This window comes from Sulfitobacter sp. SH24, assembly GCF_965641895.1.
GTDB lineage: Bacteria > Pseudomonadota > Alphaproteobacteria > Rhodobacterales > Rhodobacteraceae > Sulfitobacter > Sulfitobacter dubius.
In genome coordinates, this window is record NZ_OZ282575.1 from 892929 (window position 1) to 947308 (window position 54380).

At 61.6% G+C, this 54380-nt stretch carries 57 protein-coding genes (1 of these 57 only partly in view); 23 read left to right on the top strand and 34 right to left on the bottom strand.

Annotated elements, in window-relative coordinates:
• Positions 1–1713: the 3' portion of a DUF4175 domain-containing protein gene (locus ACSQ16_RS06890; RefSeq protein ID WP_317405849.1), read on the top strand. It extends 837 nt beyond the left edge of the window; 1713 of the gene's 2550 nt are visible here — the last part of the coding sequence; its start codon lies off the left edge, out of view; it ends in the stop codon at positions 1711–1713.
• A gap of 6 nt (positions 1714–1719) precedes the next feature.
• Here ACSQ16_RS06890 and ACSQ16_RS06895 read toward each other — a convergent pair whose 3' ends face one another.
• Complete coding sequence (locus ACSQ16_RS06895; protein ID WP_338116683.1) at positions 1720–2757, bottom strand: zinc-ribbon domain-containing protein; 1038 nt, start codon at positions 2755–2757, stop codon at positions 1720–1722.
• 156 nt (positions 2758–2913) lie between these two features.
• Between ACSQ16_RS06895 and ACSQ16_RS06900 the strand changes: the two genes are divergently transcribed.
• From ACSQ16_RS06900 to ACSQ16_RS06910, 3 genes are read left to right on the top strand one after another with little or no spacing between them, the layout of a single operon-like run.
• Positions 2914–3591: a cell division ATP-binding protein FtsE gene (locus tag ACSQ16_RS06900; protein ID WP_067942215.1), complete on the top strand. Its 678-nt coding sequence runs from the start codon at positions 2914–2916 to the stop codon at positions 3589–3591.
• Positions 3588–4496, top strand: coding sequence for a cell division protein FtsX (locus ACSQ16_RS06905; protein WP_243261194.1), 909 nt, complete (start codon positions 3588–3590; stop codon positions 4494–4496). Before ACSQ16_RS06900 ends, ACSQ16_RS06905 begins: the two co-directional genes overlap by 4 nt.
• Positions 4493–5230, top strand: coding sequence for a lysophospholipid acyltransferase family protein (locus ACSQ16_RS06910; protein WP_243261193.1), 738 nt, complete (start codon positions 4493–4495; stop codon positions 5228–5230). Before ACSQ16_RS06905 ends, ACSQ16_RS06910 begins: the two co-directional genes overlap by 4 nt.
• Before the next feature lie 325 nt (positions 5231–5555).
• Here ACSQ16_RS06910 and lpdA read toward each other — a convergent pair whose 3' ends face one another.
• From lpdA to ACSQ16_RS06955, 9 genes are all read right to left on the bottom strand, one after another.
• A complete protein-coding gene (gene lpdA, locus ACSQ16_RS06915) occupies positions 5556–6944 on the bottom strand; it encodes a dihydrolipoyl dehydrogenase (RefSeq protein WP_243261192.1) in 1389 nt (462 codons plus the stop codon).
• Positions 6945–7038: 94 nt separating this feature from the next.
• Positions 7039–7434, bottom strand: coding sequence for an MAPEG family protein (locus ACSQ16_RS06920; protein WP_243261191.1), 396 nt, complete (start codon positions 7432–7434; stop codon positions 7039–7041).
• Positions 7431–7694: a hypothetical protein gene (locus tag ACSQ16_RS06925; RefSeq protein ID WP_243261190.1), complete on the bottom strand. Its 264-nt coding sequence runs from the start codon at positions 7692–7694 to the stop codon at positions 7431–7433. Before ACSQ16_RS06925 ends, ACSQ16_RS06920 begins: the two co-directional genes overlap by 4 nt.
• 11 nt (positions 7695–7705) lie before the next feature.
• Positions 7706–8089 carry an MAPEG family protein gene (locus tag ACSQ16_RS06930; protein WP_067623194.1) on the bottom strand — a complete coding sequence of 128 codons (384 nt, stop codon included), beginning with the start codon at positions 8087–8089 and terminating at the stop codon, positions 7706–7708.
• Between the two features lie 79 nt (positions 8090–8168).
• Positions 8169–9755, bottom strand: coding sequence for a 2-oxoglutarate dehydrogenase complex dihydrolipoyllysine-residue succinyltransferase (gene odhB, locus ACSQ16_RS06935; RefSeq protein ID WP_243261189.1), 1587 nt, complete (start codon positions 9753–9755; stop codon positions 8169–8171).
• 4 nt (positions 9756–9759) lie between these two features.
• On the bottom strand, positions 9760–12720 hold the full coding sequence (locus ACSQ16_RS06940; RefSeq protein ID WP_243261188.1) for a 2-oxoglutarate dehydrogenase E1 component: 2961 nt from the start codon (positions 12718–12720) through the stop codon (positions 9760–9762).
• 88 nt (positions 12721–12808) lie between these two features.
• The gene (gene sucD / locus ACSQ16_RS06945; protein WP_067630488.1) at positions 12809–13696 is read right to left on the bottom strand and encodes a succinate--CoA ligase subunit alpha; all 888 of its coding nucleotides are present in this window, start codon (positions 13694–13696) and stop codon (positions 12809–12811) included.
• A 52-nt stretch (positions 13697–13748) separates the two neighbouring features.
• The gene (locus ACSQ16_RS06950) at positions 13749–14435 is read right to left on the bottom strand and encodes a hypothetical protein (protein ID WP_243261187.1); all 687 of its coding nucleotides are present in this window, start codon (positions 14433–14435) and stop codon (positions 13749–13751) included.
• 73 nt (positions 14436–14508) lie between these two features.
• The gene (locus ACSQ16_RS06955) at positions 14509–14802 is read right to left on the bottom strand and encodes a hypothetical protein (protein WP_093928414.1); all 294 of its coding nucleotides are present in this window, start codon (positions 14800–14802) and stop codon (positions 14509–14511) included.
• Between ACSQ16_RS06955 and ACSQ16_RS06960 the strand changes: the two genes are divergently transcribed.
• The gene (locus tag ACSQ16_RS06960) at positions 14794–14961 is read left to right on the top strand and encodes a hypothetical protein (protein ID WP_243261186.1); all 168 of its coding nucleotides are present in this window, start codon (positions 14794–14796) and stop codon (positions 14959–14961) included. The two genes, ACSQ16_RS06955 and ACSQ16_RS06960, sit on opposite strands and share 9 nt — an antisense overlap.
• On the opposite strand, the gene sucC is transcribed toward ACSQ16_RS06960, so the two are convergent.
• The 5 genes from sucC to ACSQ16_RS06985 form a co-directional block, all read right to left on the bottom strand.
• The gene (sucC, locus tag ACSQ16_RS06965; protein ID WP_243261185.1) at positions 14951–16144 is read right to left on the bottom strand and encodes an ADP-forming succinate--CoA ligase subunit beta; all 1194 of its coding nucleotides are present in this window, start codon (positions 16142–16144) and stop codon (positions 14951–14953) included. The two genes, ACSQ16_RS06960 and sucC, sit on opposite strands and share 11 nt — an antisense overlap.
• 224 nt (positions 16145–16368) lie before the next feature.
• Positions 16369–17400: a MaoC family dehydratase gene (locus tag ACSQ16_RS06970; RefSeq protein ID WP_243261184.1), complete on the bottom strand. Its 1032-nt coding sequence runs from the start codon at positions 17398–17400 to the stop codon at positions 16369–16371.
• On the bottom strand, positions 17400–17603 hold the full coding sequence (locus ACSQ16_RS06975) for a DUF1737 domain-containing protein (RefSeq protein WP_067261906.1): 204 nt from the start codon (positions 17601–17603) through the stop codon (positions 17400–17402). Before ACSQ16_RS06975 ends, ACSQ16_RS06970 begins: the two co-directional genes overlap by 1 nt.
• 13 nt (positions 17604–17616) lie before the next feature.
• Positions 17617–18174, bottom strand: a complete 558-nt coding sequence (locus tag ACSQ16_RS06980; protein ID WP_243261183.1) for an NnrU family protein — start codon at positions 18172–18174, stop codon at positions 17617–17619.
• The gene (locus tag ACSQ16_RS06985) at positions 18171–19037 is read right to left on the bottom strand and encodes an HpcH/HpaI aldolase/citrate lyase family protein (protein ID WP_243261182.1); all 867 of its coding nucleotides are present in this window, start codon (positions 19035–19037) and stop codon (positions 18171–18173) included. The genes ACSQ16_RS06980 and ACSQ16_RS06985 overlap by 4 nt, the downstream gene beginning before the upstream one ends.
• Positions 19038–19342: 305 nt before the next feature.
• Between ACSQ16_RS06985 and ACSQ16_RS06990 the strand changes: the two genes are divergently transcribed.
• The 9 genes from ACSQ16_RS06990 to ACSQ16_RS07030 all read left to right on the top strand — a co-directional run bounded on the left by ACSQ16_RS06990 (position 19343) and on the right by ACSQ16_RS07030 (position 26294).
• A complete protein-coding gene (locus tag ACSQ16_RS06990; protein WP_243261181.1) occupies positions 19343–19669 on the top strand; it encodes a hypothetical protein in 327 nt (108 codons plus the stop codon).
• A 169-nt stretch (positions 19670–19838) separates the two neighbouring features.
• Positions 19839–20939: a PRC-barrel domain-containing protein gene (locus ACSQ16_RS06995; RefSeq protein ID WP_243261180.1), complete on the top strand. Its 1101-nt coding sequence runs from the start codon at positions 19839–19841 to the stop codon at positions 20937–20939.
• A 154-nt stretch (positions 20940–21093) separates the two neighbouring features.
• Positions 21094–22056, top strand: a complete 963-nt coding sequence (gene mdh, locus ACSQ16_RS07000; RefSeq protein WP_067261933.1) for a malate dehydrogenase — start codon at positions 21094–21096, stop codon at positions 22054–22056.
• A gap of 254 nt (positions 22057–22310) precedes the next feature.
• The gene (gene sdhC, locus ACSQ16_RS07005; protein WP_243261179.1) at positions 22311–22694 is read left to right on the top strand and encodes a succinate dehydrogenase, cytochrome b556 subunit; all 384 of its coding nucleotides are present in this window, start codon (positions 22311–22313) and stop codon (positions 22692–22694) included.
• 11 nt (positions 22695–22705) lie between these two features.
• A complete protein-coding gene (gene sdhD / locus ACSQ16_RS07010; protein WP_067940260.1) occupies positions 22706–23077 on the top strand; it encodes a succinate dehydrogenase, hydrophobic membrane anchor protein in 372 nt (123 codons plus the stop codon).
• Between the two features lie 28 nt (positions 23078–23105).
• Positions 23106–24911 carry a succinate dehydrogenase flavoprotein subunit gene (sdhA, locus tag ACSQ16_RS07015; RefSeq protein WP_243261178.1) on the top strand — a complete coding sequence of 602 codons (1806 nt, stop codon included), beginning with the start codon at positions 23106–23108 and terminating at the stop codon, positions 24909–24911.
• Complete coding sequence (locus ACSQ16_RS07020; protein WP_243261177.1) at positions 24911–25246, top strand: hypothetical protein; 336 nt, start codon at positions 24911–24913, stop codon at positions 25244–25246. Before sdhA ends, ACSQ16_RS07020 begins: the two co-directional genes overlap by 1 nt.
• Before the next feature lie 10 nt (positions 25247–25256).
• Positions 25257–26036 (top strand): succinate dehydrogenase iron-sulfur subunit, encoded by a 780-nt coding sequence (locus ACSQ16_RS07025; protein ID WP_132446576.1) that lies wholly within the window; start codon positions 25257–25259, stop codon positions 26034–26036.
• A gap of 42 nt (positions 26037–26078) precedes the next feature.
• Positions 26079–26294 (top strand): hypothetical protein, encoded by a 216-nt coding sequence (locus tag ACSQ16_RS07030; RefSeq protein WP_067261889.1) that lies wholly within the window; start codon positions 26079–26081, stop codon positions 26292–26294.
• A 123-nt stretch (positions 26295–26417) separates the two neighbouring features.
• Here the strand turns inward: ACSQ16_RS07030 and deoD are convergent, their stop codons facing one another.
• The 3 genes from deoD to ACSQ16_RS07045 all read right to left on the bottom strand — a co-directional run bounded on the left by deoD (position 26418) and on the right by ACSQ16_RS07045 (position 29708).
• Positions 26418–27122: a purine-nucleoside phosphorylase gene (gene deoD, locus ACSQ16_RS07035; RefSeq protein WP_243261176.1), complete on the bottom strand. Its 705-nt coding sequence runs from the start codon at positions 27120–27122 to the stop codon at positions 26418–26420.
• A gap of 190 nt (positions 27123–27312) precedes the next feature.
• Positions 27313–27657 carry an H-NS histone family protein gene (locus tag ACSQ16_RS07040; protein ID WP_243261175.1) on the bottom strand — a complete coding sequence of 115 codons (345 nt, stop codon included), beginning with the start codon at positions 27655–27657 and terminating at the stop codon, positions 27313–27315.
• An 83-nt stretch (positions 27658–27740) separates the two neighbouring features.
• Complete coding sequence (locus ACSQ16_RS07045; protein ID WP_317405856.1) at positions 27741–29708, bottom strand: protein meaA; 1968 nt, start codon at positions 29706–29708, stop codon at positions 27741–27743.
• Positions 29709–29874: 166 nt separating this feature from the next.
• Here ACSQ16_RS07045 and ACSQ16_RS07050 point away from each other — a divergent pair, with 166 nt between their 5' ends.
• The 4 genes from ACSQ16_RS07050 to ACSQ16_RS07065 all read left to right on the top strand — a co-directional run bounded on the left by ACSQ16_RS07050 (position 29875) and on the right by ACSQ16_RS07065 (position 35363).
• Complete coding sequence (locus ACSQ16_RS07050) at positions 29875–31272, top strand: 1-acyl-sn-glycerol-3-phosphate acyltransferase (RefSeq protein ID WP_243261173.1); 1398 nt, start codon at positions 29875–29877, stop codon at positions 31270–31272.
• 125 nt (positions 31273–31397) lie between these two features.
• Positions 31398–32678 carry a crotonyl-CoA carboxylase/reductase gene (gene ccrA, locus ACSQ16_RS07055; RefSeq protein WP_243261172.1) on the top strand — a complete coding sequence of 427 codons (1281 nt, stop codon included), beginning with the start codon at positions 31398–31400 and terminating at the stop codon, positions 32676–32678.
• A 347-nt stretch (positions 32679–33025) separates the two neighbouring features.
• A complete protein-coding gene (locus tag ACSQ16_RS07060; RefSeq protein WP_243261171.1) occupies positions 33026–33745 on the top strand; it encodes a helix-turn-helix transcriptional regulator in 720 nt (239 codons plus the stop codon).
• A 79-nt stretch (positions 33746–33824) separates the two neighbouring features.
• Entirely contained in the window at positions 33825–35363 is a 1539-nt protein-coding gene (locus tag ACSQ16_RS07065; RefSeq protein WP_243261170.1) for an ATP-dependent DNA helicase, read from the top strand.
• On the opposite strand, the gene ACSQ16_RS07070 is transcribed toward ACSQ16_RS07065, so the two are convergent.
• The 12 genes from ACSQ16_RS07070 to ACSQ16_RS07125 all read right to left on the bottom strand — a co-directional run bounded on the left by ACSQ16_RS07070 (position 35360) and on the right by ACSQ16_RS07125 (position 45607).
• A complete protein-coding gene (locus tag ACSQ16_RS07070; RefSeq protein ID WP_243261169.1) occupies positions 35360–36127 on the bottom strand; it encodes a TIGR02186 family protein in 768 nt (255 codons plus the stop codon). The two genes, ACSQ16_RS07065 and ACSQ16_RS07070, sit on opposite strands and share 4 nt — an antisense overlap.
• The gene (locus tag ACSQ16_RS07075) at positions 36124–37038 is read right to left on the bottom strand and encodes a sulfite exporter TauE/SafE family protein (protein ID WP_243261168.1); all 915 of its coding nucleotides are present in this window, start codon (positions 37036–37038) and stop codon (positions 36124–36126) included. The genes ACSQ16_RS07070 and ACSQ16_RS07075 overlap by 4 nt, the downstream gene beginning before the upstream one ends.
• Before the next feature lie 114 nt (positions 37039–37152).
• On the bottom strand, positions 37153–38121 hold the full coding sequence (locus tag ACSQ16_RS07080) for an ABC transporter permease (RefSeq protein WP_243261167.1): 969 nt from the start codon (positions 38119–38121) through the stop codon (positions 37153–37155).
• A 35-nt stretch (positions 38122–38156) separates the two neighbouring features.
• A complete protein-coding gene (locus ACSQ16_RS07085) occupies positions 38157–39317 on the bottom strand; it encodes an ABC transporter permease (RefSeq protein ID WP_317405863.1) in 1161 nt (386 codons plus the stop codon).
• Position 39318: 1 nt separating this feature from the next.
• Complete coding sequence (locus ACSQ16_RS07090; RefSeq protein ID WP_093928628.1) at positions 39319–40920, bottom strand: ABC transporter ATP-binding protein; 1602 nt, start codon at positions 40918–40920, stop codon at positions 39319–39321.
• A 138-nt stretch (positions 40921–41058) separates the two neighbouring features.
• Complete coding sequence (locus ACSQ16_RS07095; RefSeq protein WP_093928435.1) at positions 41059–42060, bottom strand: BMP family lipoprotein; 1002 nt, start codon at positions 42058–42060, stop codon at positions 41059–41061.
• 106 nt (positions 42061–42166) lie between these two features.
• Positions 42167–42622, bottom strand: a complete 456-nt coding sequence (locus ACSQ16_RS07100) for a GNAT family N-acetyltransferase (RefSeq protein ID WP_243261165.1) — start codon at positions 42620–42622, stop codon at positions 42167–42169.
• The gene (gene tsaB / locus ACSQ16_RS07105; protein WP_243261164.1) at positions 42619–43242 is read right to left on the bottom strand and encodes a tRNA (adenosine(37)-N6)-threonylcarbamoyltransferase complex dimerization subunit type 1 TsaB; all 624 of its coding nucleotides are present in this window, start codon (positions 43240–43242) and stop codon (positions 42619–42621) included. The genes ACSQ16_RS07100 and tsaB overlap by 4 nt, the downstream gene beginning before the upstream one ends.
• A complete protein-coding gene (locus tag ACSQ16_RS07110; protein ID WP_093928438.1) occupies positions 43235–43795 on the bottom strand; it encodes a NifU family protein in 561 nt (186 codons plus the stop codon). Before ACSQ16_RS07110 ends, tsaB begins: the two co-directional genes overlap by 8 nt.
• Before the next feature lie 136 nt (positions 43796–43931).
• Positions 43932–44390 (bottom strand): universal stress protein, encoded by a 459-nt coding sequence (locus ACSQ16_RS07115; protein WP_093928439.1) that lies wholly within the window; start codon positions 44388–44390, stop codon positions 43932–43934.
• A 97-nt stretch (positions 44391–44487) separates the two neighbouring features.
• Positions 44488–45366: a branched-chain amino acid aminotransferase gene (locus ACSQ16_RS07120; protein WP_067942742.1), complete on the bottom strand. Its 879-nt coding sequence runs from the start codon at positions 45364–45366 to the stop codon at positions 44488–44490.
• A 10-nt stretch (positions 45367–45376) separates the two neighbouring features.
• Complete coding sequence (locus tag ACSQ16_RS07125) at positions 45377–45607, bottom strand: hypothetical protein (RefSeq protein ID WP_007117540.1); 231 nt, start codon at positions 45605–45607, stop codon at positions 45377–45379.
• Positions 45608–45801: 194 nt separating this feature from the next.
• On the opposite strand from ACSQ16_RS07125, the gene ACSQ16_RS07130 reads away from it, so the two are divergent.
• Together ACSQ16_RS07130 and ACSQ16_RS07135 are read left to right on the top strand one after the other, a co-directional pair.
• Complete coding sequence (locus ACSQ16_RS07130) at positions 45802–46509, top strand: M48 family metallopeptidase (RefSeq protein WP_167360276.1); 708 nt, start codon at positions 45802–45804, stop codon at positions 46507–46509.
• 4 nt (positions 46510–46513) lie between these two features.
• Entirely contained in the window at positions 46514–46870 is a 357-nt protein-coding gene (locus ACSQ16_RS07135) for a YigZ family protein (protein ID WP_243261163.1), read from the top strand.
• Here ACSQ16_RS07135 and trhA read toward each other — a convergent pair.
• From trhA to ACSQ16_RS07150, 3 genes are all read right to left on the bottom strand, one after another.
• Entirely contained in the window at positions 46867–47487 is a 621-nt protein-coding gene (trhA, locus tag ACSQ16_RS07140) for a PAQR family membrane homeostasis protein TrhA (RefSeq protein ID WP_093928443.1), read from the bottom strand. The two genes, ACSQ16_RS07135 and trhA, sit on opposite strands and share 4 nt — an antisense overlap.
• Before the next feature lie 70 nt (positions 47488–47557).
• Positions 47558–47941, bottom strand: a complete 384-nt coding sequence (locus ACSQ16_RS07145; protein WP_082849545.1) for a hypothetical protein — start codon at positions 47939–47941, stop codon at positions 47558–47560.
• A gap of 139 nt (positions 47942–48080) precedes the next feature.
• A complete protein-coding gene (locus tag ACSQ16_RS07150; RefSeq protein ID WP_243261162.1) occupies positions 48081–48971 on the bottom strand; it encodes a LysR family transcriptional regulator in 891 nt (296 codons plus the stop codon).
• A gap of 95 nt (positions 48972–49066) precedes the next feature.
• Between ACSQ16_RS07150 and ACSQ16_RS07155 the strand changes: the two genes are divergently transcribed.
• Complete coding sequence (locus ACSQ16_RS07155; RefSeq protein ID WP_243261161.1) at positions 49067–49561, top strand: lactoylglutathione lyase family protein; 495 nt, start codon at positions 49067–49069, stop codon at positions 49559–49561.
• A 17-nt stretch (positions 49562–49578) separates the two neighbouring features.
• Here the strand turns inward: ACSQ16_RS07155 and rimO are convergent, their stop codons facing one another.
• Positions 49579–50952 carry a 30S ribosomal protein S12 methylthiotransferase RimO gene (gene rimO / locus ACSQ16_RS07160; protein ID WP_243261160.1) on the bottom strand — a complete coding sequence of 458 codons (1374 nt, stop codon included), beginning with the start codon at positions 50950–50952 and terminating at the stop codon, positions 49579–49581.
• Between the two features lie 62 nt (positions 50953–51014).
• Here rimO and ACSQ16_RS07165 point away from each other — a divergent pair, with 62 nt between their 5' ends.
• Both ACSQ16_RS07165 and trpB read left to right on the top strand, forming a co-directional pair.
• On the top strand, positions 51015–52955 hold the full coding sequence (locus ACSQ16_RS07165) for an AsmA family protein (RefSeq protein ID WP_243261159.1): 1941 nt from the start codon (positions 51015–51017) through the stop codon (positions 52953–52955).
• A 96-nt stretch (positions 52956–53051) separates the two neighbouring features.
• On the top strand, positions 53052–54284 hold the full coding sequence (trpB, locus tag ACSQ16_RS07170; RefSeq protein ID WP_093928449.1) for a tryptophan synthase subunit beta: 1233 nt from the start codon (positions 53052–53054) through the stop codon (positions 54282–54284).
• Positions 54285–54380 lie beyond the last annotated feature (96 nt).

The window sequence follows — 54380 nt, forward strand, 5'->3', positions numbered from 1 at the left end:
CAGATCACGATGCTGCCCGACGCCGTCCCGCAGATCGAGCGACAAGGCCCGCCCGAGGTGACTGCTTTGGGCGAGATGAGCCTGCCGTTTGCCGCGCGGGATGACTACGGCGTCGAAGCAGGCGAGGCGCGGATCAGCCTTGATCTGGCCTCCGTCGACCGCCGCTATGGGTTGACCATCGACCCTGACACACGGCCCGAGATCGTCGTGCCGTTGCCCATGCCGATCACCGGTGACCGGCGCGAGTTTGAAGAGAGCTTGATCGAGAATTTCTCGAAACACCCTTGGGCCAATCTGCCAGTGTCCCTAGAGCTTTCCGTGCTGGACGCCGCCGAACAGCAAGCCGCGACGGAGGTGAGCCAGTTGACCCTGCCGGGACGGCGCTTTTTTGATCCGGCAGCGGCGGCAGTCATTGAGATGCGCCGCGATCTTTTGTGGTCGCGGGCCAATGCGCCACGCATCGCGCAGGTGCTTCGCGCCGTGACCTATGCGCCGGGGGAGGACCTGCGATCGGATGTCACGGTTCTGCGGCTCAAGCAAATGATCCGCCGTCTGGAAATCCGGGCGCGTTATGGGCTGGACGAAGAGGTTCAGACCGAGATGGCCGAAGACCTCTGGGCGCTGGCGATTGAGTTGGAAGAAGGCGTGTTGGCCGATGCGCTGGCGCGGATGCGCCGGGCGCAGAATCGGCTGAATGAGGCGATGAAGAATGGTGCTTCGTCGGCAGAGATTGCCGAGCTGATGGAGGAATTGCGCCGCGCCACCGAAGAGTATCTGGAGCAACTCCAGCGCCAACAGGCGCAGGAGGGCGAGGGCGAAGGCCAGCAGCCCCAAGGCGAGTCCATGCAGATGACGCAAGATGATCTGCAGCGGATGATGGACCGTATTCAGGAGTTGATGGAGCAGGGCCGCATGGCCGAGGCCGCAGAGGCGCTGCGCCAGTTGCAAGAGATGATGGAGAACATGCGCGTCACCCAAGGCCAGCCGGGCGAGGGTGGCAATTCACCGGGTGAGCAGGCGATGGAGGGGCTCTCGGAAACCCTACGCGAGCAACAGGGGCTGAGCGATCAGGCCTTCCGCGACCTGCAAGAGCAGTTCAACCCCGGCACTGGCGCCGGCGAGAATGAAGGCAACGAAGGCCGCAATGGCGGGCAGGGCCGCGGTCAGAGCCATGAGGGCCAGCAAGGGCAGGGCGGCCAATCCGGCGAAGACGGAGCCGAAGAGGGGCTGGCCGGGCGTCAGCAAGCGCTGCGCGATGAGTTGCGTCGTCAAGAAGGGCGTCTGCCGGGGCAAGGCACGCCCGAAGGGGATGCCGCGCGTGATGCACTGGACCGCGCCGGAGAGGCGATGGACCGCGCCGGAGAGGCCCTGCGCCGCGATGAGTTGGCCGAGGCGATCGACAATCAGGCACAGGCCATGGAAGCCCTGCGCGAGGGGATGCGGTCGCTTGGCGATGCGATGGAGCAAGAACAGGGCGAGGGCCAGCCCGGTCAAGGCACCGCTGAGGGCGACCGCCGGGCCGAGGCGCGCGATCCGTTGGGGCGCGAGCAGGGCGGCAATGGGGCCAATAGCTCGGACGCGCCGCTGGCGCAGGGGCCAGACGATCAGGGCCGCGCGCGGCGTTTGCTGGACGAAATCCGCCGCCGCTCGGGCGAGGCGGAGCGGCCCGAGGTTGAACGCGACTACCTTAACAGACTGTTGGATCGGTTTTAAGCGGAGTCAGCCCTGTGACTGGGTCGCCACTGTGTCGAGCCAGACCAGCAGATCCTGCAACTGCCCGTCCAGCCAAATTCGCGCGTCGTCCATCCATGCCACATAGGACGACAGGTAAGGATCGGCCTGCGGCAAGGATTGCGCAATCTGCGGCGCATAGACATAGACCGCCGCCAAGATGGCGGCCAAGGCGATCATCACGGTGAAGCCGCGCATGAACCCCCCGGATTTGCGCGGTTTTTCAGGGCGGTCGAGCGCGGCGGTGGGCGTTGGCCCCGCCTGCTGGCCCTGCGTGCGGTCATGGCGCAGGGTTGAGTTGATCTCTTCGATATCGGGCAGCAGATCCCGGCGCGACGCGCTGCCGTAGGCGTCATTCTCGCGTTCGGGAACCGGCTCTCCACGCATTTTGGCCATGCGCAGACGGGCCTCATGAGCGCGGCGCGCGTCTTGGTCCTCAGCCACACGATTATCTTCGGCGATGTCGGGGCGCGGGGCTTTCTTGGGCGCGGCATGGGGCGCGTCATCTAGGCCAAGGTCCGGTTGGCTTTCCAGCGGAGCAGACTGCCGACGTCGGCGGGCTTCTTGCTCTGCCGCGGCCTCTTGGCGCAAGATTTCCGCGATGGCAGGATCAAGCGGGCGTCGCACGGGTGCGGCGGCGGGTGCCGGGCGCTCAGCCTCTTCTTCCGGGTCAAAGGAGTCGTTTTCGAAATCGCCGCCTTCAAGGTTGTCGTCTTCAAAAGCATCGTCTTCGATACCATCTTCCTCGTAATCCTCATCCCCGAAAGGCTGGAGATCAGGCAGGCTGTCGGCCGCAGATGTTTCATCATCCGCATCACCCGATGCGGGTTGCTTCATATGCATCATGTCATCGTCGAAATCTTCGTCAAAGTCGCGGTCGCCTTCTTCCGGCGCATTGTCGGGATGATGCTGAAACCACGTTTGCCCGCAGTTAGAACATTGCACATCACGCCCTGCCAACGGCATCACCTCATCGGGGACTTCGTATTGCGCGTCGCAGTTGGGGCAGATCAGCCGCATGGTCATTCCTGGGTTCGTTCGGTGCTCTCGGATCGTAACGGACAGCATATGTCCTAGAATAACGTAGGAAAAGTGATATCTGGACAGGGTGCTGGGGTTCTGAGTGATTGAATCCTTTCCGGTGCTGAGGCACAACAGGTCGAAGTGTTTTAAGGTGGTTGCGTGATAGAGCTCGAAAATGTGGCCTACAGCTATGGCGGGGGCGAATTGCTGTCCGACATCACGCTGAAACTCGCCCCCGGATCGTTTCATTTCCTCACCGGCCCCTCAGGCGCGGGCAAGACCACCTTGATGAAGCTCTGCTACGGGGCCTTGCTGCCCACGGCGGGGCATCTGCGGATTTTCGGGACCGATGTGCGCGGGCTGGGCCGCGACGACATCGCGCTGATGCGTCGCCGGGTTGGCGTGGTGCATCAGGACGTGAAATTCCTCGACCACCTGCCGTTGACCGAGAATATCGCCCTGCCGCTAAATGTCTCTGGCCGTCAGGCCGAGGCCGGGGGCACCGATCTGGAAGAGTTGATGTCATGGGTCGGGCTTACCAACCGCGCCGACGCCCTGCCGCCTGAGCTGTCGGGCGGGGAGCGACAGCGGGCAGCACTGGCGCGCGCGGTGATCATGTCGCCGGATGTGATTTTGGCGGATGAACCGACGGGGAACATCGACTGGGAGATGTCGCAGCGGTTGCTGCGCCTGTTGATCGAGTTGAACCGCATGGGCAAGACCGTGTTGATCGCCACCCATGATTTGGGCCTGATCCGCGCCACCAAGGCGCATGTGCAGGCCCGCGTGCTGCGCATCGCCAACCGGCGCATTCAATTGGCGGGGGCGGATTTGTGAAGCGGTTCGACATCGGCGCCCTGCGCGCGATTTTTAAAGGCGACAGGCAAGCGGACCGCGTGGTGCCGCCCTCGGGGTTTACCGCGCAACTGACGCTTTTCGCAGCGGGCGCAATGGCCTTTCTGGCGGTCTTTGCTTTGGCGCTGTCGCTCGCCTCGGGCCGCTTGGCGCAGGTTTGGGGGCAGGAGTTGGCGCAATCAGCCACGGTGCGCATCGTGGCACCGCTGGATCAACGCGCCGCCCAAACGGAGGCGGCCTTGAAGGTGTTGCAGACGACCAAGGGCGTCGCCTCGGCCCGCGCGCTGACGGATGCGGAGCAGGAAGAGCTGCTTGCGCCATGGTTCGGCCCGGAACTGGCGATGGAGAGCCTGCCGGTGCCGCGCTTGATCGAAGTGGTCGAGGAAGGCGAGGGGCTGGACCCGGTGGGCCTGCGTCTGCGCCTGTCGGCCGAGGTGCCGGGCGCGGTGCTGGATGACCACAGCCGCTGGCGCGCGCCGTTGGTTGCGGCGGCAAGCCGGTTGCGGCTGCTGGGTTGGATTTCGACCCTGCTGATCGGGGCGGCGGTGGCGGCCATGGTGACGCTGGCCGCGCAGGCCGCGCTGGCCGCCAATGCGCAGGTAATCGCGGTGCTGCGGCTGGTGGGGGCGACGGATGACTATATCGCGCGGGCCTTCATCCGCCGTTTCACCCTGCGCGCGCTTTTGGGCGCGGCGGCGGGCACGGTGCTGGGCATGGTGGCGGTCGTTCTGTTGCCCGATGCCGGCGAGGCGGGCGGCTTTTTGACCGGCTTGGGCTTTCGCGGCTGGCACTGGGTGGTGCCGCTTATGGTGCCGATCTTGGTCGGGGCGGTGGCCTTTGCCGCAACCGGGGCAGCCGCGCGGCGTACATTGAGGGAACTGACATGAAGCTGCTGCAATGGGTCCGGTCGATCCTCTATATCGTGCAGGTGACCGTGGCGATGCCGGTGCTCGGGCTGGCCTTTGCGCCTTGGGCGATGTTTTCGAAACGCGGAGCCTATCGGGCCTGCAAGACCTATGCTGCTTGGGCCATGTGGTCGGCCCGCTGGCTGATCGGCCTGCGCTGCGAGGTGCGTGGCACGGTGCCGGATGGTGAGGTTCTGGTGGCTGCGAAACACCAATCGTTTCTGGACATCCTGATGATCTTTCACGCATTGCCGCGTGCGAAATTCATTATGAAACGTGAGGTGCTTTGGACTCCGGTGATTGGCCAATACGCCAAACGGATGGGTATGATTGCCGTCAACCGTGGCAAACGCGGGCAGGCGATCACCAAGATGATGGCCGACGTGAACGCCGGTCGGGTCGAGCCGGGGCAGTTGGTGATCTATTCCCAAGGCACCCGCGTGGCACCGGGCCTCAGCGCACCTTACAAGGTTGGTACGGCGGTGCTTTATGACCAGATGGGGCAAGTCTGTGTGCCGGTGGCGACAAACGCGGGCCACTTCTGGCCACGCCGGGGGCTGTACCGCAAACCGGGTTTGGCGGTGGTCGAGTTTCTTGAGCCGATTGAGCCGGGGCTGGATAAGCGAAGCTTTATGGCGCGTTTGGAAGAAGAAGTTGAAAGCCGTTCTAACGCCTTGCTGCATGAAGCTGGATGGCGGCCTACGGTCACGGCTTAATGCTTTCGGCATGATCTGTGCCTTCTAAGCCGCTGCCCTTTGTTATCTACCAGCACAGGTAGAACCACCGCCGAAGCCAATGCTTCGCGGGTTATCGTTATTTTATATCGGGAAGCCGTTAAAGTGGCGGCGCCGCCTTGGGGAGGTGGAAAGAGCAGGCGTCACCCTGCATGTCTCTACGTATCGACATGACCCGCAAAGGGCCTCGTCTTCCGTGTGTGTCGCGACGGGGGAAGTTGTAGAGCAGGGGTGTTAACGCCTGATGCGCTCGCCGCGCGCACCCTGCGCAACGAAAAAGGGCGGACCTTTGGTCCGCCCCCTTGTCCTACATGTGGATCGGTCCGTCGCCGCAGGCCAGTGCGGCTTCGCGCACGGCTTCGGAATAGGTTGGGTGCGCGTGGCAGGTCATCGCCAGATCCTGCGCCGAGGCGCCGAATTCCATCGCCACGCAGACCTCGTGGATCAGATCGCCCGCGCCGGGGCCGATGATGTGGCAGCCGAGGATGCGGTCGGTTTCCTTGTCGGCAATCAGCTTGACGAAACCGTCACCGGCAAAGACTGCCTTGGCCCGCGCGTTACCCATGAAGGAGAACTTTCCGACTTTGTACTCGCGGCCCGCTTCCTTGAGGGTCGCTTCGGTCTCACCGACGGAGGCGACCTCCGGGTGGGTGTAGATCACGCCGGGGATCACGCCGTAGTTCACATGGCCATGTTTACCCGCGATCACTTCGGCGGCGGCCATGCCTTCGTCCTCGGCCTTGTGAGCCAGCATCGGGCCTTCGATCACGTCGCCGATGGCATAGACGCCTTTGACGGAGGTTTCCCAATGCTCGTTCACGGCGATCTGGCCGCGCTCGGTCATTTTGACGCCGAGATCATCCAGCCCCATGCCTTTGACAACGGGTTTGCGGCCTGTGGCGACGAGCACGGTGTCGGCTTCGATCTCATGTTCACTGTCGTCTTTGCGCAGCTTGTAGCTGACCTTGGCTTTGCCCTTGGCGACTTCGGTCTTCTGCACGGCGGCGCCCATGACGAAGTTGATGCCTTGTTTTTTCAGCATGCGCTGGAAGGTCTTTTGCACCTCGGGGTCCATGCCCGGAGTGATCGCATCAAGGAATTCAACCACGGTGATCTCGGTCCCCAGACGCGCATAGACGCTGCCCAGTTCCAGCCCGATGACGCCCGCGCCGATCACCACCATCTTTTTGGGGATCTTGCCCAGTTCCAGCGCGCCGGTGGAGGTTACGACGGTCTTCTCGTCGACTTCGACGCCCGGCAGGGAGGCCGCTTCGGAGCCGGAAGCGATGATGATGTTCTTGGCCTCATGGACCTCATCACCGACCTTGACCTTGCCCGCCTCGGGGATCGAACCCCAACCTTTGAGCCAGTCGATCTTGTTCTTTTTGAACAGGAATTCGATCCCCTTAGTGTTGGTCTCGATGGTCTTGTCTTTGTAGGTCAGCATCTGCTTCCAATCAACGGAAGGTGCTTTGCCTTTGAGGCCCATCTCGTCAAAATTATGCTCGGCCTCATGCAGCATATGCGTGGCGTGCAGCAGCGCCTTGGAGGGGATGCAGCCCACGTTGAGGCAGGTGCCGCCAAGGGTTTCGCGGCCCTCCACACAGGCGGTTTTCAGGCCCAGTTGCGCGCAACGGATGGCGGCGACATAGCCGCCGGGGCCGGAGCCGATCACGATGACATCATAGCTCGACATGGGGGGTCTCCTTAGCAGTCAGGTGTTACAGGCAAGGTAGGGCGCGCGGGTTTCAGGTGCAAGCGCCGCTGCCTGCGGGTGTTGGGGGGAAGGGTTAAATAAGGGCCGCCAGCAGCATCAGCATGGTCGCGGCAAAGCCCACGACCCAGATGAGTGAGCGGTGCGGGCGCAGGCCGAGCGCGTAGGCGGGAACATAGAGCACGCGGGCGATGAGATAGACCCAAGCGCAGGCGGCGGTGAAAGCGGTGTTCTGGGCCGACATCTGAACCACGCCCACGGCGATACCGAATAGGATCAGCCCTTCGAAGTGGTTGTCCAATGCGCGGCCCAGACGGGCGGTGCGGTCCGACAGTGCGCGGCTCGGCTCGCGGTCGCGGGCCGACATGGTGTAGCCGGGGCCGATCTCGCGGTTGGCGGGCACGGCGTAGAGCACGAATTGCAGCCCTTGCAGCAGGGCCGCCAAGGCCAGAACGGTCAGCTCAACGCTCATGCGGATTTCACGAAATAGGCGGTGGAGCCGGTCACGGTGCCCTTGTCGTCGCTGCTGAGCGCGTTGGAGCGGGCGAGCCAGTCGTCGGCCTTCTTGCGGTCGTTCGCATCAAGCAGAACGGAAGCCTTGGTGCTGCTGTCGGCGTGTTTCCAGATTTGCAGGACCGACAGCCCCGCGTTGCGCCGTGCTTCGGCATCGGCGTCAAAGGCGTCTTTCCAAGCGGCGAAATCGGTGACGTCGAAGTGGCAGATCATCTGCATGGGAATGCCTTTCAGAGCGCGTGGAAATAGAGAACGGCGGTGGCGGCGTAGCCTGCGAGCCATGCCAGCGTTCGGATCGTCGGCACGCCGAGTGCATAGACAATGACGTAGATGATGCGTGCGAGCAGGAAGACCTGCGCGGCCAGCAGGGTGGCGCTGTTATTGCGGCCCAGCATCTCGATCAGCAGCACGGCGGGCGCAAAAAGCGCCATGGCCACAACGGAGTTATCGACCGCGCGGCCCAGACGGGCGGTCATGCCGGTGGTGGTGCGCGTCTCATCGCGGGAGGACATCAGGTAGCCCATTGAGAGCTGCCGGGTCGCGCCCAATACCTGCAAGAGGATCGTCAGCATGACCAGAAGGCCATAGGCGGCGAGGAGGGTGGTTTCGGTCATGATCTGGCCCTTTCACTTCGGGGAAACGCCCCATCGTTCAACAGGTAGATAGGGCGGGGGTTGCCCCCCGCCCACCATATCACAGATCCATCAACAGGCGGCGGGGATCTTCGAGCATCTCTTTGACGCGGACGAGGAAGGTCACAGCGCCCTTGCCGTCGATGATCCGGTGGTCGTAGCTGAGCGAGATATACATCATCGGACGGATCACGACCTGACCGTTGATCGCCATCGGACGGTCCTGAATCTTCGCCATACCGAGGATGCCGGACTGTGGTGGGTTCAGGATCGGTGCGGTCATCAGCGAGCCGTAGACGCCGCCGTTGGAGATGGTGAAGGTGCCGCCGGTCATGTCGGCCATGGTCAGCTTGCCGTCACGGGCTTTCTTGCCCATGGCGTTTACGGCCTTTTCGATCTCGGCGAAGGACATCGCGTCGGCGTCTTTGATCACCGGCACCACAAGGCCCGTGGGCGTGCCGGCGGCGACACCCATGTGGACGTAGTTCTTATAGATAATGTCGGTGCCGTCGATCTCGGCGTTGACCTCGGGGATTTCCTTCAGCGCGTGGCAGCAGGCCTTGGTGAAGAACGACATGAAGCCCATGCGGACGCCGTGTTTCTTTTCAAAATCAGCCTTGTAGGTGTTCCGCAGCGCCATGACCTCGGTCATGTCGACCTCGTTGAAGGTGGTCAGGATCGCGGCAGTGTTCTGCGCTTCCTTGAGGCGGCGCGCCATGGTCTGCTTGAGGCGGGTCATCTTGACGCGCTCTTCGCGGGCGGCGTCATCGGGGGCGGAGGCGGCGCGGGGTGCGGCGGGTTTGGCCTCGGCCTTGGGCGCGGCAGAGGTGCCAGCGGCCACGGCTTTGGCCACGTCTTCCTTCATCACGCGGCCATCGCGGCCCGAGCCTGTCACCTGATCGCGGCTGATGCCCGCTTCGGCCATCGCCTTTTTGGCGGAAGGCGCGTCTTCGACGTCTTTGCCATCTGCGGTTTTGGTCTCAGGCGCGGCACCGGCGCCGGATTTGGCGTCTTCGCCTTTCGGGGCGGCAGCACCGGAACCGGAGGTCAGAACGGCCAGCGTGGCAGAGGCTTCAACTGTGCTACCTTCTTCGGCGAGGATCTCGGCCAATACGCCAGCGGCGGGCGAGGGCACTTCAACGCTGACCTTGTCGGTTTCCAACTCGCAGAGCATCTCGTCGGCCTCAACACTGTCGCCGACTTTCTTGAACCAAGTGCTGACGGTCGCTTCGGTGACCGACTCGCCCAGTGTTGGCACTTTGACCTCGGTGGTTTCGCCTTCGCGGGCGGCCACATCGGCAGAGCCTGCGTCGATCGACTTGGGCGCATCGCCGCCACGGTCGGATTGAGAGGCAGCCTCGTCATCTTTGGCGGCTTCTTTGGCTTTGGGGGCCGCATCGCTGCCGCTGTCACCTTCGCTGACATTGGCCAGCAGGGCGTCGACGCCGACGGTGTCACCCTCTTGAGCAACAATCTCGCTCAGGGTGCCAGCTACGGGGCTGGGCACTTCGACGGTGACCTTGTCGGTCTCCAATTCGCAGAGCATTTCATCCACCGCGACGGTATCGCCGGGCTTCTTGAACCATGTGGCAACGGTGGCTTCGGTGACGGATTCGCCCAGCGTGGGTACGCGTACTTCGCTTGTCATGGTCTTAGTTTCCTTTGATGGTCAGCGCCTCGTCGACGAGGGCGGCTTGTTGTGCTTTGTGCTGGCTGGCCAGACCCGTGGCGGGCGAGGCGGCGGTGGCGCGGCCCACATAGGAGGCGCGGCCATGCTTGGCGTCGATGCGGCCCAGAACCCATTCGATGTTGGGCTCGATAAAGGACCAGGCACCTTGATTTTTAGGCTCTTCTTGGCACCAGATCATCTCGGCCTGTTTGAAGCGCTCCAACTCTCGGACCGCGGATTGCGCGGGGAAGGGGTAGAACTGCTCGAACCGCAGGATGTAGACATCGTCGATGCCACGCGCGTCGCGCTCTTCCAGCAGGTCGTAATAGACCTTGCCCGAACACATCACCACGCGCTTGATCTTGTCATCTGCCACCAGTTTGGTGTCTGAGTTGCCCTTTTCGGCGTCATCCCAGAGCACCCGGTGGAAGCTGGAGCCGGTGGTGAAATCCTCGGCCTTGCTGACGGCCAACTTGTGGCGCAGCAGCGACTTGGGGGTCATCAACATCAGCGGCTTGCGGTAGCTGCGGTGCAGCTGACGGCGCAGGATGTGGAAGTAGTTGGCGGGCGTGGTGCAGTTCGCCACGATCCAGTTGTCGCCGCCGCACATGGTGAGGAAGCGCTCCAGACGGGCAGAGGAGTGCTCAGGCCCCTGACCCTCATAGCCATGCGGCATCAGGCAGACGAGGCCCGACATGCGCAGCCATTTGCTTTCACCGCTTGAGATGAACTGGTCGAACATGATCTGCGCGCCGTTGGCGAAGTCACCGAACTGCGCCTCCCAAAGCGTCAGCGCGTTGGGTTCGGCGAGGCTGTAGCCATACTCAAACCCCAGCACCGCATATTCGCTGAGCATGGAGTCGATGACTTCATACTCGGCCTGACCCTCGCGGATGTGGTTCAGCGGGTAGTAGCGGTCTTCGTTGTCTTGATTGATAAAGGCCGAGTGCCGCTGGCTGAAGGTGCCGCGCGTACTGTCTTGGCCTGACAGGCGCACTTTGTAGCCCTCGGTTTGGAGCGAGCCGAAGGCCAAAGCTTCGGCCGTGGCCCAGTCAAAACCTTCGCCGCTGTCGAACATCTGCTTTTTGGCTTCCATCAGACGACCGATCGTCTTGTGCAACGGGAACCCATCAGGCGCAGTGGTCAGCGCCTTGCCAACCTGTTCCATCGTCTCCGGTGCAATGGCCGTCTTGCCGCGCTGGTAGGACTTTTTCTTTTTGTCCATGCCGGACCATTTGCCGTCCAGCCAGTCGGCCTTGTTGGGGCGGTATTCTTTACCGGCCTCAAACTCTTCGCCCAGTTGTTTCTGGAACGCAGATTTCATGTCCTCGATCTCGCCCTCGGGGATCAGACCGTCTTTGACCAAACGTTCGGTATAAAGGCTGAGCGTGGTCTTTTGCTTCTTGATGCTCTTGTACATCACCGGGTTGGTGAACATCGGCTCGTCGCCTTCGTTGTGACCAAAGCGGCGGTAGCAGAAGATGTCGATGACCACGTCTTTGTGGAATTTCTGGCGGAACTCGGTGGCCACGCGGGCAGCGTGAACGACCGCTTCAGGATCATCGCCGTTAACGTGGAAGATCGGTGCCTCAACCACCAGCGCGTTGTCGGTGGGGTAGGGCGAGGAGCGCGAGAAATGCGGCGCGGTGGTGAAACCGATCTGGTTGTTCACCACGATATGCATGGTGCCGCCGGTCTTGTGACCCTTGAGGCCCGAAAGTGCGAAACATTCGGCCACAACACCTTGACCCGCAAAGGCCGCGTCGCCGTGCAACAGGATCGGCATCACGGCGGTCCGGTCTTCGTCGTTCAGTTGGTCCTGCTTGGCGCGGACCTTGCCCAGTACGACGGGGTTCACTGCTTCGAGGTGCGAGGGGTTGGCGGTGAGTGACAGGTGGACGGAATTGCCGTCAAACTCACGGTCAGACGACGCGCCGAGGTGGTATTTGACATCGCCAGAGCCGTCGACATCTTCGGGTTTGAAGCTGCCGCCCTGAAACTCGTTGAAGATCGCCCGGTAGGGTTTTTGCATCACATTGGCGAGCACCGACAAGCGGCCCCGGTGGGGCATGCCGATGACAATATCTTTGACGCCCAACTGGCCGCCGCGTTTGATGATCTGCTCCATCGCGGGAACAAGGCTTTCGCCGCCATCAAGACCGAAACGCTTGGTGCCCATGTATTTGACGTGCAGGAACTTCTCGAAACCTTCGGCTTCGACCAGCTTGCTCAGGATCGCCTTGCGGCCTTCCTTGGTAAATTGGATTTCCTTGCCGTAGCCCTCGATCCGCTCTTTCAGCCAACCGGCCTGCTCTGGGTCCGAGATATGCATGTATTGCAGCGCGAAGGTGCCACAGTAGGTCGAGCGCACGATGTCGACGATCTGCTTCATCGTGGCCACTTCGAGGCCCAGCACATTGTCGATAAAGATCGGACGATCCATGTCGGCATCGGTGAAGCCGTAGGATTTAGGGTCAAGTTCGGGCTGGTTGCCCGTGTCGCGCATGCCAAGCGGGTCAAGCGAGGCGGCCAGATGGCCCCGGATGCGGTAAGCGCGGATCAGCATCAACGCGCGGATACTGTCCAGTACGGCGCCGCGGATTTGATCGGTGGAAACTTCGACACCCTTCTCGGCGGCCTTGGCTTTGATCTTGTCGCCAGCGGATTTCGCCTCTTCGGGTTCGGGCCAAACACCGGTCAGCGCGCCCATGACTTCGCCTGCGGGGGCGGGGGGCCAATCGGGCCGCGCCCAAGAGGGGCCGGCGGCCTCTGCCTGTGCAGTCCCGGCGTCATCGCCCATCGCCGCGAAAAATTCCTGCCAAGCGTCGTCGACCGCATTGGGGTCGTTGGCATAGCGGGCGTACATCGCCTCAAGATACTCTGCGTTTTCGCCTTCCATAAAAGAAGAGGCGTGGAACTGTTCGTTGGCGGGTTGGTCGGTCATGAGAGTACCTCGTGTGGGTTGGGACCGTAGGCATAGGGGTCGTGGGGTCTTGCAGCACCCCAAGAGGCACCGCAAGACCGGAGGGGCATCAGCCCTTGTCGATCGCTTCCTTGACCGCTTCGCCCAGTGTCGCGGGGCTGTCTGCCACGACGATACCGGCTTCTTTCATCGCTTCGATCTTGCTCTCCGCGTCGCCTTTGCCACCGGCGACAATCGCGCCTGCGTGGCCCATACGGCGGCCGGGAGGGGCCGTGCGGCCCGCGATGAAACCAGCGGTCGGCTTCCAGCGGCCTTTCTTCTTTTCGTCGGCCAAGAACTGTGCCGCTTCCTCTTCGGCGGAGCCGCCAATTTCGCCAATCATGATGATCGACTGTGTTTCGGGGTCGGCAAGGAACATTTCCAGCACGTCGATATGCTCGGTCCCTTTGATCGGGTCGCCGCCAATGCCGACAGCGGAAGACTGGCCGAGGCCCATGTCGGTGGTCTGCTTGACCGCTTCATAGGTAAGCGTGCCCGAGCGCGATACAACGCCAACCGAGCCGCGACGGTGGATGTGGCCCGGCATGATGCCGATTTTGCAGGCGTCAGGCGTGATAACGCCGGGGCAGTTTGGGCCGATGAGGCGCGACTTGGAGCCTTCGAGCGCGCGGGCGACGCGGGCCATGTCGAGCACCGGGATGCCTTCGGTGATGCAGACGATCAGCTCCATTTCGGCGTCGATCGCCTCAAGGATCGAGTCGGCGGCGAAGGGGGGCGGGACGTAGATCACGGAGGCATTGGCCTCGGTCACGTGCTTGGCTTCGTGCACGGAGTTGAATACCGGCAGGTCGAGATGCGTCTGACCGCCTTTGCCGGGCGTGACGCCGCCAACCATCTTGGTGCCATAGGCGATGGCCTGTTCGGTGTGGAACGTCCCCTGCGAGCCGGTCAGACCCTGACAGATGACTTTGGTGTTTTCGTTGACTAGTACGGCCATGATTTCTTCCTTGGTCGGTGATATTTAATCCCGGGGGCGGGCCCCGGGGGCGTCAGACGCGGTGCGCCCGGTTGGTGGGATGCGCTGTGGCAGGCGCAGGGCCGGGCCACAGCAGGATGGCGGCGAGGAACATGACCGGGATGCCAAGCTCCCCGATCTCCTCGACGACGAAGGCGGTGCGTTCGGCATCGGCGGAAACCTCGATCCCCAAGGGAGCGAGTTTGCGCGCAATGCCGTCGAGCAGTTTGTAAGCGACCGTGAAGCCGATCCCCAGCAGGACGGCCCCGGCCCAAGCGCGGCCGCGAAACAGGGCCGTGAGATAGGGACGGGCGTGACGCCGAAGCATCAGCAGGATCGCGGTGACGATCAGCGCAAGGATCAGTGCGGCGATCAGCCGTTCGGCCAGTGGCACGCCCTCACCGGTATATTGCCGGGCTTTGAACAGACCGCGAGAGAAGAGGCTTTTGTCGAGGTCCAATTCGCGCGCGGCCATGACCGCCAGCACCAGCGGCAGATACCAGACCCGCAGCACCGCGCCGCGCAGCGTCCAGACCAATGCGAGAATGCAGAGGATATAGCCCACGACGGAGAGGCTTTCGTAAAAGCCGCCTTCGGCCAGCAAGGTGGTTTGGGTGGCGGCAGGCAGGCCGTTCACGACGACCATCTGCGCGGCAAAGGCCACGATCAGGGCAAGGATCACCCACCAGCCGGTGCGAGAGGAGGAAAGCGCCTGTGTCATAGGCCTACCTTCTGCGGGGCACGGTCGCGCTTGGCCGCGTGTTGGGAAAGGGAGGCGGAGGTAAGCGCGGGCATCAGTAAAGCTGCTCATCTTGATCGACCAGCAGGTCCAGCACCCGCAGGGTCAGCAGGCCCGCGCCCATGATCATCAGGCTGCGGCCAATGGAGCCGGTGAGGTTCGACGGCAGGATCATCGCCAGCCCGTCACGGGATTTCCGCGCGGCGCGGCGCATTCCGCGGTCGTGGCGCCGGTGGTTGACCGGTTCGGGCAGACGCAGGGCGCCGGGTTGCCACTGCCGGATCAGAATGCCCGCCCCCAATAGCGCAATACCCGTCAGAACGGGGGAGGATTTGGGAGAGTGATCCATACTGACCTCATTGCTCCATTGGGGCATCATCGGGTGGGCGCGGCACTGTTTCGTCGCATCGGCTCCTGCCGCAGCGGGGCGGCAGGAACGGTGATATCGGCCACCCCCGATCGGCGCGAAAGCCGTGCGGGGGTGATCGGGGAAGGGCTTAGCCTTTGACCGCTTTCACGATCTTCTGCGCGCCATCTTTCAGGTCGTCGGCGGCGATGACGTCGAGACCGGAGTTGTTGATGATCGCTTTGCCTTCTTCGACGTTGGTGCCTTCGAGACGGACAACCAGCGGCACTTTCAGACCGACTTCTTTCACCGCGGCGACAACGCCTTCGGCGATGACGTCACAACGCATGATGCCGCCGAAGATGTTCACGAGGATGCCTTTGACGTTCTCATCGGAGGTGATGATCTTGAAGGCTTCTGTGACTTTCTCTTTGGTCGCGCCACCGCCTACGTCGAGGAAGTTGGCAGGCTCGGCACCGTAGAGTTTGATGATGTCCATTGTCGCCATGGCAAGGCCCGCGCCGTTCACCATGCAGCCGATCTCGCCATCCAGCGCGATGTAGTTCAGGTCATACTTGGAGGCTTCGAGTTCCTTGGAGTCTTCCTCGGTCTCGTCGCGCAGGTTGGCGATGTCGGGCTGGCGGTACATGGCGTTGCCGTCGAAGCCAACTTTTGCGTCGAGCACTTTCAGGTCGTTGCCGGGCATGACGATTAGCGGGTTGATCTCAAGCATCTCCATGTCCTTCTCGATGAAGGCTTGGTAGAGTTGACCCATCAGCTTGACGCACTGCTTGACAGCGGTGCCTTCGAGGCCCAGCGAAAAGGCCACGCGGCGGCCGTGGTAGGGCTGGTAGCCGGTGGCCGGATCGACGGAGAAGCTGAGGATTTTCTCAGGCGTCGCTTCGGCGACTTCTTCAATGTCCATGCCGCCTTCGGTGGAGCAGACAAAGGAGATGCGGCTGGTTTGGCGGTCCACCAGCAGGGCGAGGTACAGCTCACGCTCGATGTCGGAACCATCTTCGATGTAGATGCGGTTGACCTGTTTGCCTGCGGGGCCGGTCTGGTGCGTGACCAGCGTCTTGCCCAGCATCTTTTTGGCTTCTTCAGCGGCTTCTTCCACGGATTTGGCAAGGCGCACACCGCCCTTTTCGCCAGCGGAGGCTTCTTTGAAGCTGCCTTTGCCGCGGCCACCTGCATGGATCTGCGCTTTGACCACCCAAAGCGGGCCGTCCATCTCACCAGCGGCGGTCTTGGCGTCTTCGGCCTTGAGCACGACGCGGCCGTCGGAGACAGGGGCGCCATAGCTGCGCAGGAGGGCTTTCGCCTGATATTCGTGGATGTTCATGAAAAACGGTCCCGTTTCTGTTCCAGTTGCCCCGTAGTATGGGGGTGACTCTCGTTCCTGTAAGGGTTTTTTCGGAGAAAGTCGGGTTTGACCAGCTAAAAATGCGTTTTGTGATCACACGATAAATGCGTGTGATCACAAAATTGCTCAGCCCGTCCGAATCGGCTGATTTTTGCTTGTATTAGGGGGGATAGGTGGCCCGACCGTCTGGTCGGGCCGATATTTCAGCGCGGCATGAGCGCCCAATAATCGAGGTCAAGAAGAACCTCTGGGCGGTATTTACCCTCTTCATCGCGTAACTCAAAGGGGGCACCCCCTTTGGTGGCCACCAGCCGCAGTCGGATTGCGCCGACGCCGGGGGCTGCTGTCTCGGCTTTGTCGAGGACTTCGGTCCACGCGCGGATCGTGTCGCCCGATAGGCAGGGGTTCGCATGGGCCCCACCGTTCAGCCCCACGATCATCTGCGCATTGGCCAACCCGTTGAACGACAGCGCCCGCGCCATTGAGATAACATGGCCGCCATAGATCAACCGCGACCCATCGGGCCGAGCGGACGTGTCGAAATGCACTTTCGCGGTGTTCTGCCATAGGCGCGTGGCGATCATGTGTTCGGCTTCTTCGACAGTCACACCGTCCACGTGGTCGATCTTTTCACCCAGTTCATAGTCACCCCAGCGGTGCGGCTCTCCGGCTTGGGCGAAGTCGTAGTCGGAGAAAATCAGCCCCTCCGGCACCTTGAGTTGGTTGACGGTCAGGGCGTCGGGTAGGTCAGGCACGGTTGTCTGGGGCGCGGCGGCGTCCAGATCGCCTTTGCGCACCATCACCCAGCGGACGTATTCCAAGACCTTCTCGTTGTGTTGGTTCAGCCCGGTGGTGCGAACCCAGACCACACCAGTCTTCCCGTTGGAGTTTTGCTTGAGACCGATGACTTCGCTTTCGGCGCGCAGCGTGTCGCCGGGCCAGACTGGCGTTAGCCAGCGGCCTTGCGCATAGCCAAGGTTGGCCACCGCGTTGAGCGAAACATCCGGCACGGTTTTGCCAAAGACGATGTGAAAGGCGATCATATCGTCAAGCGGGCTGGATTTAAGCCCGCAAGATTGTGCAAAACTGTCCGCGGAATATAGCGCGTGACGCGCGGGATATAGCGCATGATAGAGTGCGCGTTCGCCCTCTCCAACCGTGCGGGGCACTGCGTGGTGCAGCACCTCGCCCAGTTGATAATCTTCGAAAAAGCGGCCGCGATTGGTTTTACTCATCACTGTTCGCCTAGTTTGGTGTCGGGCGAATAGGTGCCGGGCGCGTCCTTTACCACGGCTTGGCCGCAGCGCATGACCCCGGCTTTGTGGTCCCATGTCTGGGTCGGGGAGCCGTAAAGCTCCCAGCCTTTGTTCAATGCATCGGTGACCTTATGGCAAAAGGCGGACGTGTCTTCTTCGGAAAGGAAGCGGTAAACTTTCATGGGAGGCTCCGGATCAATTGGGGAAGGGGATAACGCCGAGCCATGTGTGAATGCCGGCGACAAGGACGAACATGATCGTAGAGATGACGATCAGGCGGATATAGGTTGGGCGGCCAGCGCGGGGCGGGGGTGTCCAGCCCGGCTCGGCCCGGTTGATGAGGATCACTTCGCTGACCGCCCAGCCCAGCATGGTGCCGAAGAGCAGGATCGAGGCGAGATCACCGTTCACCAGTAGGTGTGCCGTGGCCCAGATTTTGACGGCCAGCAGTTGCGGGTGGCGGGTTTTATAGGCGGGCCAGGCTTTGGCACCTTTGGCTGCACTTGAGCCGAAGACCCAGAAGGCCAGCACCATCAGCAGGTTGTTGAGATGGGTAAGGAACGCAGGCGGGTTCCAGACAGGGATGAAGTCGGCCGCGCGATAGCCCCAGATGATTAGAGCAAGTGCCACGACCAGCGCCAGTGCGACTGCGCCTCGGCCTGCGGTGCCGAGTTCTGCCCGTTTGGCAGGCATCAGACGTTTAAAGAGATGGGCACCGACCCAGAGGATCAGACCGAGGATGAGAATTGTCATGGCGAGGGCTCCGGGCTCATGGCTGCAATTGCCGCCAGTTTTGCCAGTGTTTCGCGGGCGGTGGCAACATGGAGATTTTCCACGATCTTTCCGTCGACGACCGCCACGCCCTGACCGGCGGCCTGCGCCTCTTCATAGGCGTCGATCTGGCGGCGGGCGAGGGCGGCTTCCTCCTCCGATGGGGTGAAGGCCGCATTGGCGATCTCGAGCTGTGCCGGGTGGATCAGCGTTTTGCCGTCAAAGCCCATGTCGCGACCTTGGTCGCATTCGGCGCGCAGCCCGTCGTCATCCTTAAACGCATTATACACCCCGTCGATGATCGCCACGCCATGCGCCTTGGCGGCGAGCAGGCAGAGGCCGAGGCCGGTGATCAGCGGCAGGCGGTCGGGGCGGAAGCGGGTTTGCAGGTCTTTCGCCAGATCATTGGTGCCCATGACCATGGCCTGCAACTGGCGGTGTCCAGCGATGGCGGCGGCGTTGAGCATCGCGCCGGGGGTTTCCATCATTGCCCAAAGTGGCACATCGCCCACAATCTCGGTCAGCGCTTCGAGATCTGCAGGGGAGCCGACTTTGGGCAGCAGAATCGCATCGGGCTTCATAGCCGCGGCGGCACGGGCGTCGTCCGCCCCCCATTCGGTATCCAGCCCGTTGATCCGCACCACCCGCATCCGTGCGCCGTATCCGCCTGTAGCGAGCGCCTCAGCCAATGTTTCACGTGCGGCGACTTTCTCATCAGGGGAAACGGCATCTTCGAGGTCGAAGATCACCGCATCACAGGCCAGACCGCGTGCTTTTTCGAGCGCGCGAGGCTTGGAACCGGGGATGTAGAGAACGGAACGCAGCGGGCGGGTTGTGGCGGTCATGTATGGCTCCTTAGGCAGGGCGGCGCATCGGCCACCTAACATTGTTGCGTGCAGAGGGGCATTTTTGTGCGAAAACTTCAAGGCAAAACATGCCGCGGCGCAGCGAACGCTGTTGCGCGGCTGTTCCGGACGGCGGGTTAACCACTCCTTCAGGCCTAGGGCGCAATTTGGTCTGCATCGCATCTGTCGAAACATCACACCACAGCAGGTGCAGTCATTTCAACCTAGGCCGCCCACGGTCCGATGTGAAATACAGCGCATCGCCAGTCCCAAGGGCCACGCCTTTTGATACACAGGCAGATGCTATGACACGTTTAATGAAAATCTTTCACCTTGCTGCGCTGACCGCCGCGTCGGCCTTGGTGCTTGCCACCACGACAGAAGCGCAGACGCGCGGCCATTGCGCCCCACGCGACCACGTTGTGCTGCGGCTGGCCGATGGATTCGGTGAAACGCGGCAGTCTATGGGGCTGGGCGGCGATAATGCAGTGGTCGAAGTCTTTGCCTCTCGTCAGACGGGAAGTTGGACGATCACGGTAACGGGCACCAACGGGATCACTTGTCTGGTCGCATCGGGGCAGGGGTTTGAGGAATTGGCCGAAGCGTTACCAGCCAAGGGCGAGGATGCGTAATATAGGTCGGACGGTTAAGTGAGGCGCGGGCGGCCAGTGGCCGCCTTTTTTGTGTTTCGGGCATGGCGGATGGCGCTATTTATTTAAGCAGCGGTGGAACTGGATGAGGCCATTCGGGTTGTGGTTCCAGAAGAGCGAACAACACTCGCTCACTGGAAGGAGTACTACAATGAAACGTTTTTTGAGCACCACAGCCATCGTACTGACCATGTCCGGCGCAGCCTTTGCTGACGCGCATTCCGAAGGCTTTGGCAACGTCGCCGTTGAGCAGACAGACTTCCTTGCATCCGACCTGATCGGTATGCGGATTTACAACTCTGAAGCCGAAGTCGATGCCGCGACACCTGTCGCAGCCGACGCAGAGCAAGAGTGGGATGACATTGGCGAGATCAACGACATCATCGTGACCAAAGACGGTGACGTGACTGCCGTTATTCTTGGTATCGGTGGCTTCCTTGGTATGGGTGAACGCGACGTGTCCATCTCCATGGATAAGATCACCATCCTGAACGACGAAGACGGTGATCGTTTCCTCGTTGTGAACACCTCGAAAGAGATGCTGGAGCAGGCCCCTGAATTCGAACGCCCCATGATGGAAGGCGAAGCGATGGAAGGTGAAACCATGGAAGGCGAGCCGATGACCGAAACTGGCGACAACGCCACAGTCGTCGACGGTGCTGAAACCGAAACTGAGGAAATGGCCAACGAAGTAGACGCCGAGACCGACGAAATGGCGCAGGACGCTGAGAACGCGGCCGAGAACGTTGAAGCCGAAACCGAAGAAATGGCCAATGAAGTAGAGGCCGAATCTGAGGAAATGGCGGAAGAAGCCGACACCATGATGGAAAACGCCGAAGCCGAGACAGAAGAAGCTGTCAACGAAGCTGACGCCAACACCACCGTAATCACTGGTGACGAGACCGTTGAGCGTGACATGCTGCCGCGCCCAGAAGTTGAGCGCGAAGGTTATGAAGCCGCCGAAGCGGGCATGATCGAGCAGTTGACTGCTGAAGACCTTGAAGGCTCCTATGTATATGGTGCCAATGACGAAACCGTAGGCGAAATCGACTCGCTGCTGCTTGGCGACGACGGCCAGATTGACCGTGTTGTCATCAACGTAGGCGGTTTCCTTGGTCTGGGCGAAAAGCCAGTGGCCGTGACATTTGATGAGCTGCAGGTTCTGAAAAACGTCGAAGGTGACGATGTGCGTATCTACATCGACAGCACCGAAGAGCGTCTGGAATCGCAGCCCGAATACGAAGCTGAATAATTCTTCGCTCTAAGTTTCAGCAATTGGCCGCCCTTCGGGGCGGCCTTTTTCGTGGTGAGGGCAGTGTTTAGCCGCTGCGTAATGCTGCAACTTGCACGGGACGGTGCATTTCGGTATCTCCGGCGCAAATGAAACCTCTGTCGGAGACATGACCATGGCCAGACCCAAGATCGCGCTTATTGGCGCGGGGCAAATCGGCGGCACTCTCGCCCATCTCGCAGCGTTGAAGGAATTGGGCGATGTCGTCCTTTTTGACATTGCCGAGGGCACCCCTGAGGGCAAAGCTCTCGATATCGCGTCGTCGGGCCCTTCGGGCAAGTTCGACGCCACCATGTCGGGCACCCAAGATTACGCCGACATCGCAGGCGCGGATGTCTGCATCGTCACCGCCGGTGTTGCACGCAAGCCGGGCATGAGCCGCGATGACCTGCTGGGCATCAACCTCAAGGTTATGAAATCCGTGGGCGAGGGCATTGCCAAACACGCGCCGGACGCTTTCGTGATCTGCATCACCAACCCGCTTGATGCGATGGTCTGGGCGCTGCGTGAATTCTCCGGTCTGCCGCACAACAAGGTTTGCGGCATGGCAGGCGTGCTTGATAGCGCGCGTTTCCGTCACTTCCTCGCGACTGAGTTCAACGTCTCGATGAAAGACGTCACTGCCTTCGTTCTGGGCGGCCACGGCGACACAATGGTGCCGCTGGTGCGCTACTCCACCGTTGCAGGCATCCCGCTGCCCGATCTGGTCAAGATGGGCTGGACCACGCAGGACAAGCTTGACGCGATCGTGCAGCGCACCCGTGATGGTGGCGCCGAGATCGTTGGTCTGCTGAAGACCGGTTCGGCCTTCTACGCGCCTGCCACTTCCGCCATTGAGATGGCCGAAGCTTATCTGAAAGACCAAAAGCGCGTGCTGCCCGCAGCGGCGCATGTCGATGGTGCTTACGGCTTGAATGGCTTCTACGTCGGCGTGCCTACCGTGATCGGTGCTGGCGGTGTCGAGCGCGTTGTCGAGATTTCGATGAACAAAGACGAGCAGGCGATGTTCGACAACTCCGTCAATGCGGTCAAAGGTTTGGTCGAAGCCTGCAAAGGCATCGACGAGAGCCTCGCGTAAGCGCCAGAACACACCATTTGGAAAGCGCGTCCCTAGCGGGGCGCGCTTTTTCGTTCCGGGGGGGGATGCTGATTTTGTGATCACACGATAATCTGCTGTGATCACAAAAGCGGGCAGGACCACATCACTCTGTCATTTTCCACCGAAACACCGGCCAAACCTCGCAGATTCCCCGCAGTTCCCCGTGACAGTCCTGTAAAAACCGCTATCAAGATGCAAAGCACAGGACAAAGCACAGGACAAAGGACCGCGCCATGGCCGATGTGAACCGGGGTAACCGCCCGCTTTCCCCGCATTTGACGATCTACCGCCCACAATTGACCTCTATGACGTCGATTCTCACCCGGATCACCGGCAACGCGATGTTGATCACCGCGCTGTTGATCGTGTGGTGGTTCCTCGCCGCGGCGACGTCGGTTGAGTATTTTGATACCGTGAACGGGATCATGACCAGCTGGTTCGGTGATCTAGTGTTCACCCTGTCGCTCTTGGGTCTGTGGTATCACACGCTCGCCGGCATCCGGCACCTGATCTGGGACACGGGCCGCATGCTCGACGTGCCGACCGCGGAAAAGCTGGGCTGGACCGCGCTGATTGGGTCGGTCGTGCTGACCATCCTGACCATCATCATCGTTTGAGGAGCGACACCATGGCATACATGACAGATCGCAAACGCGCCCGTGGCCTTGGCTCGGCGAAAACCGGCACCGCGCATTTCTGGGCGATGAAAGTGTCCTCGCTGGCGCTCTTGGTGTTGATCCCGCTGTTCGTCTTTACCTTCGGCAGCGCGCTTGGCGGTACGTACGAAGAGATCCTCGCCTATTACGCGCGGCCATTCCCGGCCATCGTGGCGGCCCTGACGCTGATCGTGGGCTTTAAACATTTCAATGACGGTGTGCAGGTGCTGATCGAGGACTATGTCCATGGGCTGGCCAACAAGATCGCCCTCATCGTGATGACCATCATCAGCTACGGCGCAGCAGCGGTCGGCGTTTTCGCTATCGCCAAGCTCGCCCTGTAACAATACGCCCAAACGGGAGACCGATTAAATGGCAGCATATGAATACGAAACCCACGAATATGACGTTGTCGTGGTGGGGGCAGGCGGTGCTGGCCTGCGCGCGACTTTGGGCATGGCGGAGCAGGGGCTGCGCACGGCCTGTATCTCCAAGGTTTTCCCAACCCGCAGCCACACCGTGGCGGCGCAGGGCGGCATTGCCGCGTCCTTGAGCAACATGGGCCCGGACAACTGGCAGTGGCATATGTATGACACGGTCAAAGGCTCGGACTGGCTGGGTGATACCGACGCGATGGAATACCTCGCCCGCGAAGCGCCTAAAGCGGTTTACGAGTTGGAGCATTACGGCGTGCCCTTCTCGCGCACCGAAGAGGGCAAGATCTACCAGCGTCCCTTTGGCGGTCACACCACCGAATTCGGCGAAGGCCCCCCCGTGCAGCGGACCTGTGCCGCCGCCGACCGGACCGGCCACGCGATCCTGCACACGCTTTACGGCCAATCGCTGAAGCAGAACGCGCAGTTCTTCATCGAGTATTTCGCCATCGACCTCATCATGTCGGATGACGGCGTTTGCCAAGGCGTGCTCTGCTGGAAGCTCGACGACGGCACCATGCATCTGTTCAGCGCCAAAATGGTCGTGCTGGCGACGGGCGGCTATGGCCGGGCCTATTTCTCGGCCACTTCGGCGCATACCTGCACCGGTGACGGCGGCGGCATGGCGGCCCGTGCGGGCCTGCCGCTGCAAGACATGGAATTCGTGCAGTTCCACCCCACCGGCATCTACGGAGCAGGCTGCTTGATCACCGAAGGTGCGCGCGGCGAAGGCGGGTATCTGACCAACTCCGAAGGCGAGCGTTTCATGGAACGCTACGCGCCGACCTACAAAGACCTCGCCTCGCGTGACGTTGTTTCGCGCTGCATGACGATGGAAATCCGCGAAGGCCGTGGTGTGGGCGAGAACAAAGACCACATCCACCTGCACCTGAACCACCTGCCGCCGGAAACGCTGGACCTGCGCCTGCCGGGCATCTCGGAATCCGCGCGCATCTTTGCAGGTGTGGACCTGACGAAAGAGCCGATCCCGGTGCTGCCGACGGTACACTACAACATGGGCGGCATCCCCACGAACTACTGGGGCGAGGTGCTGAACCCGACCGCCGACAACCCCGACGCCATCGCACCCGGCCTGATGGCCGTGGGCGAAGCGGGCTGTGCCTCCGTGCATGGTGCGAACCGTCTGGGCTCCAACTCGCTCATCGACCTCGTGGTCTTTGGCCGCGCCGCTGCGATCCGCGCGGCCAAGATCGTCGACCCTGAAACTGCCGTGCCGACGCCGAATATGGCCTCGGTTGAGAAGGCATTCGACCGCTTCGACGGATTGCGCCACGCCAAGGGTGGCACGCCGACTTCGGAACTGCGCCTTGAGATGCAAAAGACCATGCAGGCCGACGCCGCCGTTTTCCGCACCGATAAGACGCTGGAAGAGGGCCGCGAGAAGATGATCGAAGTCGCCGACAAGCTGAACGACCTGCACGTCACCGACCGCAGCCTCGTGTGGAACTCTGACCTGATGGAGACGCTGGAGCTGACCAACCTCATGCCCAACGCCACCGCCACGATCACCGCCGCCGCTGCCCGCAAAGAGAGCCGTGGTGCACACGCCCATGAGGACTATCCGGATCGGAACGACGACGAGTGGCGCAAGCACTCGCTGGCGTGGTTCGATGGCAATGACGCGAAACTCACCTACCGCGCCGTGCACCTCGATCCGCTGACGAAAGAAGACGAGGGCGGCATCGACATGAAGAAGATCGCCCCCAAGGCACGGGTGTATTGATGGTTCGCACAGCACTCATCGCGGCCACGTTTGCAGCTCTCTCGGGATGTGTCGAAGTACAGCAGGCGGTGGATGACACCGCCCGCCAAGGCTCCAAAGGGGTGGTGACCGAAGTTCTGGCCACCCGTTTCCCGCAGGTGCCGAAAGAGCTAATCACCCCCTTCACCGATTGCATCATCGACAATGCCGACGCGCTTGAGCTGCGCGAATTGGCCCGCGCCGCCGTGGTCGGCGTGGATGACACAACAGCGGGCACCGTGCGCACGATCCTGTCGCGCCCCGAGACCCGTACCTGCCTGCTGGCCGCCGCGCCCGCAGCTGGCATGACGCTTTAGGAGACGCACAATGGTTCAACTGACGCTTCCCAAAAACTCCCGCATGACCAGCGGAAAAACATGGCCCAAGCCGCAAGGCGCGACCAACCTGCGCGAGTTCCACATTTATCGCTGGAACCCCGACGACGGGAAAAACCCGGCGCTCGACACCTATTTCGTCGACATGGACGATTGTGGCCCGATGATCCTTGATGCGCTGATCAAGATCAAAAACGAGATTGACCCCACGCTGACCTTCCGCCGCTCCTGCCGCGAAGGCATCTGCGGCTCCTGCGCGATGAATATCGACGGGATCAACACACTGGCCTGCACCTACGGCATGGAAGAGATCAACGGCGTGGTCAAAATCTACCCGCTGCCGCATATGCCGGTGGTCAAAGACCTGATCCCCGATCTGACGCACTTCTACGCCCAGCACGCTTCGATCCAACCCTGGCTGGAAACCGAGACGCCTGAGCCGCGTAAAGAGTGGAAACAATCGATCGACGACCGCGCCAAGCTCGACGGTCTTTATGAGTGCATCATGTGCGCCTGCTGCTCGACTTCCTGCCCCAGCTACTGGTGGAACGGCGACCGCTACCTCGGGCCGGCAGCGCTGCTGCATGCCTACCGCTGGATCATCGACAGCCGGGACGAGGCGACAGGCGAGCGCTTGGATGACCTCGAAGACCCCTTCAAGCTCTACCGCTGCCACACGATCATGAACTGCGCCAAGACCTGCCCCAAGGGGCTGAACCCGGCAGCGGCGATTGCCAATATCAAAAAACTGATGGTCGAACGGACTGTCTAAAGACAACAGGGCCCGGCCAAGCGCCGGGCCTTTGGTTATCTTATGATCCTACCCTTCGTCATCGTTATCGTCTTTGTGATCGTGCTGATCTTTGCCCGTCGCAACGCGCCCACGCGCGACTGCCGCTGGCGCGAAGACCGGGCAGGGGACAAGGGCGCCCTGCGCAAATACCACTGCGTCGCCTGCGGGGCCGAAGCCTACCGCAGCGAAGGCCCACCGGACCGCTGCCTCAAAGGGCTCGATACACCGCGCCTGTAAGCCATGCTCTACATATTTCCGCACGCGCCTGATACCCACCACAACAACAGCAAAAGGCGCGACCCCTGCCGCGCCTCTTCATCCTTTTTCAAATACCGTCCGCACTCTCAACGGGCGCGCGCCTCAGGCAAATGCCGCTTCCAGTGCAATCTCAACCATATCACCAAAGCTCTTTTCGCGGTCCTCTGAAGGCAACGCCTCACCAGTCTGCAAATGATCGCTTACGGTCAATACGGCCAGCGCCCGGCGCTTGTGCCGCGCGGCTAGCGTGTAAAGTTCAGCCGCTTCCATCTCGACGCCCAGAATACCATGGCGGACCATTTGTTCGTCCAGATCAGGGCGTTCGGCATAAAAGACATCCGAAGAATAGATGCCACCGACATGGGTCTTGGCATCCAATTTCTCGGCAGCTGTGACGGCCGCGCGCAAGAGCCCCCAGTCTGCGCAGGGCGCATAGTTCAATTCACGGAATATGCCGGAAGAAGGGGAGGTGATGGTGCTGGCGGTCATGGCGATGATCACGTCACGAATGCCAACATGGCTTTGCATCCCGCCGCAAGACCCGATGCGGATCAAAGTCTGCGCGCCATATTCCGTCATCAGTTCATTGGCATAGATCGACAGGGATGGCATGCCCATGCCGGAGCCTTGGATGGTTACGCGATTGCCGCGCCATGTGCCGGTGAAACCCAGCATCCCGCGGACTTCGTTGACCAATTCGGCCCCTTCGAGAAAAGTCTCAGCCGCCCATTTTGCGCGGTAAGGATCGCCGGGCATCAATACGGTTTCAGCAATATCGCCGACTTTGGCGCCAATATGGACGGTCATTTCTATCTCCTGATGTTTCGCGCATTTTGCCTGTGGGCGGCGCGGTTCACAAGGGGAGTGATGGATGACGTAAAGGCGGTAACTGGAGGGACAGGGGCACCGCGAGATAATTCACGAATGCGTTATTCCCGAAAAAAAGGCACCGGCGAAACCCAATTCGCGCGGTGCCTACAATTCGTCGGGGCGTCGATTAAAGCCGCATTGTTTCGGGATCGCTGCCTTTTTCTACCTGTGCGCGAAACCAATTTGGCTGACGGCCTTTGCCGGTCCAGGTTTGGGATGGATTTTCCGGATTGGCAAATTGGGGCTTTGATTTCGGGCCGGTTGCCGCTTTGCGTGGTTTCTTAGCCTTCTTGGGTGCGGGTGCTTCTTCGGCCAAGTCATTGAGGGAAAAGCCATATTCCGCCGCAGCCTTTTGGGCCGCTTTGCGCGCAGCGCGGCGTTCGCGCGACTGCGCCGCCTGCAATGCCTTTTTGACATCCGACAGAAGTTTCTCCAGATCCTTGCGGCTCATGGATTTCAGGTCTTTTTCCATATCTGATTTTTCCTTTCCAGATTGTGCTGGTCAGGGCAATTATAGAGCTAATTCGCCAATTGCACGATATATTTTGTGTCAAACTACTCGGCGGCTACCGCAGCGGGGTCGGCGAGCGTAATGATATCATGCATAATCACGTTCAATTCGAAGTCTTTAGGCGTATATACCTGCGCTACCCCGGCGGCCCGCAGACGGGTTGCGTCGGCTTCGGGAATAATACCGCCGACAATTACCGGGACATGGTTCAGCCCGGCCTCTGCCATGCGTTTCATAAGTTCTTCGACAAGTGGCACATGAGATCCCGAAAGGATCGACAGGCCGACAACATGGGCGTCTTCCGCTTTTGCGGCCTCGACGATCTCGGCAGGGGTCAGGCGGATGCCTTCATAGCTGATGTCCATGCCGCAATCGCGGGCGCGAACGGCGATCTGTTCGGCCCCGTTAGAGTGGCCATCAAGCCCCGGTTTGCCGACGAGGAACTTGAGCCTGCGGCCCAGACGGTCACTTACCGCATCTACTGCGTCACGCAGATCATCCAACCCTTCGGTCTTGTTCGATTGGCCTGCGGAAACCCCTGTGGGGCCACGGTATTCCCCATGTACCGCGCGCATCTGAGCGGCCCATTCACCGGTGGTTACGCCAGCCTTTGCGGCGGCGATTGAGGCGGGCATGATGTTTTCACCCTTCTCGGCCGCGAGGCGCAGTTCGGCCAGCGCCTTTTTCACTGCATCGTCATTGCGGGCCGCGCGCCATGCTTCAAGCCGAGAAAGCTGATCGGCTTCTGCCCCCGGATCGGATTGCATGATATCGCCCGCGCCCGTCATCAGCGGAGAGGGCGCGCCTTGTTGCCATTTGTTGACCCCGACAACCACGGTTTCGCCGCTTTCAATTCGGCGCAGACGGTCGGCGTTACTTTCGACCAAACGACCCTTCATGTAATCAATCGCGGAAATAGCACCGCCCATTCCGTCCAAGTTCGCCAATTCCGCGCGCGCGCCTTCTTTAAGTAATTCAACCTTCGCGTCGACCGCCGGGTTGCCGTCGAAAAGATCGTCGAATTCCAAAAGATCGGTTTCATGAGCCATGATTTGCTGCATCCGCATTGACCATTGCTGGTCCCATGGGCGGGGCAGGCCGAGCGCTTCGTTCCATGCGGGCAATTGCACAGCGCGGGCACGGGCTTTTTTCGACAGGGTCACGGCCAGCATTTCAATGAGAATACGGTAGACGTTATTCTCGGGTTGTTGTTCGGTCAGCCCCAGTGAATTGACCTGCACCCCATAGCGGAAACGTCGGAATTTCGGGTCATCCACGCCATAACGCTCGCGGCAAATTTCATCCCATAGGTCCACGAAGGCACGCATTTTGCACATTTCGGTGACAAAGCGGATGCCTGCGTTCACGAAAAAGGAAATACGGCCCACCAATTGCGGGAAATCTTCCGCGGGGACACGGGGCTTTAGGGCATCCAACACGGCTGTCGCAGTGGCCAGCGCAAAGGCCAATTCCTGTTCAGGCGTCGCCCCGGCCTCTTGCAGGTGGTAGGAACAGACGTTCATCGGGTTCCATTTTGGCACGTTAGTATAGCAGTATTCGGCCACATCCGCGATCATCTTGAGCGAGGGCGCCGGCGGGCAGATATAGGTGCCGCGGCTGAGGTATTCCTTGATCAGATCATTCTGCACCGTGCCCTGCAGCGCGGTCACATCCGCGCCCTGTTCCTCGGCCACGGCGATATATAGCGCCAGCAGCCAAGGGGCCGTTGCGTTAATCGTCATGGAGGTGTTCATCTTCTCAAGCGGAATGCCGTCGAACAGCGCGCGCATGTCGCCGAGATGGTTCACCGGCACGCCTACCTTGCCGACCTCACCGCGGCTGAGCACATGGTCGCTGTCATAGCCGGTCTGGGTCGGCAGATCGAAAGCGACCGAAAGGCCGGTCTGCCCGCGCTCAAGGTTGGAGCGGTAAAGCGCGTTGGAGGCGGCGGCGGTGGAATGGCCCGCATAGGTGCGAATGAGCCAGGGGCGGTCTTTCTGCGATTGGGTCATTGGGGCCTCTTGAATCTGTTTGGCAATAAAGTTGCGTCATGCTGTTGATAGGCGAAACAATGTGGCGCTGTCAATTCGCTGCGTTGCGGCATCGTCTGTGCCGCTGCGGCGCGGGTAGAAACAGATAAATATTGTCCTCTCAGTCCCGCGCTGTAAGGGTTAACCCATGACGCAGACCGTGCAATTGCCCCTTTGGCTGTTCATCCTCATCGTGGTTTTCGCAGCCGTCACGGCGCTGAGCCATTTTCTGCTGCCTTCGGTGCGTTGGTTCTTTCGCCGACGGCTGGAACGGGCAGTGGAGCGGCTGAACAAGCGGCTCACGCGGCCGATTGAGCCGTTCAAACTGGCGCGGCGGCATGACATGATTCAGCGGCTGATCTATGATCCTCAGGTCAGTCTAGAGATCGTTAATTACGCTCGCAGCAATGGCGTGCCCGAGAACGTCGCCTTTCAAAAAGCCCGTGATTATGCACGTGAGATCGTGCCGCGTTTTTCCACCTTTGCGTATTTTAGCTTTGGCATCCGGCTGGCGCGGCTTCTGGCCAATGCGGTCTACCGGATCGAGACAGCGGCGAGCAACGAGACGACTTTTGCTTCTCTGCCCCGCGACGCCACGGTGGTTTTCGTTATGAACCACCGCTCGAACATGGACTACATGCTGGTGACCTACCTCGCCGCGCGGTCCTCGGCGCTGAGCTATGCAGTGGGGGAGTGGGCGCGGGTCTGGCCGCTTAGCACGCTGATCCGTTCCATGGGTGCGTACTTTATCCGACGCCGTTCGCGCGGGGCGCTCTATCGCAAGGTGTTGGCGCGTTATGTGCAGATGGCCACGGCTGGCGGCGTAACGCAGGCGTTTTATCCCGAAGGGGGGCTGAGCCTCACCGGCGCGCTACAGCCGCCGAAGGTTGGCTTGCTGTCCTATGTGGTTGAAGGCTTTGACCCCGAGGGCGAACGCGACATCATCTTTGTGCCAGTGGCGATTAACTATGACCGCGTGCTGGAAGACCGGGTTTTGATCGCCGCCGGGCAGCGCGGTGACCGTCGCTTTGGTGCGCGGATCACGGTGGTTGTGGGCTTTGTCCTGCGCAAGATGTGGCGGCGAATGCGGGGGCATGACACGCGGTTCGGGACCGCTGCGGTGACCTTTGGTGATCCGTTGTCGTTACGGCGTACGGGGGCGGAGGTGCCGGTCTCGGAACTGTCGGAGATGTTGATGGACCGGATCGCGCAGGCGATGCCCGTGCTGACGGTGCCGCTGATCGCGCGGGTCATGTTGCAAACGCAAGCCCCGATGAGCGAGGCGGAATTGCTGTCGAAGGTCGGCGCTACGCTGGGGCAGATGCCGCAGCGCAACCGCGTGCCAAAGCCCGAGGTTCTGGCCGAGCGCGTGGCCCGTGCCTCGGCTCGGTTGATGAAACGTGGTGTCATTTCTGAAGGTGCACAGGGGTTGGAAATCGTGCCGGGGCAGGAGCCTGTTTTGGCCTTTTACGCTAACTCTATTGCGCATTTTCCGAGCGAAGATGCTGCACCTGCGGCGGAAATTGCTGCAACCGCTGGGTCATAAAATTACAAAAGTAGAGTTGCAGGGGTTGCAATGTTGCGCGGTGGATCATATCCCAAAGGGGAGCCGCCGCGATTCTGCAGTGCGGCACAGACCTTGTAGACACCGATCACCGGCAGGAGGCCCACATGGCACTGGATACGAAACACGCCGACTATGACGCCCCGCAAAAAGACCTTTACGAAGTGGGCGAGATGCCCCCGATGGGTCACGTTCCGAAACAGATGTATGCTTGGGCCATCCGTCGCGAACGGCATGGCGATCCGGACAGCGCGATGCTGCAAGAAGTCGTCGACGTGCCAGAGCTCGACAGTCAAGACGTGCTGGTCTTGGTCATGGCGGCAGGCATCAACTACAACGGTGTCTGGGCCGCGCGCGGCGTGCCGATCAGCCCCTTTGACGGCCACGGCGAACCTTATCACATCGCGGGCTCCGATGCCTCGGGCATCGTCTGGGCGGTGGGCGACAAGGTGACCCGCTGGAAAGTCGGCGACGAAGTGGTGATCCACTGCAACCAAGACGATGGCGACGATGAGGAATGCAACGGCGGCGACCCGATGTATTCCCCCAGCCAGCGGATCTGGGGCTATGAAACGCCGGACGGCTCCTTTGCGCAGTTCACCCGCGTGCAGAGCCAGCAGCTTATGCCGCGCCCCAAGCACCTGACATGGGAAGAAAGCGCCTGCTACACGCTGACGCTGGCCACTGCCTATCGGATGCTTTTCGGCCACGAGCCGCATGACCTGAAGCCCGGCCAGAACGTGCTGGTCTGGGGCGCCTCGGGCGGCCTCGGCTCCTATGCGATCCAGCTTATCAACACCGCAGGCGCCAATGCGATCGGCGTGATCTCGGACGAGAGCAAGCGCCAGTTCGTGATGGATTTGGGTGCCAAGGGCGTGTTGAACCGCAAGGACTTCAACTGCTGGGGCCAACTGCCCACGGTGAACACGCCGGAATATAACGAGTGGTTCAAAGAGGCCCGCAAGTTCGGCAAGGCGATCTGGGACATCACCGGCAAGGGCGTAAACGTCGACATGGTCTTTGAACATCCGGGTGAGGCGACATTCCCGGTCTCGACCTTCGTTGTGAAAAAAGGCGGCATGGTGGTGATCTGTGCCGGGACGAGCGGCTTCAACCTGACCTTCGACGTGCGCTATATGTGGATGCACCAGAAGCGTCTGCAGGGCAGCCACTTTGCCCATCTGAAGCAGGCGAGCGCGGCCAACAAGCTGATGATGGAACGCCGCCTTGATCCTTGCATGTCCGAGGTCTTTAGCTGGGCCGATCTGCCTGAGGCGCATATGAAGATGATGCGCAACGAGCATAAACCGGGCAACATGTCTGTTTTGGTGCAGGCGCCGACGACCGGGCTGCGCACGCTGGAAGATACGGTTATGGCGCGCGACTGAACCTGACTGATAGAATAAAACCAGAACCCCCGTGGCCTCGGCTGCGGGGGTTTTTCGTTTGGCTGTAACCGGAACAGAGACTTAGTGCAGCCTGCCCCGCCATTTAAGGGGGGGCGAAAAGCGCGGATGGTACGAATTCACGCACATGCTATGGTTGTATTAATCTGCCATTAACCAAAGCTGGGCGACTCTCATGCGAGATGATTGGATATTGGACGTATTGGCCGATCTAAGGGCTTTCGCCATGGCAAACCAACTGCCCCGTACTGCGGAACAGTTGGACGACGCGGCGCTTATCGCTCTGGCTGAAATGTCCGTGCAACGCGAAAGGGCCGCAGGCCGGGCGCATGAGGATAGAGCCGCATCTGGAACAAATTTGGGAAAGGCTGGCGCAGGCTGATGGGCAGCCAGCCCTTGAGCGCGCTTGCGCAGATCTGCGCGATCACTATGGCATTTTACATGTTGCCTATCATTGGGTTGATACGGCGGGTGCGCAATATGGCTGCGGCACCTATGGACCGCTCTGGTCAGAACGTTATCAGAACCGAAACTACCTGCGCATCGATCCGGTGGTCAGCGGCTGCTATCGTCGGTTTGAGCCAGTGGACTGGAAAGACCTTGATTGGTCCTCCCGTGCGGCGCGGAAATTCCGGCGGGACGCGCTGGATCATGGGGTGGGCGATCAGGGGTTTTCGGTGCCTATTCGGGGTCCGCATGGGCAGTTTGCGCTGTTTACCACCAATCACAGCTGCACCGACGCGGTCTGGGCCGCATTCACCGCGCGGCACCGGCGCGATCTGATCTGGGCGGCGCATTGTTTCAACGAAAAGGCGCTAGCGCTGGCCCCGGATCGTGCACCGGGGGCGGTGCAGGCGCTCTCCCCGCGAGAGGTGGATGCCATGACGCTGCTGGCGGTGGGCTATAGCCGCGCGCAAGTGGCCGAACGGCTGTCGATCTCGGAACACACGCTGCGCGCCTACGTGGAAAGCGCGCGGTTCAAGCTCGGGGCATCCAACACCACCCACGCCGTCGCACGCGCGCTGAGCCGGGGGCTGATCTTCGTCTGAGCCAGTTATTGCGCGAAATCAGAAGCGGGCTGGGCGAAGCCATCTGGCCCCCGGCGCAGGGCTCATTTAGGGTCGCCCAATGACATCTACTGCGCTCACCTATTCCGAAGACCAAGCCGCCGCCCATGATAAGGTGGCCGAGATGCTGCGCTCTGCGGGCATTGATCTGGATGATTCATTGCTGATGCCGCCTGCGGGCGGCCCGGATCAGGTGATGGCGGTGACCGGCAAGGCCGGATCGGGCAAAACGCTACTGCTGGCCGAGCTTTATCGTGCCTTGGAAGCGGCGGGCGTCGACATTGTGTCGGGTGATTACGAATCGCGCAAGAAACGTGAGAAACGCACGTTGGCGATCCTCGCGCCGACCAACAAAGCGGCGAGCGTCTTGCGTCTGCGCGGCGTGCCTGCGACGACGATCCATCGCATTCTCTACACGCCGGTTTACCACCCCGAATACGAGCGCATCGCGGAGTGGCTGACCGGGAATGGCGAAAAGCCCGACATCGAAGGGCTGAGCGAGGTCGCGCTGGACCGGGCAGCGGCGTTTTTCGCGAACAACAAATCCGTGCCCGGGGCGCTGGCGGCGGCGGGGCTGCGGGGCAGTGATTTCATCACCGGCTGGAAACGGCGGGAAGAGCCGCTCGACATTGGCTTTGTCGACGAAAGCTCGATGCTGGATGACAAGCAGTTCGAAGACCTGAAAGAGATTTTCCCGACGCTGCTGCTGTTTGGTGATCCCGCGCAGCTCGCGCCGGTGGGCCAGTCAGGCACGATGGTGTTTGAGAAGCTGCCCGAAAAGCGGGTGCTGAACCTCAACCGCATTCACAGGCAAGAGGCTGATAACCCGATCCTCGATATCGCCCATGCGTTGGCCGATCCACAGCTTGAGTTTCATGACTTTGAGCGGATGATCGAAGACGCGGCGCGCAAGGATGATCGCGTGGTCTGGGGTCAGCGGGTTGAAGTTGATCTGATGGCGCGCAGCCCAGTGCTGGTCTGGCGGAATGCCACGCGCATTCGGCTGATCAACGCCTTTCGCGCCGTGCATGGCGCCCCCGAAGATGCGCTGCTGGCGGGGGAGCCGCTGATCTGCGACGGGATCGAACTGCCGCTGAAGCACCGCAAGAAACGCCTCGACCTAGAAGCGCGCGGCCTGATCAAAGGCGCGCAGGTGGTCTATCTGGGCGAGGGACGCAAGCCGGGGTTCAGCCGGTTGCACGTTATCGGTGCCGAAGACCCGCAGGTGAGTGCGGCCTCGATCGTCAAAATCGAAAAGCCGGATGAGGAAGAACCCTTTATCCCCTTCGCCGCGCGTATGGGGGCCACGTTCTTGCATGGGGCGGCGGTGACGATCCACAAGGCGCAGGGCAGCCAGTGGGAAAACGTGCAGGTCTTTGCGCCCGACCTATACGCCGCCGCGCGGATGGGGCGCTCTGAGGCCGGGCAACCGCTGTGGAAACGGCTGGCTTACGTCGCCATCACCCGCGCGCAGGAGCGGCTGATCTGGGTGGTGCGCAACCGTCTTAGCAAACCATCCGGCCCGCTGCGCGTGGACGATCTGCGTGCCGCCCCGGCAGCCGCGCTGACGCTTGACGCGACCGAGGATGGCGCGGCTTAGCGGCGCAGCAGCCCAAAGACGGCAGAGGCGCCCCAGCCCGCGGTAATGGCGATAAAGAGCGACAGCAGCCCGTAGATAAAGGCCTGCTCATGGGCGAGGTTGAATAGCCATCGCTCCATCCCGACTTTGCGCACGTCGATCACCGTTTCATATTGCGCCACCACATCGCCGCCACGGGTCAGAAAAATCCGCGTGTCATAGGCGCCCTCGGTGAGCGAGGCGGGCAGGGCGACGGCGGCGCGGAAGAGGGTTTGTTCGTCGACCTTCACGCCGTCTTCGATGACTTGGTAGAGGTTCGCATCCTTGCGCACGCGGATCAGCGCATCGGTGAATTGGGTGGGGTCTGCGATCTCCATCGGGGCGCCGACAGAGCGGATGGCGCGAGGGATGGAGATGCGGTGGCGCAGGTCTTCGATACGTTTGAGCACTTCGGACAGCGGGCCAGAGGTGACCACGGCATAGAAACTCGGCGCGCGGTCGACCTCAATCGCGTCAGTGTTGACCCAGATACCAAAGCGCCGCTCTTTGCGCCGCACCATGATTGGGGTCGAGGGGCCAGAGACGGTAACGACCACTTCGAGCGGCGCGCCTTCGGGGATCGGGGTTTCACGTTTGACAGCGCCGTAGACGAGGATTTCGGACCCGTCGAAATTGGTGGTGATGGAGACTTCGGCTTGGCTGAGGCCCAACACGATCTCCTCCTCCGCCGTGGCGGTGAGGGCCGTGAGCAGCAGGCCAGCGAATGCGAGAACTGCGCGGATCATTCTGCCGCCACCGGGCTGAGGGAGTAAAGCTCGGACGGCTCCAGCAGCAAATCGAGCGCCAGCTTACCGCAGACCGCGAGAACCAGCACTGCCAGCAAAATGCGCAACTGTTCGGCCTGCATCCGCACGCCAATGCGCGTGCCAACCTGTGCACCCAGCACCCCGCCGACCAGCAAAAGCACCGCCAACACGATGTCGACCGTCTGGTTGGTGGTGGCGTGCAGCATGGTGGTGAAACCGGTCACGAAAATGATCTGCAACAGCGAGGTGCCGATCACCACTTTGGTGGGCATGCCCAGCAGATAGATCATCGCGGGCACCATGATGAACCCGCCGCCGACGCCCATGATGGCCGAGAGCATCCCGACCGCCGCGCCAACAAGCACCGGGGGGATCACCGAGATATAAAGCCCCGATACCCGAAACCGCATTTTCATTGGCAGGCCGTGGACCCAGTAGTGTTTTTTGCGCTGCACGCGCCCACCTTTGCGGGTGCGGCGGATCGCGCGGAGCGATTCAAAGAACATCAACCCGCCGATGATGCCCAGAAAAATCACGTAGCAAAGGGTCACCAGCAGATCGACCTGGCCCAGCGATTTCAGGTAGTTAAAGATGAACATGCCGATGCCCGAGCCGATGAGGCCGCCCGCCAGCAACACCCAGCCCATTCGGAAATCCACCGTGCGCCTTTTTAGGTGCGCCAGAAGGGCCGAGAAGGACGAGGCGACGATCTGGTTGGTCGAAGTCGCCACGGCCACGGCGGGGGGGATGCCGACAAAGAACAACAGCGGCGTGATCAAAAACCCGCCGCCGACGCCAAACATGCCCGATAGGATGCCCACAATTCCGCCCAGTCCCAGAAGGAGGAAGGCGTTAACCGATACCTCGGCGATGGGCAGGTAGATTTGCATGACGTTTCCTAGCCTCTAACGGCCGCGCAGTTCAACATAGCTTGTCGCGATAAAGCGACCACTGAGATAGGTTGCGCCGATCCGGCCCTCGGGTGCAAGGGCCGGAGAGGGGTGTCAGCGTTCTTTCACATAGGGCTCCCCGCCCGCGCGGGGCGGGATCGCCTTGCCGACGAAGCCCGCGAGGATCACCACGGTCATCAGATAGGGCAGCGCGCTCAATATCTGGCCCTGAACTTTGATGCCGATCACCGATTGGATCACGTCAGGCCGGGTTTCCAGCGCGCCGAATAGGCCAAAGAGCAGCGTCGCCCAGAGCGCGTACCACGGACGCCACTTGGCGAAGATCAGCGCGGCCAGCGCGATAAAGCCGCGGCCCGCCGACATGTCCTTGACGAAACCCGCCTGCAGCGCGGTGCTGAGGTAGGCCCCCGCCACGCCGCAGAGCAGGCCCGCGATGGCCACGGCGGCATAGCGCAGACCCACGACCGAGACACCTGCGGTGTCGACGGCGGCGGGGTTCTCGCCCACGGCGCGCAGGCGCAGGCCGAAGCGGGTGCGGAACAGGATCCACCATGTCAGCGGCACGGCGAGGAAGGCGGCATAGACGAGGATCGAATGGCCCGAGATCAGCTCTTCGTAAAGCGGGCCGATGATTGGCACATCGGCCATGGCATCAGCGAAGGGCAGGGTGATCGGCTCGAACCGGGCGCCGCCAAAGAGCGAGGGCGTGCGGCCCCCTTGGGCAAACCAGTCCTGCGCGATCAGCACGGTCATGCCGGCAGCGAGGAAGTTGATCGCCACGCCGGAGATCAGCTGGTTGCCGCGGAAAGTGATGGAGGCGAGGCCATGCACGGCGCTGAGTGCCAGCGAAGAGGCGATGCCTGCCGCCAGTCCGATCCAGACCGATCCGGTGATTGAGGCGAGCGCCGCCGAGAAGAAGGCCGCGGCCAGCATTTTGCCTTCGAGCCCGATGTCGAAGACCCCGGCGCGTTCGGAGAAGAGACCGGCAAGACAGGCCAGAAGCAGCGGCGTGGCCAGCCGAACGGTGCTGTCGAGCAATTGGATGAGCGTGATATAGTCCATAGGTCAGACCCGCTTTCTCAGGGGGGTATAGGGGCTCATTCCGCGCTCTCCGACTGGGCGCTGCGGGGGCCGGGTTTGGGCTCGCTGTCAGCGGAATTGGCTGGAGGGCCGGGGCGGCGGAACATCAGGAAAAGACGCTCCAGCGGCATCCGCACCATATTGTCGAGCGCGCCGGTAAAGAGGATCACCAGCGCCTGGATCACGACGATCAATTCGCGCGGGATCGAGGTCCAGAGCGCCAGTTCCGCGCCGCCTTGGTAGAGGAAACCGAAGAGCAGGGCGGCGAAGAAGACGCCCACGGGATGCGAGCGGCCCATAAGTGCCACGGCGATGCCGATAAAGCCTGCGCCTTCGGTCGCGTTCAGCACCAGACGCTCGCTTTCGCCCATGACGTTGTTGATCGCCATCAGCCCCGCCAGCGCGCCCGAGATGATCATGGTGACCATCGTGATTCGCACGGGCGAGATGCCCGCGTATTTGGCAGCAGGTTGCGAATGGCCATAGGCGCGGATTTCATAGCCAAGGCGCGTGCGCCAGATCAGCAGCCAGACCACGATACAGGCCGCAGCAGCGACGAGCAGCGAGATATTGGCAGGCGCGGATTTCGAGAAGGCGATGCCAAGCGGGGCCAGCAATTCATGCAACGTCGGTAGATGCACGGCTTCGGGAAAGCGGGCGCTGGCCGGGTCCATGCTGCCCGGCGGGCGCATGACGTTGACCAGAACATAGTTCAGCAGCGCCGCCGCGATAAAGTTGAACATGATCGTGGTGATTACGACGTGGCTGCCGCGTTTGGCTTGCAGCCAGCCGGGGATCGCAGCCCAGACGGCGCCGAAAAGCCCCGCCATGACACCTGCGCCGATCAGCGCCAGCGACCAGTGCGGCCACGGGATGTAAAGCGCGGCCAGTGCTACGCCCAAACCGCCCAGCATCGCCTGACCTTCGCCACCGATGTTGAACAGGCGCGCGTGGAAGGCCACGGCGACGGCGAGGCCGGTGAAGATGAAGTTAGTGGCGTAATAAAGCGTATAGCCCCAGCCATAGGTCGAGCCGAGCGCGCCTTTGACCATCAGTGTCACGGCGGCAATCGGGTCTTCACCGATGGCGAGGATCACCAGCGCCGAGAGCAGTGCCGCCAGCAACAGAGAGATCAGCGGCACGAGGATCACCTCGGCCCATTTTGGCATCACGTCCATCTCAGACCTCCTTGCTGGCGTCGCCGCCGGCGCGGGCGAGATTGGCTTCGACCTCGGCCACGCTGTGTTCGTTCTCGGTATCGGTGATGCCAGCCATCAAAAGCCCCAGTTCTTTCTCGTCGGTCTGGTCGGCGGCGCGTTCGCCCATGATCTGCCCGTCGAACATCACCGCGATGCGGTCCGACAGGGCGAGGATTTCTTCGAGTTCGACCGAGACCAGCAGGATCGCCTTGCCCTGATCGCGCAGGGCTATGATCTGTTCATGGATGAACTCAATCGCGCCAATGTCGACGCCGCGGGTGGGCTGGCCGATGAGCAGAAGGTCGGGGTTGCGCTCGATCTCACGGGCCAGAACGATTTTCTGCTGGTTCCCGCCCGAAAAGTTCTTGGCCGCCAGCGTCGGGTCAGGCGGGCGCACGTCAAAGCGGGCCATCTTGTCTTCGGCATCGGCGCGGATCGCGGCGTGGTCCATTAGCAGCCCGCTGTTGAAGCGGTCGTCGTGGTGGTAGCCGAAGACGTTATTCTCCCAAGCCTGAAAATCCATAATCAGACCCTCGCGCTGGCGATCTTCGGGCACATGGGCTACACCGCGCGCGCGGCGCGATTGGCCGTCGGATTTCTTGCCCGATAGGTCCAGCGGGGTGCCGTTTAGCGTGACGTTGCCGGTGCCATCGGCATAGCCGCCCAGCACCTCGAGCAGTTCGGATTGGCCGTTGCCTGCGACACCCGCAAGGCCCAGCACCTCACCAGCGCAGACTTGCAAATCAATGCCGCGCAGACGCTCAACGCCTTTGCCATCGACGACCCGCAGCCCTTTGACATCCAAAATGACATCGCCGGGCGTTGCGGGCTTTTTATTGACGCGCAGCAAGACCTTACGCCCGACCATCAGCTCGGCCAGTTCCGGCGGCGAGGTCTCGGCAGTCTTCACGGTCGCGGTCATCTTGCCCCGGCGCATGACCGACACGGTATCGGTGATCTCCATGATCTCGCGCAGCTTGTGGGTGATGAGGATGATGGTTTTGCCCTCAGAGCGCAGGCGCCCGAGGATGCGGAAAAGCTGATCAGCCTCGGCGGGGGTCAGCACGCCGGTCGGCTCGTCCAAGATCAGAATATCGGCCTGCCGGTAGAGCGCTTTGAGGATTTCCACGCGCTGCTGCATCCCTACGCCAATATCTTGGATCAGCGCGTCGGGGTCGACGTTGAGGCCGTAGTCTTCGGCAAGACTAATCAGCGACTTGCGGGCTTTAGAAAGCGAAGGCTTGAGCAAGCGACCATCTTCGGCCCCCAGAATGATGTTTTCCAGAACGGTGAAGTTCTCGACCAGTTTGAAGTGCTGGAAAACCATGCCGATGCCCGCCGCGATGGCGGCTTGGCTGTCGGGAATGTCGGTCTTTTTGCCACTGATGAAAATCTCACCCGCGTCGGCTTTGTAGAACCCATAAAGGATCGACATCAGCGTCGACTTGCCGGCGCCGTTTTCGCCGATAATCCCGTGGATCGTGCCGGGCATCACGCGGATCGAGATGTCTTTGTTGGCCTGTACCGGGCCGAAGGCTTTGGAAATGCCCTTAAGTTCAATCGCGGGAGCGGTATCGGTCATATCAAAAGGTCCTGCGGCCATTGCGGGTTTTGATCTGGGTTTGGCCCAATTCTTTCCGGGGCATGGCGTTCTCCGGTTCGGAAAGGGCCGCGCCGATGATACGGCGCGGCCCTAAGGGTTAGTTTGGTAAATTTAGGCTTAGAAGTCCAGCGCCGGGCAGCTGTCGTTCTCGTAGTAAGAGACCACTTTGATCTCACCGTCGATGATCTTCTGGCGCGCTTCGTCGACAGCGGCTTGCATCTCTTCGGTGACAAGGTCCTTGTTGTGCTCGTCAACGGCAACGCCGACGCCTTCTTCGGCAAGGCCGAGGGTCACGACTTCGCCAACTTCGAGGTCCTCGCCCGCCATCATCGCGTCATAGACCGCGACATCGACACGTTTCAGCATCGAGGTCAGGACCTTGCCCGGATGCAGGTGGTTTTGGTTGCTGTCCACGCCGATCGACAGGATGCCTTCGTCAGCGGCTGTTTGCAGCACGCCAACACCAGTGCCACCCGCCGCGGCATAAACCACGTCAGCGCCTTGGTTGATCTGCGCTTTGGTGATCTCGGAACCCTTTACCGGGTCGTTCCAAGCGGCGGGGGTGGTGCCCGTCATGTTGGCGATGACTTTGGCATCGGGGTTGGTTGCCATGACACCTTGGGCATAGCCGCAACCGAAGTGGCGGATCAGCGGCACGTCCATGCCACCGACAAAACCGACGGTATTCGACTTGGAGGCCATCGCGGCCATCACGCCGACAAGGTAGGACCCCTCATGCTCAGCAAAGCTGACCTGACGGACGTTGGGCAGGTCGAGCCAGTTCACGTCAACCACGGCAAATTTCGTGTCGGGGTAGTCAGGCGCGACGGTCGAGAGCGGATCCGCCATGGCGAAACCCATGGTGATGATCGGGTTGGCCCCGGATTCGGCAAAGCGGCGCAGAGCCTGCTCGCGCTGTGCTTCGGACTGCATTTCGATCTCGGCGAATTTGCCGCCGGTTTCTTCGGCCCAGCGGGTCGCGCCATTGAAGGCCGCTTCGTTAAAGCTTTTGTCGAATTTGCCGCCAAGGTCAAAAATCAGCGCGGGTTCGGCCAGCGCGGCGCCCGATGTCAGGGCCATGCCTGCGGCTGCGCCGAGGAATTTCGTCATGAGGGTCATTTATCGTCTCCCGGTTGTGGTGCCGGGCGGTCTGGCAAATGCTGCCGCCACGGCGTTTGTGGATCATTCGATCAGGTGTAATTTAGGGCGCAGGCGGGGGGTAGGGTCAACCGCTTTTTGCGGTCAACGCGGCGAGATCGCCACAGTGACCATGGGTCAAGTCGCGCCGCAGAATGCAGGCATCGACGGCTGGGGCATCAATGCGTGCGTAATAGGCACGGCGGGTTGCGATGCGGGCGAAGTTTTCACCGGTATAGAGGGCGCGGGCAGGTTGGTTATCGGCTGCGACCTCTAGAAAGGCGCTGGCGCAGTCTGCAGGCAGGGCGGCCAGCCAATCGCGCAGCAACGCGCGGCCAATGCCTTGGCGTTGGCAGCTGGGATCGACCGCGAGGGTCAGTAACTCAGATTCGCCCGCGATGGTGCGGGTCAGGGCAAAGCCGCCGGGGCGGGTAAAAAGCTGCACGAAGGGGCTGTCGAGCAGGCTTGCGAACTCCGCCTCCTGCCACGGCCTGTCTTGGGTAAAGGCGGCGGCATGAAGGGCGGCAAGCTCTGCCGCTGTCACGGTAGCAGCACCGGCGCGGCATCGCGTGCGGGTGCTGCATCGGCAGGGCGCAGGTAAAGCGGCGCGGGGCGTGCTGGGGTGCTGGCATAGCGGCGGGCCGTGAGGCGGGCGATGGCTTCGGCCACGGGCATCGCGGGAGGCTTTCCGCCCGCGCCGATCAGCGGGCCGGTGAAGGCTGGAAGGGCGGCGGCGTCATAGAGCGCGGGAGTAGAAATGTCGGGGTTGTCAAAGCCTTGGAGGAAGACCTGTTCGCGGCGGGCATCCACCGCACAGGCGCAGGGGCCATCGTGACCCTCGCGCAATGCTTCAAAGGCATCGACCCCGACCGCCGGAATGCCAAGGCCAAGTGCGAGCCCACGCGCGGCGGAGACGGCAATGCGGATGCCGGTGAAATTGCCCGGTCCGATGCCAACGCCAAGCGCGGTGAGGTCGGCATAGACCACATTGGCCTCAACCAGCAGCTCTTCGCAGAGTACCAGCACCCGTTCGGCTTGGCCCTTGGTCATCGGTTCAATCCGCGCCGCCAACACCTGGTCGCCCGACAGCAAAGCGGCCGCGCAATGCGCGGCCGATGTGTCGAAGGCCAGAATGAGCGGCCCGCTTGCGTGATGGTCAGGCAACCGGACGAACCTCTGTGACCTCGGGGATGTAGTGGCGCAGCAGGTTTTCGATGCCCATTTTCAGTGTCAAAGTGGACGAGGGGCAGCCCGCGCAGGCGCCTTGCATGTGCAGATAGACAACGCCACGCTCAAACCCGTGAAAAGTGATGTCGCCACCATCTTGGGCCACGGCAGGGCGCACGCGGCTGTCGAGCAACTCTTTGATCTGGCCGACAATTTCACCATCTTCACCGTCATGCGCGGCATGGCCCGATGTGGGCTGGTGGTCAGAGGCCATGACCGGCTCACCGGATTGAAAGTGTTCCATGATCGCGCCCAGCAGGGCGGGCTTCACATGGTCCCATTCCACGGCGTCTTGTTTGGTTACAGTCACGAAATCGGTGCCGAAGAACACGCCCGTCACACCCTCAACAGCAAAGAGCCGTTGGGCCAGCGGCGATGTCGCCCCGGCGTCTGGGGTCGGGAAATCGGCGGTGCCCATTTCCAGCACGGTCTGACCCGGCAGGAACTTGAGCGTTGCGGGGTTCGGAGTGGATTCGGTCTGGATGAACATGGGGTGTACCTCGCTTTCGGCGTGGGTTCTGATATGCGCCCGCACGGGCGGCAAGTCAAGGTTTAGAACCGTTCTAAATGGTATGTAGCCCACACGGAGGGGCGGGATGCAGGGCTGAGGCGGGCTTCAGAAGCGTTTAGGTGATCGCTTCGAGCCGTTCCTTGCTGAGCCCACCAGGCACAATGGTAATCGGCACTGGCAGATCGCCCGCGGAACGTGACAATTGCGTCACCAAAGGTCCGGGGCCTTTCTTACGGTCGCCACTGGCACCCAGCACCAGAACACCAATGTCTGGATCGTCAGAAAGTTGCTGAATGATCTCATCCGCAGGCTCGCCCTCGCGGATGATTAACTCAGGATCGACGCCCTGTTTGTCGCGCATCCATTTGGCGAAAACCTCGAAATGCACCTCAATCCGCTCGCGAGCCTCTTCGCGCATCAGGTCGCCGACGCCGATCCAATGGTTGAACTCTTCGGGCGGGATCACCGACAGGACGGCCACGCCGCCCCCAGTACGCGCCGCGCGCAGAGCGGCAAAGCGCATGGCATTCAAACATTCGGTGCTATCGTCCAGCACCACTAGGAACTTCCGCATCAAACCCTCTCTCCGCACCTCCTCCCGGTGCGGTACGATCATGGCGCGGGCGGGCGGCGCTGGCAATTGCTTTTGCGCGCCGCTGCCGCCCGGACCTTCAGCCGCGCTGACTTGCGGCCCAGTCCCAATACATTTCACGCACCCGGCGCGTGACCGGGTTTTGGTTGTCCCCGGTGCCATATTGCGTGTCGTCAAAGGCGCGGACGGGGGTGACCTTCATCATATTGCCCGACAGGAACACTTCATCGGCGGCATGGAAATCGTCAAAACTGAGGACGGTTTCATGCACCTTCATGCCCGCGTCGCGCATGTTCGACATATGCCGCGCGCGGGTGATCCCGGCAAGGAAGGTGCCGTTGGGAATGGGGGTGAAGACCTCGCCATCCTTGACCATAAAGACGTTCGCACTGGCGCTTTCGGCGACATTGCCCATGGCATCGGCCACCAGTGCGTTGCCAAACCCCTTGGAACGCGCCTCGACCATCATGCGGGCGTTGTTGGGATAGAGGCAGCCCGCTTTGGCGTTGACCACGTTGTCTTCCAGCACCGGGCGGCGGAAGCGGGTGCGGGTGAGGGTGGTTGCGGCCTCTGGCGGGGCCATGGGGATCGCCTCAAGGCTGATGGCAAATCCGGTGGCGCCTTCGCGCGGCACGATGCCCAACTCGTCGCCCGCAAGCGCCCAATACATCGGACGGATATATACCGCTTGATCGCGCGAATAGCTCTTCAGCCCCTCGCGGCACATCTCGATCATGTCCTCGGTCTCGACCGTTGGTGTGATCATCAGCGCGCGGGCAGAGCGGTTGATCCGGGCGCAATGTGCCTCCAGATCGGGGGCGAGCCCGTCAAACAGCCGCGCCCCGTCGAAAACGGTGGTGCCCAGCCATGCGCCGTGGTCCGCCGCCTTGATAGTGGGCAGATCGCCGTCGTGCCATGCGCCGTTGAAGTAGGTTTTGATGTCTGTGCCGGTGGCCATGTGACGATCCTTAGGAATTGCTGCGGTAGATGCCCTCGGGCAGGTTTAAGGCCGCTGTCAGATCGCGCAATTGCGCGGGGGACAGGGTGATCTTGGCCACACGATCTGTGCGCGCGTCCCATTGCTCGATCGTGATCTCCTCTGCAAAGGCAGAGACGGTCACGTCCTCGCGCAGGGGGGCGTCGGATTCGTCGATCAGGGTGATGACGGTGGCGTCGAATTCATGCTCAATGGTAAACATGAGGGCACATTAGGCTTTGTGCGGCCAAGCGCAAGACAGGCTTTGTGCTCGTGAGCGCAAGACAGACTTTGTGCGGATAAGTGCAAGGTTAGGTTCGGCGGGGCGTCAAAGCTCTGTGAACAGGGGTGGCAGTGACGACCTGTCATGATAGGTACAAGTTTGGAAAACCCGAGCGAGGACCTGTCGTGAGATTTATGAATGCCCTTGGCGCATTTGGCGTCATTGCCCTGCTTTCGGCCTGTGGCGTGGCACCGATCCAGACAGGGCCGATCCCTTCAGGCACGCCCAGCACGACGGGCTCTCAGTTGACTGCCGACGCTGCCGCACGCAGTTTTGTGCAGGTGGTCCGTACAGTTGAACCGGTGGCCGAGCGTGAGTGCCGTAACCGGACGTCGGGTATGAATTGCGATTTCAATATCGTGGTCGATGACCGCCCCGGCCAGCCCGCGAACGCCTTTCAGACGTTGGACGAAAACGGCCGTCCCATCGTTGCTTTCACCTTGGCGTTGATCGCAGATGCACGCAACGAGGACGAGCTTGCCTTTGTTCTGGGCCATGAGACCGCGCATCACATCGCAGGCCACATTGCCCGTCAGCAGCAGAACGCCATGGCAGGCGCGGTGATCTTTGCCGGGATCGCCACGCTGAGTGGCGGCGACGCAACCGCCGTGCGCACGGCGCAGGAACTGGGTGCTGAGGTCGGCGCGCGGCGGTACTCCAAGGACTTCGAGCTTGAGGCTGATGCCCTTGGAACGATCATCACCGCGCGGGCGGGCTATAATCCGCTGCGCGGGGCGGAATTCTTTACCCGCATCCCCGATCCGGGTGATCGTTTCCTTGGCACGCATCCGCCCAACAGTTCCCGGATCGACATCGTCCGGCGCACCATGGCGGGGCTGTGACGGTTTGCGAAAGCTAGACCGAGTGCTGAACGACCGCGGGTCGAAATACGCGGTGTCGGGCTGTGATGCCCGGGACCGGGCTGAGGTTGACGAGGCGCTGAAAGACCTCAAGCGCGACAAATCCTACGCCAAGGCCACGCATAACACTTGGGCGGTGCTGCTGTCAGACGGCGGCCCGCTGAAAGGGGATGATGGCGAATCCGGTGCCGGGATGGTGATCCTGCGCATGCTAGAACGGGAAGGGCTGGAGGATCACCTCATCATCGTCACCCGTTGGTACGGCGGCAAACATCTTGGTGGCGACCGCTTTCGTCATGTCCAGACCTGCGTGCGGGCCTATCTGGATGAACTCGCGGCCTAAAGGCTCAGCGCTATCGCGGCAAAGAAACAGGCCGTGGCGATCAACACAAAGACATGCCAGATCGCGTTTTGATAGCGCATGCCGGGATGGGCGTAGATCAACGTGCCTGCCGAGTAGGTAAGGCCGCCGACCGCCACCAGCGCCAGTGCGGCCCCGGGCAGATTGTGCCACATCGGATAGATCAGCAGGACGGAAAGCCAGCCCATCCCGAGGTAAAGCGCCAGTGATCCACGTGCATCAATGCGCCAGAACCAGAGTTTGGCCACTGCGCCGATCACAGCCAAGGCCCAGACCACGCCGAGTATGCCGTAAGCAAAGCCCGATCCGATCACCATGACCAGGGGCGTATAGGTGCCCGCAATCTTGAAATAGATCGCCGCATGATCGACACGGCCTAAAAAGGCGCGGCTGCGGTCGAAGGGCAGCAGGTGATAGACGGCAGAGGCGGTGAAAGAGGCGAGGATGCAGGCGGCGTAGATCGCCGTAGCGGTCAACTGCCCCTCTTGTCCGGCGGCGTGGATCATCAGCAGGATGCTGGCGGGAATGGCGAATCCGAGGCTGAGCACATGCACGGTGCCGTCAGCTAAAGTCTCAGCGATGGAGGTCGGATAGCTCATAGAAGAAAGCTAGCAGCGAAGCGCTTCGCTGCCATAGGTGACGAGGCGTAAACCGCGCCGACACGGCAAGTCAGCGCGGTTTGTTGCCGTCGATCCAGCGCGACATCAGGGTCTTGTCGCGAAAACACTCCTGCGGCACGTCGCGGCGCTTCAATCGCGCGATGCGTTCGGCAAAGGCGACCTGCTTGGCAGACGGGTAGGCGGCGAAAGGCCCCTCTAACGCCTGCGGTTTATGGGCGTCGATCCATTCGGACACCGCTGTGCGGTCACCCTCGATCCCTTCGGGCAACGTGCTGCCCGTTCTCTTGGCAAGGGTCCGGGCGTATTGCATCTGTTTTTCGGTTGCGGGCATGCGGCGGTCGGCCTGTTTGGGCTGTGCACTGTCGCTGCCGCGCGGCGGGCGACCCTGTTGGTCAGGGTCGAAGATGCCGGGAAACTGAGGTTGAAAAGACATGTGGTCATTCCTCTGCTACTGCGTTCTGCATATAGAACAGAAAGGGAACATGTTCAAGTCTCTCCGTATTCTCGCCCTTCCTTAAGGGTATATCTAGTAGCGGGGTGGTTTGGTTCCACAATATCGGCGAAATGTAGGGTTAGCGCAGGGACGCTGCGGCCTCAGCGATAAGTTCCGCCGCTCTGCGCATTCGCGCAGGCATGGGCCGTCCGCGACGCGAAGCGAGCCAAAGATCATGCCAGCGCCGTTTGGGCAGAGGCAGCAGCCGAAGCTGGTCCTTCGCGGCAAAAGTCTCGACCCCGCTGCGGGGCAAAAGCGTGTAGCCCACCCCCCTCGCCACCGCCGCCGGAATCTGGCCGATTTGGTTCACATATCCCCGAAGGCGGATCCGGTCGGCCCCCGGATAGTTGCCCGGAAAATTCAACTGCAACAGATCGTCGGCATAGGCAAAGCCATCGGGATGCGCGATGAAGCCGCGGGTTTCAAGATCGGAGAAACTTTCTATCTGTTCCAATGCATTAACCGGCAGAACAAGGCAAAGTTCCTCGCGCCCGAGATGCTGGGCCTCCAGTCTGGCATGGGCGGGATCATCGGCCAGCACACCCAGATCGAACCGCCCATCCAGCAACCCGGCGCGGATCGTGGCTTGGGGTGCGGCTTCAAGGTGCAGGGAGAGGTCCGGCGCGTTGGCCATCCACTCCAGCAGTAGGGGTTGGAGCAATATGGCGAAACTGCCGGAGCAGGCGATATGCACCACGCCCCGGTCAGGCAGATCGGTGGCGATGCGTTCGCGCAGTCGCTGCTCTTCGCGGCGGCGGGCAAGGCCGGTCTCGAACAGCGCTTCGCCCGCCGGAGTCAGGGTGAAACTTTTCCCGTCGCGCGCGATCAGCGGCTGACCCAACTGGTCCTCCAGCTTGCGCAGATGCTGCGACACGCCGGGCTGCGTCATATTGAGCCGCTCTGCCGTGCGGGTGAAATGGCCCGCCTCGCAAAGGGTGGTGAAGGTCTCAAGCCACGTGGCGTTCAGCATATCAAACGTTTCGTTATGATTTCGATGAGGTTTGATAATTTCACATGTGGGGCGTGCCTGTCTATCTCAAGTCCAACGCAAACAGGAGAAACCCCATGACCACCCCCCGTACCTTTTCCCACATCGGCCTATCTGTGCCGGACCTCGACGCTGCGGTGAAATTCTATTCCGAAGTGTTGGGCTTTTACGTCGTGATGCAGCCCACCGAAGCGGTGGAGGATGACACCGCCATCGGCGTCATGTGCACCGATGTCTTCGGCCCCGGCTGGGGTTCGCTGCGCATTGCCCATCTTGCGACAGCGGATGGTATCGGCATCGAAATCTTCGAATTCCCCGGCAATTACGCCCCAGAGGAAAAGCTGGAGCACAAGCGCCACGGCACCTTCCACTTCGCCATCCAAGACCCGGACGTCGAAGGGTTACTTGAGCGGATCGTCGCGGCGGGCGGCAAGCAGCGGATGCCGGTTCGGGAATATTTCCCGGGCGAGAAACCCTACCGCATGGTCTATGTCGAGGATCCTTTCGGCATCGTGTTCGAGCTTTACAGCCACAGCTATGAGCTGACCTATTCGGCGGGCGCCTACGTCTAAGGCCGCCCTAGGGGGCGTCAGGTGATCTGACGTCCCCAAAGATCGTATTCGCCTGCCTCTTCGACTTCGACGGTGACGATATCGCCGACTTTGAGGTTCTGGAAATCCTCGTCGATGAAAAGGTTGCCGTCGATCTCAGGCGCGTCGGCTTTGGTGCGGCAGGTCGCGGCGTCTGCGTCGATCTCGTCGACGATCACGTCGATGCGCTTGCCGACTTTGGCGGCGAGCTTAGCCTCAGAAATGGCCTGTGCCTTTTCCATGAATCGGTCCCAGCGGTCTTGTTTGACCTCCGGTGCGACATGGTCGGGCAGGGCGTTGGAGCGTGCGCCTTCGACGTTTTCGTATTGGAAGCAGCCGACCCGGTCGAGTTGCGCTTCGTCCAGCCAGTCGAGCAGGGTTTGGAATTCCGCCTCGGTCTCGCCCGGGTAGCCGACGATGAAGGTCGAGCGCAGGGTGATGTCGGGGCAGGTATCGCGCCAAGCGGCGATCTCATCGAGGGTTTTCGACGCGGCGGCGGGGCGGGCCATGCGTCTCAACACGTCCGGGTGGGCGTGCTGAAACGGGATGTCGAGGTAGGGCAGCACCAGCCCTTCGGCCATGAGCGGGATCAGTTTGCGCACATGGGGGTAGGGGTAGACGTAGTGTAGCCGCACCCATGCGCCCAAGCTGCCGAGGTCACGGGCCAAATCGGTGATATGGGCGCGGTGGCCACGGTCTTCTGCGTGTTTGATGTCGACCCCGTAGGCTGAGGTGTCTTGGCTGATGACCAGCAGTTCCTTGACGCCATTGTCGACCAGCCGCTCGGCTTCGCGCATCACCGCATGGGCGGGGCGGCTTTGCAGGCGTCCGCGCATGTCGGGGATGATGCAGAACTTGCACTTGTGGTTACAGCCCTCGGAAATCTTGAGGTAGCTGTAGTGGCGCGGGGTGAGCGAGACTTGCTGCGCGGGCAGCAGATCAATGAAGGGATCGGGGCTGGGCGGCACCGCGCCATGCACCGCGTCGAGCACCTGTTCGTATTGATGCGGGCCGGTCACGGCGAGGATCTTGGGGTGGTGTTCGCGGATATAATCCGGCTCGGCCCCCAGGCAGCCGGTAACAATCACCTTGCCGTTTTCGGTCAGCGCTTCGCCGATGGCGTCGAGGCTTTCGGCCTTGGCACTGTCGAGGAAACCGCAGGTGTTCACGATCACCGCATCGGCGCCTGCATAATCGGGCGAGACGCCATAGCCTTCGGCGCGCAGCCGCGTCAGAATGCGTTCAGAATCCACCAGCGCCTTGGGGCAGCCAAGGCTGACCATGCCGATTGTCGGCTGGCCGGGGCGGGCGGGGTTGCTGATCTTCGCCTGTGGGGCGAGGTCGGGGCGCAGATTGGGTGGGTTTGTGCTCATGGCTTGCGCTATAAGGCAAGCGGATGAGCGGGGAAAGAGCCGCCGGGCAGGAGGAGAGAGCCTTGAGATGGATTATTCGGGGCATCGGCGCGCTGTTGCTGATTGTTGTGATCATGCTGGGGGCGTTGTTCTTGCTGCCCGGCGAACGGATCGCGCGGATCGCCAGTGACCAACTCAGCCGGATGACCGGGCGCGAGGTGTCGATCACCGGCGATGTGGGTGTAACGCTCTGGCCGGTGCTGGGGGTCACAGCGGGCGGGCTTGAGGTTGGCAATGCTGACTGGACCGACAAGGGCGCGATGTTGACGGCGGCGAATGCGGCGATTGGGGTGGATGCGGGTGCGCTGCTTCGTGGTGAGATACGCATTACCAATATCGCGGCGCAAAGTCCGGTGATCCGGCTGGAGCAACGCCGCGACGGGCGGGCAAGCTGGCAATTCACCGACAGCGCCAGCGGCGCGCAGATTGAGACAGAGAGCGAGCCGACCTCCAAAAGGCGGCCCCTAAGCATCCAAAAACTGGCGGTGACAGATGCCACGCTGATCTATGACGCGGAAGGGGCCGATGTGCTGCGTTATGAAGGCGTCGATCTGGAACTGGATTGGCCCGAACAAGACGGTGCGGCAGAGATTGCCGCCAGCATGGCCCCAGCGGGCGCGGGGGTTGACCTGACCGCGCGAATCGAAGGTTTCGCGGATTTTCTGAACGGCGGCGTGCAGCCGCTGCGGGCCGATGTCACCACGCGCGGTGGCGAGATCGGGTTTGATGGGCGCGGATCGCTCGACGGTGCGCTGGCTGGGGAGCTGCGGATCGACAGCGCGGATACGGCGCGGTTTTTGGCGTCCTTTGGTGCAAGCGGTGTCACGCTGCCGCAGGGCTTGGGACAGTCGGTCGACCTGCGCAGTGGGCTGACGTTGACGGCGGATCGGCGTCTTGCGCTGCGCAATATCGCGCTGGATTTGGGTGGCAACAGCCTGACCGGGCAGGCCGATCTGGCACTGAACGGCACGCCACGGATCACCGCAAACCTGCGCACCGGGGCGCTGGACCTCTCGGCCCTGTCGGAAGGCGGGGCAGAAACGAACGGCACCAGCAGCCAAACGCAGGGTGACGCGTCGGAGGGCTGGTCCCGACAAGAAATCAACGCGGACTGGCTTGCCGCTTTTGACGGCGATATCGCGCTGAGCGCGGAAAGCATCGATCTGGGGCAACTCGACCTCGGCCCCACACGGGCCGTGCTGCGCAATGACCGCGCGCGGATGGTGTTCGACCTACAGGACATGAGCGCGTATGGCGGGAAGGTCGCCGGTGAGTTTGTGATGAACAACCGCAGTGGCCTGTCGGTGGGCGGCAAGCTGACGGCGCAGGGCGTGCAGATGCGCGACCTGCTGGAAGATACCGCCGGGGTGACGCGGTTTAGTGGGGACGGGACAGCGGCGCTGTCTTTCCTCGGCTCCGGGCAATCGCTGGACGCGATCATGCGCTCGCTCAGTGGCAATGGGACGCTGAGCATGGGGCGGGGCACGATTGCCGGGATCGATCTGGATGCGCTCTTGGGGTCGGTAGACGCTGAGGGCGGCAGCACGGTTTTCGATTCCATGGAAGCGACATTCGACATCGCCCAAGGGGTTCTGCGCAATGATGACCTGCTAATGCTGCTGCCAAACTTTAACGCGACCGGGGCAGGGCAGGTCAATCTGGGCGCACGGACGCTTGATTATACGTTCACGCCCAAGGCACTGCGCGTCAATGCGTCGCGCGGCGGGCTGGCGGTGCCGGTGCGGATCACGGGGCCATGGGCCGATCCGCAGATCAAGCCCGACCTGCGTGCCGCGATCGATCTGAACTTTGCCGAAGAAAAGCAGCAGGCCGAAGATAAAGTGCGCGAAAAGATACAGGAAGAGTTGAACATCTCACCGGATGACAGCCGCTCGACCGAAGATATCGTCAAGGATGAGTTGGAGAACGCCGTCAGGCGCGAATTGTTCAAACTCTTTGACTAGCCCAAGGCCGCCCCGCTCTGTGCCACCTGCGAAACTCATGGTGGCGCAGACGGGCGGGCTGCGGTAAGGCTGGCGCGACATTCTAGGAGAGGCGCAATGGCCAACGATCTTTTCAACAGCTTCATGACCGGCCCCGACGAACAGGGCCGTTTCGGCGATTTCGGCGGGCGCTTTGTCTCAGAAACGCTGATGCCGCTCATTCTTGAACTGGAAGAGCAATATGAGAAGGCCAAGACCGACGACAGTTTCTGGGCCGAGATGCATGATCTGTGGACCCACTACGTCGGTCGCCCCAGCCCGCTTTATCACGCCGAACGGCTGACCGAACATCTGGGCGGCGCCAAGGTCTATATGAAACGCGACGAGCTGAACCACACCGGCGCGCATAAGATCAACAACGTGCTGGGCCAGATCATCCTCGCCCGCCGCATGGGCAAGAAGCGCATCATTGCGGAAACCGGCGCGGGACAGCACGGTGTCGCCACCGCGACGGTCTGTGCCAAGTTCGGTCTGAAATGCGTGGTCTACATGGGCGCGCATGATGTTGAGCGTCAGGCACCCAACGTTTTCCGCATGCGCTTGCTGGGTGCCGAGGTGGTGCCGGTGACCTCTGGTCGCGGCACGCTGAAAGACGCGATGAACGACGCGCTGCGCGACTGGGTGACCAATGTGCGCGACACTTTTTATTGCATCGGCACCGTGGCCGGGCCGCACCCCTATCCGGCGATGGTGCGTGATTTCCAGAGCATCATCGGCAAGGAAGTCCGCACGCAGATGGAAGAGGCCGAGGGCCGTCTGCCCGACACGCTGATCGCCGCCATCGGTGGTGGGTCGAACGCCATGGGCCTGTTCTACCCCTTCCTTGACGACAAGTCGGTCAACATCATCGGGGTCGAGGCTGGCGGCAAAGGCGTGAACGAAAAGATGGAGCATTGCGCCTCCCTCACCGGGGGTCGCCCCGGCGTGCTGCATGGCAACCGCACCTATCTGCTCCAAGACGACGATGGGCAGATCCTCGAAGGCTTTTCAATCTCGGCGGGGCTGGACTATCCGGGCATCGGGCCAGAGCATTCGTGGCTGCATGACATCGGTCGCGCCAATTATGTCTCAATCACCGACCGTGAGGCGCTGGAGGCGTTCCAGCTGTGCTGTTCCCTCGAAGGCATCATCCCGGCATTGGAGCCGAGCCACGCGCTGGCCCATGTGATGAAGATCGCGCCGGAACTGCCGAAAGATCACCTGCTGGTGATGAACATGTGTGGTCGCGGCGACAAAGATATCTTCACCGTCGCCCGGGCATTGGACTTCGACATGGGTGAATTCGCCTAAATTCGCTTCCGAATCTGAGTGGAATTTGACGGGCCTGCGTGAAAACGCGGGCCCGTTTTTTTGTGGGCCAGAGGGATGCGTTGAATTTCAGCGTAA

What these genes read in the sequence shown, in the direction of transcription:
- ACSQ16_RS07020 (WP_243261177.1), top strand. Translation starts at nt 24,911, where the DNA reads ATGGTTCGCACAGCACTCATCGCGGCCACGTTTGCAGCTCTCTCGGGA.
- trpB (WP_093928449.1), top strand. Translation starts at nt 53,052, where the DNA reads ATGGCCAACGATCTTTTCAACAGCTTCATGACCGGCCCCGACGAACAG.
- ACSQ16_RS06910 (WP_243261193.1), top strand. Translation starts at nt 4,493, where the DNA reads ATGAAGCTGCTGCAATGGGTCCGGTCGATCCTCTATATCGTGCAGGTG.
- ACSQ16_RS07025 (WP_132446576.1), top strand. Translation starts at nt 25,257, where the DNA reads ATGGTTCAACTGACGCTTCCCAAAAACTCCCGCATGACCAGCGGAAAA.
- ACSQ16_RS06925 (WP_243261190.1), bottom strand. Translation starts at nt 7,694, where the DNA reads ATGCAGATGATCTGCCACTTCGACGTCACCGATTTCGCCGCTTGGAAA.
- trhA (WP_093928443.1), bottom strand. Translation starts at nt 47,487, where the DNA reads ATGAGCTATCCGACCTCCATCGCTGAGACTTTAGCTGACGGCACCGTG.
- ACSQ16_RS07040 (WP_243261175.1), bottom strand. Translation starts at nt 27,657, where the DNA reads ATGGAAAAAGACCTGAAATCCATGAGCCGCAAGGATCTGGAGAAACTT.
- ACSQ16_RS07145 (WP_082849545.1), bottom strand. Translation starts at nt 47,941, where the DNA reads ATGTCTTTTCAACCTCAGTTTCCCGGCATCTTCGACCCTGACCAACAG.
- ACSQ16_RS07115 (WP_093928439.1), bottom strand. Translation starts at nt 44,390, where the DNA reads ATGCGGAAGTTCCTAGTGGTGCTGGACGATAGCACCGAATGTTTGAAT.
- ACSQ16_RS06985 (WP_243261182.1), bottom strand. Translation starts at nt 19,037, where the DNA reads ATGACCGCCACAACCCGCCCGCTGCGTTCCGTTCTCTACATCCCCGGT.
- ACSQ16_RS06980 (WP_243261183.1), bottom strand. Translation starts at nt 18,174, where the DNA reads ATGACAATTCTCATCCTCGGTCTGATCCTCTGGGTCGGTGCCCATCTC.
- deoD (WP_243261176.1), bottom strand. Translation starts at nt 27,122, where the DNA reads ATGACCGTCCATATTGGCGCCAAAGTCGGCGATATTGCTGAAACCGTA.
- ACSQ16_RS07085 (WP_317405863.1), bottom strand. Translation starts at nt 39,317, where the DNA reads ATGGACGTGATGCCAAAATGGGCCGAGGTGATCCTCGTGCCGCTGATC.
- ACSQ16_RS07065 (WP_243261170.1), top strand. Translation starts at nt 33,825, where the DNA reads ATGACATCTACTGCGCTCACCTATTCCGAAGACCAAGCCGCCGCCCAT.
- ACSQ16_RS07060 (WP_243261171.1), top strand. Translation starts at nt 33,026, where the DNA reads ATGAGGATAGAGCCGCATCTGGAACAAATTTGGGAAAGGCTGGCGCAG.
- ACSQ16_RS07075 (WP_243261168.1), bottom strand. Translation starts at nt 37,038, where the DNA reads ATGCAAATCTACCTGCCCATCGCCGAGGTATCGGTTAACGCCTTCCTC.
- ACSQ16_RS06895 (WP_338116683.1), bottom strand. Translation starts at nt 2,757, where the DNA reads ATGACCATGCGGCTGATCTGCCCCAACTGCGACGCGCAATACGAAGTC.
- ACSQ16_RS07125 (WP_007117540.1), bottom strand. Translation starts at nt 45,607, where the DNA reads ATGTTTACCATTGAGCATGAATTCGACGCCACCGTCATCACCCTGATC.
- ACSQ16_RS07130 (WP_167360276.1), top strand. Translation starts at nt 45,802, where the DNA reads ATGAATGCCCTTGGCGCATTTGGCGTCATTGCCCTGCTTTCGGCCTGT.
- sucD (WP_067630488.1), bottom strand. Translation starts at nt 13,696, where the DNA reads ATGGCCGTACTAGTCAACGAAAACACCAAAGTCATCTGTCAGGGTCTG.
- ACSQ16_RS07070 (WP_243261169.1), bottom strand. Translation starts at nt 36,127, where the DNA reads ATGATCCGCGCAGTTCTCGCATTCGCTGGCCTGCTGCTCACGGCCCTC.
- ACSQ16_RS07080 (WP_243261167.1), bottom strand. Translation starts at nt 38,121, where the DNA reads ATGGACTATATCACGCTCATCCAATTGCTCGACAGCACCGTTCGGCTG.
- odhB (WP_243261189.1), bottom strand. Translation starts at nt 9,755, where the DNA reads ATGACAAGCGAAGTACGCGTACCCACGCTGGGCGAATCCGTCACCGAA.
- ACSQ16_RS07050 (WP_243261173.1), top strand. Translation starts at nt 29,875, where the DNA reads ATGACGCAGACCGTGCAATTGCCCCTTTGGCTGTTCATCCTCATCGTG.
- ccrA (WP_243261172.1), top strand. Translation starts at nt 31,398, where the DNA reads ATGGCACTGGATACGAAACACGCCGACTATGACGCCCCGCAAAAAGAC.
- sucC (WP_243261185.1), bottom strand. Translation starts at nt 16,144, where the DNA reads ATGAACATCCACGAATATCAGGCGAAAGCCCTCCTGCGCAGCTATGGC.
- ACSQ16_RS07095 (WP_093928435.1), bottom strand. Translation starts at nt 42,060, where the DNA reads ATGACCCTCATGACGAAATTCCTCGGCGCAGCCGCAGGCATGGCCCTG.
- ACSQ16_RS06940 (WP_243261188.1), bottom strand. Translation starts at nt 12,720, where the DNA reads ATGACCGACCAACCCGCCAACGAACAGTTCCACGCCTCTTCTTTTATG.
- ACSQ16_RS07150 (WP_243261162.1), bottom strand. Translation starts at nt 48,971, where the DNA reads ATGCTGAACGCCACGTGGCTTGAGACCTTCACCACCCTTTGCGAGGCG.
- ACSQ16_RS06930 (WP_067623194.1), bottom strand. Translation starts at nt 8,089, where the DNA reads ATGACCGAAACCACCCTCCTCGCCGCCTATGGCCTTCTGGTCATGCTG.
- ACSQ16_RS06955 (WP_093928414.1), bottom strand. Translation starts at nt 14,802, where the DNA reads ATGGATCACTCTCCCAAATCCTCCCCCGTTCTGACGGGTATTGCGCTA.
- ACSQ16_RS06920 (WP_243261191.1), bottom strand. Translation starts at nt 7,434, where the DNA reads ATGAGCGTTGAGCTGACCGTTCTGGCCTTGGCGGCCCTGCTGCAAGGG.
- rimO (WP_243261160.1), bottom strand. Translation starts at nt 50,952, where the DNA reads ATGAGCACAAACCCACCCAATCTGCGCCCCGACCTCGCCCCACAGGCG.
- sdhA (WP_243261178.1), top strand. Translation starts at nt 23,106, where the DNA reads ATGGCAGCATATGAATACGAAACCCACGAATATGACGTTGTCGTGGTG.
- ACSQ16_RS07120 (WP_067942742.1), bottom strand. Translation starts at nt 45,366, where the DNA reads ATGGCCACCGGCACAGACATCAAAACCTACTTCAACGGCGCATGGCAC.
- lpdA (WP_243261192.1), bottom strand. Translation starts at nt 6,944, where the DNA reads ATGTCGAGCTATGATGTCATCGTGATCGGCTCCGGCCCCGGCGGCTAT.
- ACSQ16_RS06950 (WP_243261187.1), bottom strand. Translation starts at nt 14,435, where the DNA reads ATGACACAGGCGCTTTCCTCCTCTCGCACCGGCTGGTGGGTGATCCTT.
- mdh (WP_067261933.1), top strand. Translation starts at nt 21,094, where the DNA reads ATGGCCAGACCCAAGATCGCGCTTATTGGCGCGGGGCAAATCGGCGGC.
- ACSQ16_RS06990 (WP_243261181.1), top strand. Translation starts at nt 19,343, where the DNA reads ATGACACGTTTAATGAAAATCTTTCACCTTGCTGCGCTGACCGCCGCG.
- ACSQ16_RS06975 (WP_067261906.1), bottom strand. Translation starts at nt 17,603, where the DNA reads ATGAAAGTTTACCGCTTCCTTTCCGAAGAAGACACGTCCGCCTTTTGC.
- ACSQ16_RS07030 (WP_067261889.1), top strand. Translation starts at nt 26,079, where the DNA reads ATGATCCTACCCTTCGTCATCGTTATCGTCTTTGTGATCGTGCTGATC.
- sdhD (WP_067940260.1), top strand. Translation starts at nt 22,706, where the DNA reads ATGGCATACATGACAGATCGCAAACGCGCCCGTGGCCTTGGCTCGGCG.
- ACSQ16_RS06970 (WP_243261184.1), bottom strand. Translation starts at nt 17,400, where the DNA reads ATGAGTAAAACCAATCGCGGCCGCTTTTTCGAAGATTATCAACTGGGC.
- ACSQ16_RS06995 (WP_243261180.1), top strand. Translation starts at nt 19,839, where the DNA reads ATGAAACGTTTTTTGAGCACCACAGCCATCGTACTGACCATGTCCGGC.
- sdhC (WP_243261179.1), top strand. Translation starts at nt 22,311, where the DNA reads ATGGCCGATGTGAACCGGGGTAACCGCCCGCTTTCCCCGCATTTGACG.
- ACSQ16_RS07090 (WP_093928628.1), bottom strand. Translation starts at nt 40,920, where the DNA reads ATGACCGATACCGCTCCCGCGATTGAACTTAAGGGCATTTCCAAAGCC.
- ACSQ16_RS07110 (WP_093928438.1), bottom strand. Translation starts at nt 43,795, where the DNA reads ATGTTCATCCAGACCGAATCCACTCCGAACCCCGCAACGCTCAAGTTC.
- ACSQ16_RS07045 (WP_317405856.1), bottom strand. Translation starts at nt 29,708, where the DNA reads ATGACCCAATCGCAGAAAGACCGCCCCTGGCTCATTCGCACCTATGCG.
- ACSQ16_RS07155 (WP_243261161.1), top strand. Translation starts at nt 49,067, where the DNA reads ATGACCACCCCCCGTACCTTTTCCCACATCGGCCTATCTGTGCCGGAC.